Source organism: Trichormus sp. NMC-1, from assembly GCF_001858025.1.
GTDB lineage: Bacteria > Cyanobacteriota > Cyanobacteriia > Cyanobacteriales > Nostocaceae > Anabaena.
This window is the reverse complement of sequence record NZ_LZQD01000003.1, coordinates 191,520-247,648: the sequence shown is the minus strand read 5'-3', so window position 1 is coordinate 247,648 and position 56,129 is coordinate 191,520. Positions and strand designations below refer to the sequence as shown.

The following is a 56,129-nucleotide window of genomic DNA, read 5'->3' as shown; positions in this document are numbered from 1 at the left end:
AGACTTTCAACTCGTACAGAGGAGAATCGGCGGCAGTGCAGGTGGGGAAGTAGGGAGGTGGGGAGAATTTTCAAAACTTTCCCCATCGCTGTCCATCTTAATTGGGGGTTTTGCTTTGTTAATGGGAATATAGCAACCATCAAGGTGGTTAGGACATCAACAGATGATAAAACTTAGACACAAACAGACTTTCAACTCTGTCACCTGTCACCTGTCCCCTGTCACCTGCAACTACATCGGACGGTAAGCGCGATAGTTGATATTGGGGAAAATATTATCCATTAATTCGACTTTTTCCAGCCAACCGCTATCAACTTTACCGATTTTCACATCTTCATACAGTTTATTAAACCGCATTAAGTGCGATCGCGTTCTTCTCACCGCATAAGGAACCATTGTTCCCGTCCGCATAATAAACGCCCAGTCAGAAGATTGTGCTAATAATAACTCTCTCGCTGCTTGGTTTAAAGCTTTCCACTGTAATTCATCCTCTGGTTCCAGAGTTGATATTTCAATCATCCGTTCCGCAGCTTTATGTAAATGTGGGTAAACCCACGCGTTTGTTTCATTTAACCAATACTCGTGGAAACCCTTATAACCCCAACTCGACTGAGCCGGACGACAGACTTGTTGGGTGGGATTATCTCGTAAATAATCAGCCAAATGGGTCATTTCATAAGTACTTTGGTCATACCAAGACTTACGGAACAGGTAATCAATAAACCAAGGACCCTCATACCACCAATGACCGAATAACTCCGCATCATAAGGCGAAACAATAATTGGTGGGCGACCCATAATCCCGTGTAAATGCTCAGATTGCCGTTCACGGTTATACATAAAATTAGCGGCGTGATCTGCCGCCTTTTCCTTAGCCCAATAAGGATCATAGAGTGCTTTATCAGAAAGACCTAAGCCACGTCCAGTAATTTTATGATACTTAATGCCCGTATTTTTCCGCTGACCATTGGGCATGATGTATGGCTTAATGTACTCATATTCAGCTTCCCAGCCCAAATCTTTGTAAAATTCCCGATATTCTGCTGCACCAGGATAGCCTACCTCAGAAGACCATACCTGTTGAGACGATTCATGATCTCGACCAAAAGCTGCTACACCAGGTTCAGTGAAAATTGGGGCATAAGTACCGAAGCGGGGACGGGGACGAGCGTATAATATACCATGTCCATCGGTGAGGAAATAACGCAAACCCGCATCCGCCAACATCCGATCTAAACCTTCATAGTAGGCGCATTCTGGCAACCAAATCCCTCTGGGGGCTTTACCAAAAGTTTCTTCGTAATGTTCACAAGCTACTTGAATTTGCGCCCACACAGCTTGGGGATACATTTTCATCAGCGGTAAATACCCGTGAGTAGCACCGCAAGTGATAATTTCTAAGTTATTAGTATCTTGGAACCCTTTAAAAGCCGTTACTAAATCACCGTCATAACGTTCCCATAACTCCCGCGCTTCGTTGAACTCAGCAGCATAATGTTCAGCTAAATAACGAAGATGCCCATTTTGGACATTTCGCTCGGCTTCCAGTTCTATAAGTTCTTCTAGTTGGGATAAGTGTGCGTCATAGCGTTCTTGGAGCAGAGGATCACGCAGCATAGACACGAGAGGGGGTGTCATACTCATCGTGATTTTAAAGTCGATACCGTCTCGCTTTAAACCTTCAAATACTTTCAATAAGGGGATATATGTTTCGGTGATGGCTTCATAAAGCCATTCTTCCTCCAGCACGTAGTCACTTTCTGGGTGACGAACGAAGGGTAAATGTGCGTGAAGTACAAGCGCGACGTAGCCTATAGCCATAATAATTCTGGTTTGGTACTAGTAAGTTGAAGGTCGAGGGTTTGGCTGAAATTAACAATATTTTAAGACTATATCGGGATCATGATGCTTTCTTATTTCTTACCCCTAGTAATTTTACAAAACGCAGTCTAGACCCCGGTTTGCCTAGAAATTATCGAATCTTTGGATCTAGTGAGCAATTTCACAGGATTTACTTAGATGAATTAAATGAAAATACTGATCTATCCTTGGGATTGAGTTTGTTGCAACTCGTTGGTTTACGGGAAGAACTTGCGAAAAACCGTGGTAAAGAACTCATTATCCGCACCCGACAGGAAGTGACAGATGCCAAAACACAGAGAAAGTTTATAGAATTAATAGAAACGGTCTTCGTTTACAAGTTTCCAGATTTAATGAGAGAGGAGATTGAAGCGATGTTAGGACTGAATGAACTTAAGCAAACACGAGTGTATCGAGAAGCATTAGAAGAAGGGCTTGAGCAAGGTCTTGAGCAAGGTCTTGAGCAAGGTAAGCTGAAGGCAGTACCACTGTTATTGAAAGCAGGGATAACTGTTGAGGAAATTGCTAAACAGTTGGGTGTAGATTTAGCAGCAGTGAGAAAGGTTGCTGAAGAACAATCAGCATGAAAAATGCGATATCGCCATTCTTATTCCTCACTTTCGCGGTATAATTCTTGCAAATCCTGTAATTGAGTTTTCCGGGAAATACGGCGATATTTTTTACTTTCTAGCTTCGGTTCATACTGACTCTGACCTTTACCTTTAGATTTTAATTTCAGACTAGATTCGGGGTCAGGTTGTTGGTTAAGATGAGTTTGATATGCGATCGCATCGCTCAAAAATTCTAAGTAATGCTCATATCGTTCCCAGTCACCACTCACCACACAGTCTGGTTCATCTCGATGGGTACAATCACTAAATCGACAATTACCAGATTCTAACCTTTCTCTAGCTTCTGGAAAATAGTAGATTAATTCTTCGGGACTGCAATCTAAATCCGGCTGATTAAAGCCAGGAGTATCAGCTAACAACCCACCTTTAGGCATTTCAAATAATTCTACATGACGGGTGGTATGGCGACCACGAGCTAACTTACCGGAAACTTCCCCCACGCGCAGGTTGATATCGGGAATTAGTCCATTGATTAAGCTAGATTTACCCACACCGGAAGGGCCAGCAATTACAGTAATTTTATCAGTCAAATATTCACCTATATGGTCAATATTGATCTGGTTTTGAACACTGATAAATAGCGGTTGATAACCCCAAGCCTGTAAGCGATCGCTAATTTGCTGTTTTTCCTCTGAGGAAATCAAATCACATTTATTCAAACACAACAGCACATCAACCCCTGTAGACTCAGCCTTAATTAAAAATCTGCTCAATTGGACAGGTTCTAAAGGTGGGTCAGCTACTGCAAAAACCAGGAGAATTTGGTTAACATTAGCGATCGCTGGACGATTTAATTGACTATGACGTGGTAAAACCTCAGAAATTGCACCTTGTTGCCCATCCCAATCTGGTTCTTCCACAATTACGCGATCGCCCACCATCACCTGTTGGCCGATTTTTTTCAGCCGTGTTCGCCGCGTACAGAGGAGAATCGGCGGCAGTGCAGGTGGGGAAGTAGGGAGGTGGGGAGAATTTTCAAAACTTTCCCCATCGCTGTCCATCTGTACTCGATAAAAATTCGCCTGTACAGCTAACACCGTACCTAAAAACTGTCCAGTAGTAGAAACAGTATCCCCTTTCATGCAGCAGTTGCCGGACGGCGTACCAACAGAGAAAAGTAGGCAGAACAATCCGTAATTTCTTCTACCTGATAACCTGCCATGATCAAGCTATCCGGGACTTGTTCAATTGGTTCCCCAGCATCTAACCAGACTTCCAACAAACCTCCATTTGGCATTTGTTCCAGACGGAGTTTTGTCCGGACAAAATTAATCGGACAAGGAGTACCACGCAAATCTAGTTGAGCATCAGGAGTTAACAAGGAAAATACACTCATGACTTAAACAGATTTTCAAAAAATCCTCCACCTTTACCAGTTCTGTCTCCCTTAATTTTAGCCAGTTTCTCCAGCAGTTCTCTTTCCTCTGGGGTGATCTTCGTAGGAATATCAATCAATACCGTCAGCATATGGTCGCCCCGACTCACGGGATTTCCCAAACGAGGTACACCACGATTTTCCAGTTTCATCACCGTATTTGGCTGAGTTCCTGAGGGAATGATTAATTCCACAGGCCCGTCTACAGTATTCACCTCCAAACGGCAGCCTAAAATCGCTTGCAGATAGCTAAGTTTGATTTCCGAAAGAACATTAATCCCCTCCCGCTGGAATTCTTCATCCTCATTCACGAACAAGTAGACGTACAAATCACCAGGCGGACCACTGCGCTGACCGGCATCTCCTTCTTGGGAAATCCGCAAGCGCGTGCCATTATCTACCCCAGCCGGAATAGTAATTTTCAGCTTTTTCGTGACTTGATTTGCACCTTTACCGTCACAAGCATCACACTTATCTTCAACTACCGTCCCTGTGCCATTGCAAGTAGGACAAGTAGAGACTTGGGTAAAGCTACCAAAGGGCGTTCTCGTCACACGTCGCACTTGACCGGAACCGCTACAAGTCGCACAAGTCCGGGGACGAGTTCCTGGTTTAGCACCAGAACCACTACATACTTCACAAGTTTCTAAATGAGAAATGCGAATTTCTTTTTCGCCGCCAAATACTGCTTCCCGAAAATCTAACTTCAGGTCTAGCCGGAGGTCATCACCCCGCACAGGTCCACTGCGCCGTCTTTGTTGCTGGGTTGGTCCACCCATTCCCCCAGCAAAGCCGCTGAAAATGCTTTCAAAGATATCGGCAAAACCGCCCATATCACCCACATCTTGGAAACCTGCACCAGCCCCACTAGAAACGCCAGCTTCACCAAAACGGTTATAACGCTCGCGGGTTTCCGGCTCTGAAAGCACCTCATAGGCGCGGTTAATTTCCTTAAATCGCTCCTCTGCACCCGGTTCTTTGTTCACATCTGGGTGATACTTCCGGGCTAAACGGCGATAGGCTTGTTTAATTTCTTCTTTGTCGGTGTCACGAGAGACACCCAGAATTTCATAATAGTCGCGGGCCATAGAGCAAGGGTAAAATTTAGAAGGAAGAAATCAGAAATAGCGTTGGCAGAAGGTAAAGGACTAGAGACAACACTTAATTTTTGTTAATAATTAATTTTACCTTTTACCTTTGACAAAAGTTACTAGAAAGTCTTGAGTAACAGGTGCTTTTTTCAATATCAACAAAACAAGTTAGATAAATCATCAACACATTCAGCGGAACCACCCTAACGGGCAACCGCTGAGTAAGTGCCACACCCTTTGTTTGAGGGCAGCTTTTGCACCAGCGCTTGGCGTTTACACCATTTTCACTGTCTCAGGCTGTCTCTTTTACAATTGTGCTACTTACCTGGGTGAAACTACGCCTATCAACTAGAGGGACTAGCCGTACCATTTAGTGTGGAAAACCACCATATACTTTTGGTCGTATATGTAATATTGAGGCATCTAGTCCACTCTAATTCGCTTCTACAATCTAGCAAACCTTGGGGATATAAAACCATGATAAATTACCCAAAAATCGTAGGGTGGGTGAGAACGGTAGTCCGTAACCCACCATAAATTTAGGAGATAATAGTGGGTTACGCTGCGCTAACCCTACAAATTGAGGATTTTTTGATTTGGAAGTCCCTAACAGGATGCCAGGATTTTCGATTGATTCCACGGATAAGTCCGGGGGCTTGTACCATCAAGGAATTATTGGTCATTTTCAATTGATAATTTTTAATTCCGATCAAGCAGTGCTAGTCTATAGCCTCATAATCAGCCGCAGCAGTACTTTCATCATCAAAATCCAAATTAAATTGTAGTGGTGATGCTTGATTCGTGGAAGTTTCAGCTACTACTGTTGAGGAAATATCAGAAACTTCCTCTGGTTCAATTTGGTTGTCTAATAGGCTGCTGGCTCGTTTGTAAACATCTGCACCAATGCCAAACAGAGTTTGTTTACAGTCCTCTAAGATTGGCTTCAAGACTGCTATAGAGATAGCGGGGTCACTCATTGCTGCTTGCAGGTTGGCGAATTTCTCACTTGCCAACACTTTAACTTCTTCACCGATCAAGGAGTCATGATCCCGTAAAGTAGATGTGTAACTTAACAACAGGTTATCAGCTTGGTTTTTGAGTTCAATCAGTTCTTTACGTTTTCTGTCTTCTTCAGCATACAACTCAGCTTGTTGTCGCATCCGTTCGACCTCAGCTTGACTTAAACCACCTGTATTCGTAATCCGAATACTTTGCTCTCTACCTGTACCCTTGTCTTGAGCAGAAACTTTGAGGATACCGTTGACATCAATGTCAAATGCTACTTCAATTTGCGGCACGCCACGAGGAGCAGGGGGAATACCAGCTAGAAGAAACTTACCAAGAGTTTTATTATCTCGTGCCATAGCTCGTTCTCCTTGGAGAACGTGAATTTCCACAGAAGATTGTCCATCAACTGCTGTAGAAAAGACTTGGGATTTGCTCGTAGGAATTGTGGTATTACGTTCAATGATTTTAGTAAATACTTCTCCTAGGGTTTCCAGACCTAAAGATAAGGGAGTGACATCTAAGAGTAGGAGCGTATCGACTTCCCCACCCAAAACTCCAGCTTGGACTGCTGCTCCTAGTGCTACAGCTTCATCAGGGTTGATAGAGCGATCTGGAGTTTTACCATCGTAGAATTTGATTACAGCATTGAGGACTGCGGGAATGCGAGTCGATCCACCTACCAAGATAATCCGGTTGATATCTTTGGGTTTGAGATCTGCGTCTTTGAGTGCCTGAATCATTGGTTCGATGGTGGCAGCAATTAAATGTGCTGTGAGTTCTTCAAATTTAGAACGACTCAGTTCCATCTCCAAATGCTTGGGGCCTGTTTCATCGGCAGAGATAAAGGGCAAGTTAATTGAAGTATTTACCATGCTGGAAAGTTCAATTTTTGCTTTTTCTGCTGCTTCCCGCAGGCGTTGCAGTGCCATTTTATCTAGGGAAATATCTATGTTCTCTTGTCGCTGGAATTGCTCTAGCATCCAGAGGACTATGCAATTGTCAAAGTCGTCTCCACCTAGTTGATTGTTACCACTAGTTGCTTTAACTTCAAAAACTCCATCTCCAAGTTGGAGAATAGAGACATCGAAAGTTCCACCCCCCAAGTCGAATACTAAAATCAATTGTTCTTGATCTTGCTTGTCTAAACCAAAGGCTAAAGCGGCAGCTGTGGGTTCGTTGATAATCCGTAGTACTTCCAATCCCGCAATGGTTCCAGCATCTTTAGTTGCTTGTCGTTGGGCATCTGTGAAATAGGCTGGTACGGTAATCACAGCTTGAGTTACAGTGTCACCCAAAAAGTTTTCCGCCTCCTGTTTGAGTTTTTGCAGGATCATTGCGGATATTTCTTGTGGTGTGTAGTTAGATCCGCGAATTGCTACATCAACGGTATCGTCTCGACCTTTTACACAGTTATAGGGTACGCGAGTGCGCTCTGATTGCGTATCATCCCAACGGCGGCCAATGAATCTTTTGATACTGTAGATTGTATTTTCAGCATTAGTGATGGATTGCCGCTTGGCTAACTGACCAACTAAAAGATCGCCACTTTTGCCAAATCCGACGATACTAGGAGTGGTGCGTCCCCCTTCGGAATTGGCAATTACTATTGGTTGCCCACCTTCCACAACAGCAACGCAACTGTTAGTAGTGCCTAAGTCGATCCCAATAACTTTTCCCATATTTACAGTATTTTTATTGAGTGCTTGTACCGTGATTTTTCGCAAACTCTCGTTTTTTGCTCAGGGCTAGAGGCTGAAGGTAACATCTGTGTAAATCATGTTGGTAGACAGTGAAAATACAAAGAGTTATGCCGATGTCTGCTGCTGATTAAGAAGCCGAGTCTAGAAAGGGAAACAGTTATGGAAGGGGCTGTTAAATTTCAGAAACCGTTCAACAGCCCAATCCTTTTGGAAAAATGCGATTCTTGCCCTTGTCAGAATCTAAAAATTTTCAGTCAGTGCCGTGAAGAACACTTAACCGTTATTCTGATTCGACTCATCTTCTGGTGCCGAAGGTGTATCTTCTTTTGGGGCTGCCACTTTCACCATGGCATGACGCAGTATGCGTTCTCCCAAGTAATACCCGCGCACTAATTCTTCTAATACAGTACCGTCTGGATGTTCATCCGTAGGCTCTCGCATTACTGCTTCATGGAGATTAGGATCAAACTCTTGTCCTTCAGGACGCATTGGTGACACACCTAACCGCTTTAGAGAATCCACTAATTGTTTATAAACCCCTTGATAACTTTTGTGAATAGTCATCTCACCATCAGTTTGCGGTTTGAGGTGCGCTCTGGCCCGTTCAAAATTATCGACTACAGGCAGTAATTCCATAATCGTATTCCGTTTCACCTGCATCTCTGTGTCTTCTTTTTCTTTGGAGATGCGTTTACGATAATTCTCAAAATCTGCGGCAATCCGCATATATTGGGTACTACGCTCTTCAAGTTGTGCTTTTAGTGACTCAATTTGTTGAGCCGATTCTGCCAAAGCTGCCGTATTTACTTCTGTTGTTTCTGCCGCAGCGACACCATTTTCCTCTGTGAGTACAGGTTCTGCTGGTACATTAGTTTGGGCTGCCATTTGCTCAGTCACCTCGCTGCCAGATTCGTTAGAGTTAATTTCGGCTGGGGAGTCGCTTTTCATTGCTTGCTTTACCTCTATTGGTTCACCCAATTGCTGGCTTGTATTGTTTACTTGTTTATTTTCGTCCATTATTGTCTACTCATCCCAGATGCTTTTGACGACAGTGCGTCAAGCAATTGTAGATTTTGGATTTTGGTTTTTGGATTTAGCCCTTGTCTGAAGACAGGGACTTGGTTTCAGGATTTGGGATTTGGGATTTGGGATTTATTCCATAATTAAAACTGCGATCGCTCTGTACTATCTTAGGACTTACGCAAAACAGAACCAAATTAGCGGTAATTCATGAATTACCGCTACACAGGAATAAGGTTTTCAGTCACATCTTGCGTAAGTCCTATATCTTTTAGATTTTAGATTGATCAGATCAAACCGAAAATCGAAAAGATAGTAGCCACATAATGCCACCTTTACTGTTTAAGGCTGGCAGCTAAAGCTGATTTGACCGCCGACATTTTCTTAGGAGTGATGTCACCGTCCTCTTATTGTGACAAATAGTGAACCAATTAGCGTAGCCTTTCTGAAGGCGTGAACCGGAACAGTAATGGTAGCACCAAGAGTAAATCTGGTGGAATTGTGGAACTTGATAGCCTTCGCCCCTGATCATAAGTCAGTTTTTTAACTAATTATTACTGATGGCAGAAAAGAGATAGGTGAAAGACTGCTCTTTGAGGGTTTGGGGAAATTTTTCTCTCCATCTCCCCAAAACGGTACTGAGAATCAAAATTTTTCAGCAGAAAAGTTTTAAACTTAAATTTAATACAGACTCAATGCGAATTATTGACTACAGTGTGGGAATACTTGAATTAAGAGGTCTCCTACTCATTGACTTATGACTTACTCCTCACCACAACGGCGTAGCACCGCTCTAACTACCAGAACAGAGTTTTCTCACTTCGGCAACCAGCTAGTACAATCTGGCTATGTTAATAATGAACAGATGCGGCAGGCGCTGAGTGAAAGCCGCAAATCTGGCAAAATGTTGACAGATGTACTGGAATCAATCACTGGGCAACAACTATCACCGGAGTTTATCAGAGAATACAAGAAACAGCATTTATTTGAACTAAAAATACTATACGGTGTTGAATCCCTCGATCCACAAGTCAATCAAATTGGCAACATCAACGTTGGCAAATTGATTGAAACCCTGATCCCAGTGGATACCTGTCGTCGTCACCGCGTATTACCTTTATCTAAACATGAGGAGCAAAACCCGCCTTATTTGTTAGTGGCGATGGTTGATCCGGATAATCTAGAGGCTTGTGATGAACTCAACCGGTTTTTGCGCCCCCAAGGTTTATCTTTGCAGCGGCTGGTAATTACCCAGGAAGATTATCAGCAGATGATCAACAAATACTTAGATGAGTTGGCTGTTCGGGAAAAGGAAAAAGAACAAAAAAGAGATACAGATATTAATCAGGATTTAAAATACCTGGAAGATCAGGAGATGGAGGAAGTTGTTGATGATGATGCTGATATCAACAAATCCATTAAGGATGCCGAAGATGCACCCATTATCAAACTCGTCAATAGAATCCTGTTTAAAGCTTTGCAAGAAAATGTTTCGGATATTCATATCGAACCACAAGAGGAAAACTTACGCATTCGCTTCCGTAAGGATGGGGTACTGCGTGAGGCTTTTGACCCTGTACCTAAAAAAGTTATCCCGGCAGTTACAGCCCGATTTAAAATCATTGCTAATTTAGATATCGCGGAAAGGCGTTTACCCCAAGATGGTCGGATTCGCCGCTTGTTTGAAGGACGGAAAGTAGACTTCCGGGTGAATACCTTACCCAGTCGCTATGGGGAAAAGGTGGTACTACGGATTCTGGATAACTCTTCTACCCAACTAGGATTGGATAAGTTAATTACTGATCCTGAGACTTTGCATATTGTCCAGGATATGGTCAGCAAGCCTTTTGGATTGATTTTGGTGACAGGTCCAACTGGTTCTGGTAAAACTACTTCGTTGTATTCGGCATTGGCAGAAAAAAACGATCCAGGAATTAACATTAGTACGGTAGAAGACCCGATTGAGTACAGTTTGCCAGGGATTACCCAAGTACAGGTAATTCGGGAAAAAGGGCTGGATTTTTCGACGGCGCTACGGGCTTTCTTGCGACAAGATCCTGATGTGTTGCTTGTGGGGGAAACACGAGATAAGGAAACCGCCAAAACAGCGATAGAAGCGGCGCTGACAGGTCACTTAGTATTAACTACCTTACACACAAATGATGCTCCTGGTGCGATCGCTCGGTTGGGAGAAATGGATATTGAGCCTTTCATGGTTTCCAGTTCCTTAATTGGCGTTCTCGCACAACGTCTGGTGCGTCGTGTATGTACAGACTGTCGGATTCCCTATACTCCCACTACTGATGAACTAGCTCGCTATGGTTTATCAGCTGCCAAAGATGTGGAAATCACTTTCTACAAAGCTAACACTCTCCCCACAGAAGCTATAGCCGAAGCTAAAGCCAACAATCAGCTTTGCCAAAAATGTAATGGTATTGGCTATAAGGGACGTGTTGGTGTTTATGAAGTTATGCGGATTACCGAAAACCTCCAAACTCTTATCAACGAAGATGCACCCACGGAACGCATCAAAGAAGTAGCCGTAGAGGAGGGTATGAAAACCTTGCTTGCTTACAGTCTGGATTTAGTCCGTCAAGGTGCCACCACTCTAGAAGAGGTGGAGCGTGTGACATTTACTGATACAGGTTTGGAAGCTGAGTTAAAAGCCAAACGCAAGAGTGGCCTTACCTGTAAAACTTGTGATGCCACATTACAACAAGAATGGCTAGATTGTCCCTACTGTATGACACCCCGTTTTCAAGATTAGGGACAGGGGGGGCAGGGGAAGCAGGGGAAGCAGGGTAAGCAGGGTAAGCAAGGGAGGAAGGATCTATTTTCAAAACTTTTGATTTCTGGGCATTAATTTAGTCCTTGGTCATTTGATTTTTGATTTTGAATTTTAAATTGGAGCGAAGCAACTATGGAAATGATGATTGAAGACTTGATGGAGCAGCTAATTGACATGGGTGGTTCGGATCTGCACTTATCAGCAGGTTTGCCTCCCTACTTCCGCGTCAGTGGTCATCTGACTCCCATTGGTGATCATGTCCTCACCGCTGATGAGTGCCAAAGACTGATTTTCAGTATGCTCAACAACACCCAGCGGAAAACCTTAGAACAAACCTGGGAATTAGATTGTTCCTATGGTGTCAAAGGATTGGCTCGCTTCCGGGTGAATGTCTACAAAGAACGTGGAGCTTATGCTGCTTGCTTGCGGGCTTTAAGTTCTAAAATCCCTAACTTTGAAAAATTAGGTCTCCCAGATGTAGTTCGGGAAATGTCTGAAAAGCCTAGAGGATTAATTCTCGTCACAGGTCCGACAGGTTCCGGTAAGACCACTACCCTAGCGGCAATGATTGACTTAATTAACCGCACTAGAGCAGAACATATCTTAACGGTTGAAGATCCAGTTGAATTTGTCTATGAACCCATTAAAAGCTTGGTTCACCAACGGCAATTAGGTGAAGATACCAAAAGCTTTGCTAATGCCTTAAAAGCAGCTTTGCGGGAAGATCCTGATATTGTTCTAGTTGGGGAAATGCGGGATTTGGAAACAATTTCTTTGGCTATTTCAGCTGCGGAAACTGGACACTTGGTATTTGGTACACTGCACACTAGTTCGGCTGCACAAACAGTTGACCGGATGATTGACGTTTTCCCTCATGAAAGACAAACTCAGGTGCGGGTGCAATTGTCCAACTCTTTAGTCGCAGTGTTTAGTCAAACCTTAGTACCCAAGAAAAATCCCAAACCAGGTGAATATGGTCGGGTAATGGCTCAAGAAATTATGATTATTACTCCGGCTATTTCCAACTTAATTCGTGAAGGGAAAACCGCTCAAATTTACTCTGCTATTCAAACAGGAGGTAAATTGGGAATGCAAACTCTAGAGAAAGTTTTAGCTGATTTATACAAAGCTGGAACTATCTCTTTTGAAGCTGCAATGTCTAAAACTTCTAAACCCGATGAAGTTCAACGTCTCATAGGTGGAACACCACAACAGGGTGCAGGGGCAAAACCTGGTTCGGTTGCTAGAGCGCATTAAGTTTCTAATAGTGCCTACGGCAGGCTACCGCCAACGTAATTCGTAATTCGTAATTCGTAGTTATTATTCTAATTACAAATTACAAATTATGAATTACCAATCCTCAACCTCTAAACTTTTCAATTTTCAATTTTCAATTTTCAATTTTTAATTTTTAATTGATATTATGCCTACTTATCTTGCTCGTGTTCGTGACTCCCAAGGAAAATCCCGCACTGAGAAATTTGTTGCTGATTCTTTGACAGACGCTCGGACTAATCTTAGAGATAAAGGTTTTGTTGTCCAAGAATTGAAAGAATCTCAAAGCTTGGCTTCAATCCTTGATTTCAAAAAATTTCAGAATTCGTTGGTGAAAGTTTCTGTTAAAGATAAAGCTGTTTTCTCTCGTCAATTTGCTGCGTTGGTAAATGCAGGTGTGGCAATTGTCAGAGGATTGGGCGTACTTTCTGAACAATGTAGTAATCCCAAGCTCAAACAAGCTCTGATTGAAATTGGTAACGATGTGCAAACTGGAGTTAATCTTTCAGATGCCATGCGTAAACATCCTGACTGCTTTGATGGTTTGTATGTCAGTATGGTTCAAGCTGGAGAAGTCGGTGGTGTACTTGATGAAGTATTGAATCGTCTAGCCAAATTATTAGAAGATGTAGCTCGATTACAAAACCAAATTAAATCAGCATTGTCTTATCCAGTGGTTGTAGGCTTTTTAGCCACCGCGATTTTTGTGGGGATGACTGTTTTTCTAATTCCCATTTTTGCGAACATTTTTGCAGATATTGGAGTAGAATTACCTCCTCTAACCCAATTTTTGATGACTTGCAGTAAAATATTACGAAGTTGGTGGTCTTTAGCAATTATTGGGGCTTTTATGGCACTTTCCTTTGCCTATAAACAGTATTACAAAACTCGTGTTGGTAAAGAAACTATTGACCGCCTTTCTTTGAAAGTTCCTTTGTTTGGTGACTTGATTCAAAAATCTTCAGTAGCTCGTTTTAGCCGGACTTTTGGTTCTTTAACTCGTTCAGGTGTACCGATTCTAACTTGCTTGGAAATCGTGCGAGATACATCAGGAAACCAAGTAGTTGCTAATGCCATAGATGCAGCCCGTTTAGATGTTCAACAAGGAGGTATGATTAGTATTGCATTGCAAAAAGATGCAGTTTTTCCGCCTATGGCAATTCAGATGATGAGTATCGGCGAAGAAACTGGGGAATTAGATGCTATGTTGATGAAAGTTGCCGATTTCTATGAAGATGAAGTAGAACAGGCAGTTAAAGCCCTAACCAGTATTTTGGAACCGCTGATGATTGTGGTTCTTGGGGGGATGGTTGGTACAATTTTGTTAGCAATGTATCTGCCTATGTTCAAGGTATTTGAAACATTGGGCTAAAAAAATCAGTGAACAGTTATCAGTGAATAGTGAAGAGACTGATAACTGATAACTGATAACTCATAACTGAAAAATTATGCCTGTACAAAAATCTGTTTATGAAGCTAGTTTAGCTGAGTATAGCAATCATTTAGCTGCGATCGCTCTCCTCAAACAACATCGTCCCTATTTGGAGATGATTCCTAGTCTCCGTCGTCCTTCTGAAAGTGTCATTACTATCCCTTTACCAATAGTCCGTATCCGTAATATTGAAGCTAAAACTTCACAAACGACAAATTTACCCTGTGATATCGCTATTATCATGTGTGACCCGGAATGGAAAATCAAAACCGGTGTAGAGATTTTAGTTTTCATTCATCGTCCCCATGAGGACTTTTCTGATTTATTGGGAAGATGGCGCAAAAGTCAAGTGTTATTAGATAAGGAATATGAATGGTTAATGCACCCTCGTCACAGTCATATTTTGAGTGAGGGTGCAAATACTATTTATCCTCTGTTTGTGGTGTTCAAAGAAACATCAGAACGCATCCAACGGGGTCTTGTGGGTGCTGAACTGCCTTTTATTATCCAAACACCCCCCTCTGTGGTTGAAGAAGAGGTTACAGCGTCTTTTTCATCTTCCGAACTTCCACCAGCTTAGACTAGGTAACAGGTAATATCATGTCCGTTAAATTGACCATGATCAAAAATGCCAGATAACAATGTAGAGACGTTCCATGGAACGTCTGTACAATATTTACGGGAAATGTCTATTACCCATCACCCATCACCTATTTTACAAACTTAGGCATAATTTCCGCTGCTGTAAATAAGCCAGAAATGCCCCGTTGATGCAATTCCTGACCAGCTTTAAGATAACCAAAGGCGGGACCGCAGACGTTAGCGGCCATGCTGGTTTCATCGCCTAATGTAAAGGTGTGGGTGGAAATTTTACCCTCAAAGGTGCGTCCGGTAATTTTCACATTGGTACTCAGGGGCTTTTTGGGGTTGCGGGTATCAACTACACCACCAACAGTCACTCTATCCCGTGAACAAATTCCGGCTATTTCTAACATTACATCATCGGCGTGTTCCATGTTTTCCAAGGTCAGCACACCGTTGGTTTTATCGAGTAATGCTTCTACCTCTGCGTCAGTCATGGCTCTAGCAGCTTCTACACTATAACCAGGCATATGACCAATATCTTCCCGAACCGTAGCGCGGTAAGCTTCCCAGTTAGCAATTCCCACGCCAAAGGTAATTACTACATTGTGAATTTCCGCGTAACTTTGGGCGGCTAAAGCGGCGGCGGCGGTTAACAGTCCGGGAGTTGCACCACAGCCTGTCATGTAAGTAATTCCCGCAGCTTGCAGTTCATCTTTCATTCCTAAAAGTTGTTCAACTGCACTGGTGCGTTTAATAGCATCCACTAGCACACCTTTCCAACCTGCTTTGATAAATTCTTTAGCCACGTTGGGGATAAAGTCGTTGGGGAGGTTGGGTAAAGCCAGGAAATAACCATCTACAGCGTCACCAGTGGCTTGAATAAGGTCTTGAATGCTGTTATTGCTTAATGTACCGAAGGGTTCTAAATAACCGACTGTTCCCTGTTTTTGGTAGGTGGTGATGCAAGCATCGGTGTTTAAGCCTTCTGTGGAGTAAGCGTAGCCTTTTTGGTCTGCGGCTGCAACTAGAATCATTTCCCGTTTGCTGGAGAGGAGTTTTGCTGCTGCTTGTCCGAGTCCACCAAAACCGAGAACTCCGACGCGGATAGGTTGTGTGTTCATAGGGATTTTTCTGTGTTGGTTAATGGTTAATTATGCTTTATTTTGATTAAAGTTTCGCGCAAAGACGGGAAGGAGCAAAGGCGCAAAGAAGATACCTTGATTTAGAATATAGTGATAATGGGGAATGACTGATTATAAAATGACTATTGTTACAGCCTATTTTGTACAATCTTAAATTATGTTATGTTGCGAGAAAAGCTCAAGCAAGAATTAGATCATCTCGATGAAGAACAACTGGAAAAAATAGCTGATTTTATAGCTTTTATTCAGTTTCAATCTCAAAAGTTTTCTGACACTACTCCAGTATGGCAAAAATTAACACCAGAAGCAAGGGCGAGTGAGTTTCGAGATTGGGTTTCTCAACTTCCTGAAACTGGTGTGAGTCTGAGTGATGAAGCTTTTTGTCGAGATAGTATTTACGAAGAATGACGAGATATATTCTTGATACAAATGTTGTGATGCGCTTCTGTAATCCTTCTGATGTTCAGCATCACCTCGCAACAGAGGCTATATCTCGCTTACTCGCACAGGGAGATGAATGTTTTTTAACAGCACAAATACTGGTTGAATTTTGGGCTGTAGCTACACGACCAGTAGAAGTTAATGGTTTAGGGTGGACTGTGGAAAAGACGCGCAAGACCATAGACCAAGTTCTGAGGCGTTTTCCATTACTGAAAGAGTCAGAAGATATTTTTCCCAATTGGTTAAATTTAGTAACTACTAATAAGGTAATGGGTAAACGCACTCATGATGTGCGTATTGTGGCTGTTATGCTTGCTTATCAAGTTACACATATTTTAACTTTTAATCCTAGTGATTTTGTGCTGACGACAGGTATTGTGATTGTGCGTCCACAGGAATTGTTAAGCTGATAATTAGTTTACTATAGGGAGATGGAATAATTTATGACTATTGAACAATTAGAAGCTCAAGTCCTGGCTTTACCAAAAGATTCTCTAGTATTATTAGTAGCTCGTTTGATTGAACATTTAGGACAAGTTGGAGACATTGATCAACAAGTTGCTGAGGAATGGATACAAGAAGCAGAATTACGGGATGAGGATATGAGTAATGGTAAAATTTTATTGGAGTAGGCGAAAGTAGTTTTCATTATGCCAGCTAAAGACATCTATCACAATACTGTAAAAAATGCACTTATCAAAGATGGTTGGAAAATTATCCATGATCCTTTGCGGATTCGTTTAGCGAGAGGTAAAAATCTATTTGTTGATTTAGGTGCGGAGAGATTATTAGCAGCAGAACGAGAAACAGAAAAAATAGCTGTTGAGGTGAAAAGTTTTACTCGTCCTTCGGATATGAAAGATTTGGAAGATGCTGTTGGTCAATTTGTTTTGTATGATCATTTATTAGCTCGTTATTATCCTGAATATAAGTTATTTCTGGCTGTGAGTGAAAGCACTTGTAAAACGGTTTTTGAAGAAGAAGCTGGTCAAACTTTAATTGAAGATGGTGTTATTCGTTTGTTTAGTTTCGATGCTGAACAGGAGGTAATTGTCAAATGGATTCCTTAACTAATCAATATCGTCAAATAATTCAAAAAATTCTCGAAGAATATGCTGATTTTCTGGGCAATGATGAACAGGTGAAAGTTGAATTGGTGTTAGATGAAAAAAATGATCGTTATTTATTAGTAGAAACTGGTTGGGAAAATGGTTATCGTATCTATGGAACTTTATTACATCTTGATTTAATTGATGGTAAGGTTTGGATTCAACATGATGGAACTGAAGAAGGAGTAGCTAATGATTTGGTTGCTGCGGGAATACCAAAAGCACATATTATTTTAGGGTTTAAAGCTCCTGAGATCAGGAAATATACGGAGTTTGCTGTTTTTTAGGTAAAAATTTGTTAATTACAGGTTAGATTAATCGCGTATTTGTGTACTATAAGAAACAGGGGTGAATGTATGATTAGTTTACTTTAAGGAGATTATGGACAACATAGTAACTCGATTCCATCTAAATGCTGGTCCTCTGCACGATCAAGCAAAAAATTACTACTACGTGAATTCTACGTTTCACAACGACCACGGAATTAGTGATGCAATTCCCGCTATTTTGTTTTCAGCTATGTCTATTGAGGCATTTCTAAATGAGTTGCCGGAACTAGCCACAGCATATACAAAACCAGAGGAAGAACCAGAAGATTTTGCAAAAAAACTTGCAACACTATTAACCACCGTTGAGGAATATAACGGACAAATAAAACTCAAGCTTGAGGTAACTTACATAGCTATATCAGGTGAAAGACCAAATCAAGGTTTTCAACCCTACCAAGATTTTGTTCATCTATTCAATGTGCGTAACGAATTAGTTCATCTCAAGCCTAAAGATGAATTTACTTTAAAGCTTGATAGTGATGATCCTCCTTCTTCAAAGAGGAAAATATTAAACAAATTATCAGGACTAAATATTCTTCGTGAACCAAGCACTTACAAAGATCCTGCTGGTACAAATAAAGATTGTCCTGTGCCTTTATTGGAAAGGATTAGTACAAGTAATGCTGCTAAATGGGCTTGTAATACAGCAGCTAAAACAGTGCAAGACATTGTAAACAAGATGCCTCCTGATTCCAAATTCAAAGCTTATTTGAAAAGAAATTATACTAATAACTATTTTCAATTAATAGAAGATTAGTGATTTTATCGAAAAATTTTGATGTTTATAACCATATCTGAGACTACACAATTGTAGATTTTTTTAACCGTACTATCAAGTTTTTGGAGATTATTCATGCAGTGGCAACCAATAGAAAATTTACCATCCAATTGGGAAGATTTAGCAAGTTCTGAATTACCACCTTTAGTCACTGTTTGGAATGAACAAGCAGAACGGCTGCGTTCTTCTGGAGAATTTAAAACCTTTATGGAAAGGTTATGTCGAGAAATTGCAATTGAAACTGGAATTATTGAAGGACTATATACCCTAGACAGAGGAATCACCCGTGTACTAATTGAACAAGGAATTAATGAGGCTCTTATTGCTCATAATCCTAATAATCTTGGTAATCCCCCAATCAAGCAAATTGTATCTCTTATCCAAGATCAAGAAGCAGCGATCGAAGGATTATTTGATTTTGTTGGTGGAGGGAGAAGCTTATCTACTTCCTACATCAAAGAGTTACATCAACTTCTCACGCAGAATCAAGACAGTACAGAAGCAAAAACACCAACAGGACAAATTATTCGTGTTCCTCTGAACAGAGGTGACTGGAAGAAGCAACCTAATAATCCAGAAAGAAAAGATGGCTCTATAGATGAATATTGCCCTCCAGAACAGGTTGCTTCCGAAATGGATAATTTGATTCAATGGCATCATCAACATAGAATAGAACAAATTCCCCCTGAAGTGGAAGCAGCATGGTTACATCATCGCTTCACACAAATTCATCCATTTCAAGATGGTAATGGTCGTGTGGCTCGCTGTCTTGCTAGTTTAGTTTTTCTGCAAGCTAGATGGTTTCCTTTGGTTGTTACAGGTGACGAAAGAGCAGCTTATATTGGAGCTTTAGAGCAAGCAGATCAAGGTGATTTATCAAACTTGATTAACTTGTTTGCTAAAAGTCAAAAACAGGCATTTATTCGTAGTCTTGGTTTATCTGAACAAATTTTGTCCGAAACACGACGCGCTCAGGCTGTTATTGCTTCCATAGCTAACAAAATTAGGCAAAATCAATCACCCACTATTCCAGATCGCCGTCAAAAAGTTGAAAGTTTTGCGACAAATCTTTTTAAAATTGCATCGGCTCGTTTAGAAGATATCGCTACCGAAATTAAGTTATCTGTTCAAAATCTAGTAAGTGATGCTGAGAGTTTTGTGGTTCAGGCTGCTGCTGGTGATCCTAAATCATATTATCATCGCTTCCAAGTTGTAGAAACAGCTAAACAATTAGGTTACTTTGCTAATATTCGGACTTATCACAGTTGGATACAATTGGTGATTAATGTAGAATCATCAACAACAATTCTACTTTCTTTTCATGCAGTAGGACACGAGTATCTCGGACTACTTGCTTGTTCTGCTTGTGCATATCACAGAGATAATACTGGAGAAGGTGAACGAAATATTAGTGATATTCAAGCCTTAACAGATTCTCTATTTCAGTTTTCTTATGCTGATGATGAGAGTAACCTGACGGAACGTTTTAAGAAGTGGTTGGAAGATGTTATTGTTACTGGTTTAGAGTATTGGAATAAGAGTGTTTAACAAAAGAGTAAGAGCGATCGCATTTCTGGTGTAGGGTAAGAGCGATCGCATTTCTGGTGTAGAGTGGAGTGATGTAGAGTTAGGAGCGATCGCATTATTTGGTGTAAAGTTAAGAGGGATACCTTCGGTAAGCTTCGCTAACGCATTTCTGATGTAGAGTTAGGAGCGATCGCATTATTTGGTGTAAAGTTAAGAGGGATACCTTCGGTAAGCTTCGCTAACGCATTTCTGATGTAGAGTTAGGAGCGATCGCATTATTTGGTGTAAAGTTAAGAGGGATACCTTCGGTAAGCTTCGCTAACGCATTTCTGATGTAGAGTTAGGAGCGATCGCATTATTTGGTGTAAAGTTAAGAGGGATACCTTCGGTAAGCTTCGCTAACGCATTTCTGATGTAGAGTTAGGAGCGATCGCATTATTTGGTGTAAAGTTAAGAGGGATACCTTCGGTAAGCTTCGCTAACGCATTTCTGATGTAGAGTTAGGAGCGATCGCATTTCTGCTGTAGAGTTGAGAGCGATCGCATTATCCGATGTAGAGTGAATAGCGATCGCATTATCCGATGTAGAGTGAATAGCGATCGCATTTCTGGTGTAGAGTTGAGAGCGATCGCATTTCTGATCTAGAGTTAGGAGCGATCGCACTATTGATGTAAAGTTGAGAGTGATCGCAGTTCTGGTGTAGAGTTAGGAGCGATCGCATTTCTGATATACAATAATATCTAGAAACCTTTCCCAAAATATACGGTTATGGCGATAGTTGTTTCCCTGAGTCCAGAATTAGAAGCTAGACTGCGAGAGAAAGCAGCACAACAAGGACAAGATATTAGTTTTGTCGCGGCTGAATTGCTAGAGAATATCCTAGACTGGGAATTACAAGACTCAGAAGCAGCTATTAAGGGTATTCAGCAAGGATTAGAAGACTTTGAAGCAGGTCGTTTTCGTTCCTTGGATGATTTTGCTGATGAGCAGCGTCGTAAATATAACCTGCCAGTAGATTCATGAAATACCGTATTGAAATCTCTAGCACAGCAGAAGCAGAAGCAGACAAAGCATTTTTACAGATATCTCAAATAACTTCTCCTGAAAAAGCAAGCCAGTGGTATGCAGAGTTATTAAGATTAATTGAGTCTTTATCACAAATGCCAAAACGATGTTCTGTAGCTAGAGAAAATGATTATTTTAGTCAAGAAATGCGTCAGATAATTTATGGGAAAGGACGCAACGCATACAGGATAATTTTCACAATTTTGGAAGAAAAGGAAGTTTCTACAGTTCGTATTCTTCATATCCGTCACGCAGCACAGCAGACAATTGGTGAAGCACCTGAATCTGATGCAACGTAATTGCATTTCTGGTGTAGAGTGAGAACGATTATTCAGCATCATCTTGTAAATCAAATGCGAATTTAATCGCTTGCTGAATTTCGACCATAACTTCCTCTGGTAAGTTGCCCAATTTTCTCTCTAGTCTTACCGTTGGAATAGATCCAATACCTTGAACATTCGCTGTAGAATCCCGTTCAAGAAATTGTAGTCGAGGTAGTGCAACCTCATAAAGACTTCCCCTATTTTGGGTAGTTAGTGGTACATAAATTACCAAAGCTCTTGGTGGGTCTGGGTCATTACGGGATACAATCACAATTGGGCGTGTTTTTGCTGCTATACCCAAATCAGCAAGCCAAATTTCACCAAGCTTAGGGTTCATCTAACAAATCCAAAACTTCCTGCTCTACTGTACGGGTTCTGAGAATATCTAAAACATCCTGATCTGCCATTTCGATGATTTCTAGAATACAATAGCGAACTTGTTCTGCTACAGCAGGTTGCCAGTAACTTAACTTTGTATTTAGTTCTTCAATTAAAGCATCCATAATAATTCTGTATACTTCTAACTATCAATATTAAACTAATTTTCAACCAAAGTACATTTCTAATTAATATAGATAAAAGAGCGATATATTTGGTGCGGTTATCTACGCATTATTGATGTAGAGTTAGGAGCGATACCTTCGGTGCGCTATCTCTGCGAGTCCCGTCAGGGATACGCTAACGCATTTCTGAGGTAGAGTGAAGAGCGATACGTTCGGGAAGTTTCACTAACGCCTTGAGAATAATTAAATTTTTGGAGTTATATTACAATAGTTATTATCTACAGTCAACTTAACCAAAATTATTATGAGTATCAGTCTCACACCTAAGCAAGAACACTTTATTCAAACAAAACTGCAAACTGGAAAATACCACTCTGTAGAAGAAGTTATAGAAATCGCTCTCCAGTTGCTAGAAGAGTATGATCGTTCTGAGACAGAATGGGTTAAAGAAGTGCGTGAAAAAATTGATGCTGCTATTGCAATTTCAGAACACACAGCACCTATTGACGGTGAAACATTTGTAAATCAAATTTTAGATCGTTTTCAGCAACAGCGACAGGTACAAAAATGAATCGTTACGTTATTAATATTCTCGCTAGTCGTGACCTGAACGAAATTGCTGAATACTTCTCACAAAACAACCTAGAAGCAGGGGAAAAATTTTTTCAGGAATTTAATCACAAATGTCAACAATTAGTTTCCTTTCCAAATAGTGGTAAAAGCTATTCAGGAATACGTCCTGATTTGCAAGGATTACTCCTTGAAGGTTATATAATTTTTTATAGAGTGTTGGATGATGGAATTGAAATTTTACGAGTAGTGAGTGGTCGTCGTAACCTTCCCTCTGTTTTTGATGATTCTGAATTGTAAATTTAGAGAGATAGTTTCGGTAAGCTTTACTAACGCATTTTATGGATGTAGAGTTAGGAAAGATCGCATTAGTTGATATACAATAATATCTATAAACCTTCCCCAAAATATACGGTTATGGCGATATTTGTTTCCCTTAGCCCAGAATTAGAAGCTAGACTGCGAGAGAAAGCACTTTCTTAAGTCGCGTATATCTCAGCACTCTTCATGTCTGAGTTTTACGCTAACCGAGGATTCAGATAAAATTTAATATATAAACAGCAATTTTGAAATGACTATTTACTTTTACAAAGTGTGGCAGCCCTATGGCTGTTTTTCTAACTTTTCTCCCCACCCCATCGAAATTCAGAGTACTTACTGGCCAACAGTTGAGCATTATTATCAAGCCCAAAAGTTTGTGGGCAGTGAGGATGAGGTAATTATACCCTTAATCCATGCGGCTGCAACTCCTGAAGAAGCTGCCGCTTTAGGACGTTGTAGTAAAAATCGACTACGTTTGGATTGGGAGTTAGTCAAAACTCAAGTCATGCGAGAAGCAGTTTTCAAAAAGTTTCTCACTCATTTGGAGATTCAAGAAGTACTTTTGGTAACAGGTAATGAAATTCTGGTGGAAAACTCACCCACAGATTATTTTTGGGGCTGTGGTGCGGATAAAACCGGTGAAAATCATCTTGGTAAAATCCTGATGAGTGTGCGTGAAGAAATCCGTCAGTTACTTTCTTTGTCAGTAACTCCCGCCGTAGGAGATGCGGCGGGCAGGGCAAACGCAAGTATAAACTTAACAATCAAAAATCCATAATTTTTTTGGCATCACGAGTATAAACTTTTTGGTTATACTCATGCCATTGTTGATTTGAAGTTTGGGGGAATCTTGTCAACGTTGCTGCTTGGATATATGCAACAAATGGGCGGCGTAAATGTTCATATTGGGCAAATTGTTGACTAATTGCTTTTATATCATGCCAATAATTCTGCTTGGCAATATTAGCAATTATTGTCACTACTGCTAGTGCATCTTCTAAACCTTGATTTGCACCCTGCGCCATAAATGGTGGCATTCCATGTGCTGCATCCCCAACTAATACAACTCGTTCTTTACTCCATGCAGGTGTAATTGTACCAGCATCAGTTTCATTGCTAGTGTGGTGAATATAGTAAGGACGTTGCTGTATATTTGCAGGTGGAGAAATTGCCACTAATTCTTTTAAGCTGCTAGGGAAATCTGCTTTTTCTAATTCTTGTAAAGCTAAATCAATTAAATCCTGTCCAGATTTATTTTGCAAAGATTCTAAAGTTACTGGTAGATGGATTACATACCCAAATTGACCTGGCTGCCTGGAAAATAACATCATTCTTGGCTCAATCACATCTGGAGAATTTTCCGATATGCAATCATTACTGATGGTAGCAATAAAAGTATCTTGCAAAAATGTATTTACTATTTGAGTTTGGACTTGATTGGGAAGATCCTTGATATCTCTGCACGTTATAGCGGCAAAGCCAGAGTATTGAGGTTTGGCAAAAACAGAGTAGGGGGTATCTTTATAGATGACTTGACGAACATTAGAGTTAATTCCATCTGCACCAACAATTAATTTGCCACGAAACGTTTTAGATATTAATTTGGGAGGTAAGTTATCTATATTTTGAGTTGAATTATTAGCTGGGGTAGAATTTTCCTCCCAATAGGCATAGGGGTTATCTTCAAACCTACCATCAGATACACACTCTAGCCGCACACAACCATTTTCTGGTTCATCAACTAAATGAATACAACGATGGTTAGCTTTTACAGTTTCTGGAGGAATAAGATTTCTCAGGGTAGTTTGTAATTCAAACCAAGCTAATGATAATCTACCTTCCCCATAATCTTTAAACCAGTCATCAAATCCCAATGGAATTGACCTAATTAACTGACCTTGGAGATTTTTGTAAACCCATTGAGGTGAAGTTTTAGCGTTTTTTTTATGATCAGATTGCGGAGGAGAAAGTAACTTAATAGCATTATCTTTTACTGCTGTATAGGCATTTGCATCTAATTCTTTTAGTGCTTTTAATCCATTAGGTAACAGGTCTAACACCTGACCAACCGGACGAAAAGCACGAGTTTGATCAATTATGAGGATATTTTCTATCCCCCGCTGGCGTAAACCAATAGCAGTTGCTAAACCAACAGGCCCAGCACCAACGATGATTACATCATAGATTTCTTGAGGATTTGTAATTGTGTTATGTTGTGACATATTGTTTCTAAAATGAATAGTAGGAATTCAGAAGTTAGGAGTCAAAATAGAGTTAGTATAACTTGTTAGTAGATTATTAAGATCATCCCATTGCTCCCTACCCAAGGTATGACTAAGCAGTCCGGCATAAATATTTTTCGGGGGGATAAGGCAGGTAGCAGGGAGAAAGAGAATTTTAGCCTAGTACCGCTTTCTCGGAATTAAAAATTAACAATTAAAAATTAAAAAAGCAGATGATACAAGTTTTTTAGCAATTTTTAATGGTTGGTTGATTTACGCCGTTGTGTACTAGTTTATATTCCTTTACATAGTTTGGTTTGTTTGCGCCAATCTACTTACACTCACTACGCCATAGCTGCGCTCTCTTCTCTAGGTTTTATCAATACCTACGGCTCCCGTAAGAGATACAGTTGGTGTGCTAAGTAGATGGGCGATTGCTAGAAAACTTTATAAAAAATATATCCTTTTAGTGTAACCAGTATGAACCAAGGAAAAAATAAGTATTTTTACGGAAATGGTTAAAAAAATCTAGAACTAAAATTTGTTATATGTAGTTAAAATAAGCTTAAGTAAATAAAAGATAATAAATCGACCAGGGTTAAAACTATAAATTCATCTCAGGGAACAAGTTTAAAAAAATTATATTTTTGATAAGGTGAAGACTAGGAATGACTTTTACCGATAAGCCAAACGGTTTGCAGCAAAGCATAGAGCAAGAAAATTTACTGCACCGGATGATCAAACAGATTCGGCGATCGCTCGATCTCCAAGAAATATTAACAAACACGGTGACTGAAGTTCGTTCATTCTTGGCAACAGATAGAGTCAAAATATATCGGTTTGACGCTGATGGCAGTGGTGAAGTTATAGCTGAATCCAATTATATGCAGCGTCTGCCATCTCTATTAGGGCTGCATTTTCCTGCCCATGACATTCCCCAACCAGTCAGAGAAATGTTTTTGTTAGCGAGGCAACGCTCCATAGTAGACGTGCCTGGAGGCACAATCGGCTTATCGCCACTTAAGTCAGCAAAAAATGGCAAACCCTTACTCACACAGAATATTCACTATCGGCAAGTAGACCCATGTCATATTCAATATTTACAAGCGATGGGTGTACAGTCTTCGTTTGTAGTCCCAATTTTAGAATACGACCCAAAAGGACAAGCAACACAGCCGAAACTGTGGGGATTACTCGTATCCCACAACAGCCAACCGCGAACAATTTTGAGACGAGAACTCAAAGTAGTACAGCAAATTGCAGATCAGGTAGCGATCGCTATTTCTCAAAGTAACCTACTCAGTGAAGCCAGAGGCAAGCAACAATGTGAAGCCATCATTAACCAAGTCACAACCCTTCTACATCAACTACCAACAATTCAACTACAAGAAGCCCTAGAAGCAACAATTTCCTCCTTTAGTGGTATTGGTGGCAGGCTTTATATTGAACAAAGCGGCGAACTATATACCTGCGGTGAACAGCCACAACTACCTTATGAATTAGCAAATAGTGTAATTGAACAGCATCCCCTGTGGCAAAACTGGATGGCTGAGTATAAACCAGGGCAAATTTGGGCGATTCCCGACCTTTATAAAGCATCACATTTGCGAGTTTTAGCCCTGGCCTTTCAGCCTACTCCGATTCGGGGGCTAATGGTCGTTCCCCTACACTACCGCGAAAATTTCATTGGTGTGTTAAGCATTTTTCGTCCAGAATTTGATAGTCAAGTCCTCTGGGCAGGAAGAAACGACCAAAACAGGTATCAAGAATTACCGCGCCTGTCTTTTGACGTTTGGCGAGAGGAAAGAAAAGGCCAAGCACCAGCATGGACACCTGAAGAAATCACCCTAGGACAAGCTTTATCACAAAACTTCTCAATGGCAATTCAGCAACAGCAAACATACCAAGAACTACAGTTATTGAATGCCAACCTCGAAGTCAGGGTACATGAACAAACCGCTGAAATAGAAAAAACCTTGATGCTGACTAAGGCACTCAAGCAAGTCACAGATCAAATTCGCAGCACCTTGGACTTGAATACAACCCTACAAACGATTGTCCGGGAAGTCCGTCCTCTACTAAATTCTGATCGGGTGCTAATTTATCAGTTACGAGGGGAAACTGAAGGTGAGGTGATTGTAGAAGAGGTGAATGGTAATTGGCAGTCAGTTTTGGGGCTGAAGTTATCATCGGAATGTTTTCCTAACGAGTATACCCGTCTTTACTTACGTGGCAGGGTGAGGATGATTAACAATGTGACAACAGATACCCTGAGTGCTTGTCATCGAGAATTCTTGGCAAGTATGCAAGTCCAAGCCAACCTGATCGTCCCCATTAAAATGGGCAGTCAACTTTGGGGTTTGCTGGTTGCCCATCACTGTGAATCTCCTCGGATTTGGCAAGATGCAGAAATTGATTTGTTACAGCAGTTAGCAGACCAAGCAGCGATCGCTATTCAGCAAGCCCAACTCTATGAACAAAGTTGTACAGCCGAAGCTAAAGCCACAGCCAAAGCTGCACAATTAGAGCATACCTTACATCAACTTCAAGAAACTCAGGCTAAATTAATTCAAACCGAAAAAATGTCTGGTTTAGGACAGTTAGTTGCAGGTATAGCCCACGAAATTAACAACCCGGTTAACTTTATCTATGGCAACCTCTGTCATGCCAGCAACTATACCGAAGACCTACTCAACCTTTTACAACTTTACCAGTCTCATTATCCCCACCCTCATAGTGAAATTCGTTCCACTATCGAAGCCATAGATTTTAATTTTCTCATCCAAGACCTACCAAAAATCATGTCATCCATGAAAGTAGGATCAGATCGCATCCGTTCTATAGTCCTATCATTACGCAATTTCTCCCGTCTCGATGAAGCAGAAAACAAGTGTGTTGACTTACATGAAGGCATTGATAACACTTTATTGATTTTGCAACATCGACTCAAAGCACACAGCTATTTTCCTGCCATTGAGGTGATCAAAGACTATGGGAAATTACCAAAAGTGGAATGCTATGCCGGACAAATGAATCAGGTATTTATGAATGTCATTAACAATGCTATTGATGTCTTAACCGATGATATAGAAGAAAGAGTAGAAACAGCAGTTATCAAACCACCACCAACTATTCGTATTTCTACCAGAGTATCAGCCCAAAATTCCTATCTGTTAGTTAGTATTGCAGATAATGGACCAGGCATGAGCGAAGAAGTTAAAAAGCGGATTTTTGACCCCTTTTTTACTACTAAGCCAGTCGGTAAAGGTACAGGATTAGGATTGGCAATTAGTTACCAGATTGTTGTAGAAAAACATGGTGGACTCATGGAGTGTATATCAGCACCGGGAAAAGGTACAGAGTTCTGGATTGAAATTCCTCTCAAATTTCAAGGAGAACACAATAATTCGTAATTCGTAATTCGTAATTCGTAATTCGTAATAATACACAGAACTAAGAGGATGTTTTAAAAGTATTGTATGAAACACCAAAAGCCTCAGAACCTAACCCCCCAGCCCCCCTTCCCTACAAGGGAATGGGGGTTTTAAAGCCTCTCTCCTTGTAGGAGAGAGGTTTGGAGAGAGGTTTTAAGTATATATTTTGACTTTACAAACATCCTCTAAACTTTACAAATATCCTCTAAAGTTTTAGGGAATAAGACACTTTCTATTAAGAGTTCCCTGTTCCCTTTTTTTGTAAAGTTTCATTGCAGAAATTTCTGCCTTGATCTACACGTGCTATTCTAATAATTGAAGCTAAAGAAAAAGCTTCCCTGGCAGATAAAACAGCTAGTAGAGTGAAAATTTAGTAAAAAGGTAAAATCGCTGTTGAAATCAAGTCTGTCTCGTCTAAACAACATAACACCCAACGCGAACGCTGATATTCTCTCGATAGATTAAAATCAGAGGGCGCTGTGACTAATCTTCATAACTTGTTTATCAAGGGTATGAAAGGTAGTACATCCCTAGATAGAATCAATAAGAGGAGAGATAAACCAAGCTAGTAGATGTTGGGTGTTATTGTTTGTAATTAGAGAGCAGTGACAGTGATACTGTAGAGACGTTCCGGCGGAACGTCTATGCTTAATATTTGATAGCGTGGCGTAAGCCATATTTTGATTTTCAGTTTGTAGCTCCTGCAACTTGTAATCTGCTGTAGCTGGTAACTGACCCAATTTCATGGAAGTAAGTTTGTACTATAATTGAATAGCAACAGACATTTAAAATAGCCCTTTATGTCAATAATTGCGCTCAGAGCGTGGTATCTACAGGATTATGAGCCAATTGCAGAATTGGAAAAACGTCCCCCAGACATTCGTTTGAGTAAAAAAAGCTTACTCAAATCAGGGTTGCGTGCGGACTTTTTGGAAGAAAGTGACGAAGTTAAAGCATCAACTTGGTTTAGACGGTATCTGGAAGGAGAAAATACAGAATTTTATATTGAGGGTAGTGGTGGTTATTGTGTAGCTAACATTGACTTGATTAGTCATGAAATTTATTTTACTAAACAGGCGTTGTTAGCTCAGTTAGAACCAACTATTTTTTTCTGCTCTCAAACTGAGTATGCAACAGCAAGTGATCTGCTCAGAGAAGAACTACAAGAAAGTTTAAAAACTTTAAACACAAAATCCCGTTTACCCCTAACATTAATAGAATCATCTCGTCCCAGTAATGCACCTCTGCGGCTAAACCAAGCCATAATAAGGAAAATTAGGAAGAGTTTATTATTTATTGCAGATACCACACCTATCACCAGCCTGGAGGGTAAAGAAACTCATCAACTAATTCCCAGTTCCAATGTCTGCGTAGAAATCGGTTACGCTATCGCCAGTAAACGGTCTGAACAAATTTTACTAGCACAAATGCAACGCCCAGAATTAGAAGGACAATTTCCCTTTGATTTACCCATGCAGCAAATTTTACAATTTCAAGACAGTGGAGAATTAAATAAAATCCTCACCGGCTCTATTACCACACAGTTAGCACGATTTAAATTATTTTTTTGAATTTTTTTCCAGCAATTAACGTCATACCCAGATCCCCAACAGCTTTGATAAGTCAGGGATCTATTCTATAATCGCGGGAACTGTTTTCGGGGCAGGAAGCGTCATGATGCCCAAGGAAGTAAAAGTTCTGAAATCTGGCGATACTTGGGTATATCTGCGACTTCTCCCGTATACTTCCCCTTTTCATCGTGAGGTAATCTGGTTAACAATGAGTTGGATGTATTAAAAATGATGTGGATTTATGCCTAGAACTCCAAACGAATATGCCGTTTTCCTCCTATTGGATAGCGGCCATCGGGAAGAAGTGCGTTTTCCTACTATTCAAGAGTTTCAGAAGTGGTACAGTGGGGAGCTTGTGCCAAAGTCAGCTTCTAATGATTTTATTAGCGTACCCATTAAAAATATTCAAGGGGAATATATGGTGGTACGTCCATCTCGAATCGTGGGTATTCGGGTAGAACCGATTTTTAGTTCTAGTATTGAAAGATGATGAGAAAAACCCTTGCTTTGCTATCCTTGAGTTTAGGAATTGCCTTTGTAAATCCACTTTGGTCAGTTGTTGCTCAAGTTCCAACTACACAACCGATACCAATACCGACGACTCCTGAAGTCTTACCACCACCACTGCAACTCGTCAACGTGCAAACTGCTTGTACCCCTCAAAATTGCTTGGGTTGGGATGAGCAACTTTGGGGTAAACAGGGAGATAAACAAGCACTGCTAACTTCAATAGATAATAGTTTGCGTTACTTAGGAACGAGTAGAGCGATCGCTATTTATCAAAATTATCCAATCAAAGAGATTACCCTAGATCGTGTGCGTCGCAGTTTGTTACGCTTTCGGCAATTGGTTGTCAGTTCTACCTCAGCAGCCCAACTACAAGCCGCTGTGAGTCGGGAATTTGTCTTTTACCAGTCTGTAGGCAATGATGGCAAGGGTACTGTCAAGTTTACAGCTTATTACGAGCCGGAGTATACCGCCAGCCGCGTGAGAACTTCAGTATATAAATATCCCTTGTATCGAGTTCCGGCAGATTTTAAAGAATGGGCTAAACCTCATCCAAAACGAATTGATTTAGAAGGTAAAGATGGTTTAAAAGGGAATAAAAGCAAGTTGCGTGGGTTAGAAATGCTTTGGTTCCGCAATCGCATGGATGCATACATGATCCATATCCAAGGTTCAGCCCAAATTAGATTAACAAATGGCAAAAGAACCTCTGTAGGCTTTGCTGGGGGAACAGATTATCCTTGGACTAGCATCGGCGGAGAACTAGCAAAAGATGGTAAATTGCCACTTAGCGGTTTAACAATGCCTAAGTTACTGAGTTATTTCCGTCAAAATCCCAGAGAATTAAATAATTATTTACCACGCTGGGAAAGGTTTATTTTCTTTCGAGAAACTAACGGTGCAGCAGCTACAGGCAGTATTAACGTTCCTGTAACAGCAGAACGTTCCATTGCTACAGATAAATCTCTCATGCCTCCTGGCGCACTAGCACTGATTAACAACTCATTTCCTTTTGCTGGAAAAGGTGGCAAACTGGAGTCTCGGAGAGTTAGTCGTTTTGTCTTAGATCAAGATACAGGCAGTGCGATTAAAGGCCCAGGAAGAGTAGATTATTTCATGGGAACTGGTAAACTAGCAGGCGATCGCGCAGGCATTACAGGCGGTAACGGTTCACTGTTCTATTTACTACTCAAGCAATAGGAGTCAGGAGTCAGGAGTCAGGGGGCAGGTGACAGGAGGCAGTAGGTAATTATTTCTCTCCATCACCGCGTCGCCCCATCTCCCCATCTCCGCGTCTCTAATATGGTGGATAACCAAATTCATCATCATCGGCATACACATAAGAATTGGTGACACCAGCCATTTCCACCTTAGAAATTTCTGGTTTAATCACTTCTTTAGCAAATTCTTTGTGTTCTTCAAAAGCCTGACAAATAATTGCCGATTCAGGAGAATCTGAGGCAATCATATAATCAGTTAAAGTTGAGACTGTGGGATGTTTGTAATCTACAGTTGAAGCCACCAAAGCTGTATTTGGTTCAATTCCTCTTTCTTCACATTCAATGATTGGGCAATAAATTCCATGAGCATGGAATAAAGGACCCTTTGGAGTCACAGGTTTCTTTTGGAACGCAGCATAAGCTTTTTCTAATTCCGCTACGAAACCCCCGATGGCTCTACCTTGTTGGTATTCAGAATAATTTTTACCAAAACTAGCGCCGGCTGAACCACTGAGAGTTAATTGTAGAGGTGATTGATGTAAAAACTTTTTATCTTCACCTACTAAAAAAATTAGATGACGAGTAAAAACTTTAAACTTCAGTTTATCAGCTAAAAAAGCATCATAATTATCCTTAAATGTACCCAATTTAATCCCCGTTTCTCGGTCTTTAACAGATAATGGACCACGACGCACAATTACTAATCGGGGAGTAGTGCTAATAAACACCGTTTCCATTCCCGAACTAAATTCATGGTCTATCTGTTGCCAATTATCATCTGGTTTAAAACCAACAGCTTGGGCATTATCCTGGCTAATTGCCAAACCATAACTCTGTAAACCATCTGTTCCATAACGAGGATTGATCATTAAACCCCAGGGAAGGACTTGAGAAGGTGGGGCGTTAAATTTTTCGTCTTCAAAGTCGAACTTAGCAGATGCTTTCATCATTTTAGAATAAAAACGTGTTTAATTTTACAATTTTAACTTTTGTACCATCCATCGAAGACATCAGGCACAGTCTGACTTAGATTGTAACAACTAGGGAAAAAATATTTTCCAGATCGGCACAATACTATAGCTCAAAAGCAGCTGGAATATATTCTTGCAGTTGCAAAGTGAGTTCATTTGTGGATAAACTTGCGATCGCTTCAGGAATAGCAGTAACTTTACCCTGCTTCTTTAATACCCGTTGACAAAATACAATAGCCACATCAAAGCGGCATGGGTAATCAGCCTTTTCAGGATATTCAGCCAAAAACATTTCTGCTGTGCGCCAGAGTTTTGCTTGCTTGTGTGGGGTGATAGCGGTTCTACCTCCGGCATCCCAATTACCTACACTGCGGGTTTTCACTTCTACAAATGCCAGGATTGAGTCTTGATTGTTGGTATTTGGGAAGGTTGCTGTTTCGGTTTGCTCGTGATACTGGGCGATAATATCGATTTCACCCCAGCGAGAAGAAAAGCGACGGTGCAGAACCTCCCAACCTGTAGATTGTAACCATTGGGCTACTAGGTCTTCTCCTAAATGACCAATATCTGGATAATTAGATCGTGGAGGTTTAGACATTAATTAAAAATACCATGAATACTAAGTATCGAATTTGCTCAATTATACTCAGTTTATTGTTGTGGGTAATCATTCCCATGACAGCATTAGTAGGTGTAACATCAACGGCGTTTGCGCTGGAGTACAACAAAGAAATCCTCGTAGAAGCTGATTTTTCGGGACGTGATTTAACAGACTCCAGCTTTACCAAAGCTAATCTCCGTCAGAGTAATTTTAGTCATGCTAACTTGAGTGGTGTGAGCTTTTTTGCAGCGAATCTCGAATCCGCAAACTTAGAAGGGGCTAATCTTACAAATGCTACCCTGGATTCTGCGCGTCTGATTAAAGCAAATTTAACTAATGCAGTTTTAGAAGGTGCATTTGCAGCCAGTGCCAGATTTGATGGTGCTATAGTTGACGGAGCAGATTTTACTGATGCACTGCTGCGTTTAGATGAGCAAAAAAAATTGTGTAAGATTGCCAAAGGCACTAATCCCGTTACAGGTAGGGATACGCGGGACACGTTATTTTGCCCCTAGTTGCCCAGGAACATTCAGGTAATAAATACTTCAGAGAGAAAGCTCAGTAATCAGTAATCCGTCTGTTGCCTGTTTGTTGAAGGAGAAAGCTGGATGTTAACCTTTTTTAAATTGTGCCTACAGCTTTTTAATGCCCGGCTATCACGGTACATTGTTACCTGGGTATTTACCAGCATTGTAGTGATTGAACTAGCAATTCTGGTACCTTCTTATGTTCGGCGGGAAGATGAGCTATTATCCAAGCTGGAGAATGTTTCTGATGAAGTTTTTGCTTCCCTTATTTACAAAATACAGCAAGGTGCAGATGCTTCAGAAATTCTGAGCATTACAGCTAACAAACTCAAACCTGGATCTGTGATTCTAGGTGGAGCAGTTTACCAAGCTAATGGGGAATTGGTGGGAACATTTGGGGAAAAACCCTATATTTCTGCTTCTAATTTGGGGAAGGTCAAGGTTTTTCGGTTTCGGAGTTCGGATAGAAAGCGCTATGATGTGGCTTGGTCTGCCCAAATGTTAGCTGGTAAGTATATCCTGATTGTGCGTCATAATTCTTCCTCTGTACAAACAGAATTGTATGCCTTTTCAATCAGGGTTGCCGGACTGGTTTTAATCATTTCGATTTTTGTTACCCTGACGACGATGTTGACTTTGGGAGTAACGGTGATTAGGCCGATTTTGTTGCTGCGAGATGATTTGGTAGCTGCGGGGGAAGCAATTAGTGAAGATGGAGATGATCCGCTTTTTTCTACGTTGTCTGTTAAACGTCAGGATGAGATGGGTGAGGTGATAGAGGCATTTAGCCAAATGTTTCAAAGAGTCAGAGCGGAAATTAGCACTCGTCATCTGATGGAAACTTCTCTACGAGATGAACAGGAAAAATCAGAACGGTTGCTGCTGAATATTTTACCTGCGGAGATTGCCCAACAGTTAAAACAGAATCAAAGTGCGATAGCTCAACGATTTGATGAAGTCACTATTCTCTTTGCAGATATTGTCAATTTTACCGGACTAGCAGCGCACATCACACCTATCGAACTTGTAAATTCTCTCAATGAGATTTTTTCTAGTTTTGATCGCTTGGCAGAATTTCATGGTTTAGAGAAAATCAAGACAATTGGTGATGCTTATATGGTAGTTGGTGGTTTACCCACTCCCCGCTCTGATCATGCCTTAGCGGTTGCTCAAATGGCACTCGATATGCAACAGGCAATTACTCAAATTCAAACAGCCACAGGTGAATCTTTTCAATTACGAATTGGCATTAATACTGGTTCTGTAGTTGCTGGGGTGATTGGTTTAAAAAAGTTTAGTTATGATTTGTGGGGTGATGCAGTTAATCTAGCGAGTCGAATGGAATCTCATGGAATTGTCGGCAAAATTCAATTATCAGAAACGACTTATTTACACCTTAAAGATGATTATAAATTAGAAAAACGGGGATTAATTCAGGTAAAAGGTAGAGGTGAAGTCACTACTTATCTGTTAATTCGTAAACAGGGAACAGGGAACAGGGAACAGGGAACAGGGAATTCTTAATTTTCCCCCCGTCACCGCGTCCCCGCGTCTTCCCATCTCCCCATCTCCCCATCTCCGCGTCAGCCATTAGGATATTAAGTCACAGTAATTACCAAACCCTGACTCTCATTTCCTAATCTATTCACTGCACATACTGCATAGGTTCCCGGTTGGACTGTAGCAAAGGTAGTCCCAGCGGATAAAATGCGCTGAATTGTCCAATTATTTGCAGTTTGGCGATAAAGTGTCCAAGAACGCACAGGTTGATTATCAGTTGGTTGCCAATTTAATTTACCATTTTCAAATTTGAGATTTTTGGGGGGAGGTGGTGGTGTGGTGTTTTGCCATGACATAGTGGGAACTAAGGCAGGTATGGGATAATAAGACTTAAATTGGTCAGCTATACCTTGACGATTGTTTTTGATAGAACTCATACTAAAAAAGATATTTCCCAAAGAAAGTTTTCCAGCTAAGTTGCGAGAAATCAGAATTTGTTTTTGGATTTCTTCATTTTTCCAAACTTTACCGTCCAGTTGTCCGATATTATTACCAGCGTAAATATGTCGTTGTTTGGTATTAGTTTCTGTCCACCATTTTAGTAAGACTTCATAACTTTGTTGTGTTTGGTCAGTACGCCAATAAAGTTGGGGGGCTAAATAATCTATCCAACCTTCTTGTAACCATTTTTTGGAATCAGCATAAAGGACATTATAGGGATCTAAACCAACAATACCTGCTGGTTGTCCGGGGCGATAAATGCCAAAGGGACTAATACCAAATTTAACGTGAGATTTAGTTTTTTTAATTCCTTGAGATAAACGCAACACCATCTGATTTACGTTTTCCCGTCGCCAATTTTCTAGGCTGAGTGTGCCACCATTTGATTTATAAGCTGCGTAGGTTTTGCTATCAGGAAAAGATTGACGAGATATGGGATAAGGATAGAAATAGTCATCTAGATGAATAGCATCTAAATCGTAGCGGCTGACAACATCTATAATTACGTTGTAGGCTCGATCTTGGACGATTTTTGCGCCTGGGTCCATCCATAGTTGATTACCCCATTGGTAAACAACTTCGGGATTTGTGACTGCTATGTGAGGACGGACATTAGAACCACTTTTGATAGTAGTTTTGGCGCGGTAGGGGTTGAACCAAGCATGAAGTTCAATATTGCGTTTATGACATTCTGCGATCGCATATTCTAAAGGATCATAAAATGGTTCTGGTGCTTTCCCCTGAGTCCCTGTAATCCATGCACTCCAAGGTTCTAACTGGGAAGAGTATAAAGCATCTCCTTCTGGTCGTACCTGCAAAACTAAGGCGTTAAAATTGAGAGATTGTAATTGTTTAATAATTTCCAGCAGTTCGGCTTTCTGCTGTTCCACAGGAAGTCCTGGTTTGGAAGGCCAATCACTATTCCACACAGTTGTCACCCAAGCACCCCGAAACTCTCGGCGATGATTTACCCTAATTGTATTGGGAGTAGTGGGTTTAGTGTCCGATGATGGCGGTATCACAATATAACCAGAAGCAATTTTTTCCGCCTTCCCCAGATACACTAAAGCTTGATAGACCATCACCGCTACCTCAGCACGAGTAGCAGCCATTTGCGGGTTCAGTATTTTAATATTGGGATAATTAACCACCCAACCTACACGAGTTGCGATCGCAATTTGATTGATAGCATAACTAGAAATGACTGCCGCATCTTGATAAATTTGTGGTAACTTACTCACTAAGTCAGGTGCTACCTGAGCAGCAATCTCTAACCCGTTGATCATAGAGACTAAGACATCACCCCTAGAAATAGTATCATTGGGGCGGAAAGTCTGATCAGGGTAGCCCACAAGAAATCCAGTTTCATAAACTTTTTTAATGGCATTTTTTGCCCAATATGTCTCATCGACATCTTTAAAAGCTACATATTCCCGTTTTTTAGTAGGCGTAAATACAGAACCGATGATAGCAGCAAACTCACCACGAGTAACAGGATTATTAGGACGAAAAGTCCCATTAGTATATCCATTGAGAATGCGACGCTGAACTAAAGCCTGAATGAATAAACGCGCCCAATGATTTTGAATATCAGGGAATGACGTAGAAGTAGATACCATAGGATATTTTTCGAGTGATTGATATTTTACAATTACAGCAGATTGCAGATCAATGAGGTACAGAATCTAAATTGAAACCTAGACACATTCGCCAGTTTTACTCCTGACTCCTGAACCGATAGCGCAGCGTGGCGTAAGCCATAGGTCTGCGAAGCGTCTCCTGATTCCTGAATTCTGCTGTAATGAAGATTCCAACTAACCAAAAGTCTCTCTTAAATCTCTTAAATGAAATTAGTAGGAATTGAATAATCAGGACTAAGTAATCCTGTGGCTTTGATAGGATCAAAACCTTCCAGAAACAAAGTTTTCTGATTATATTGTACCCGAATTAAATTTGCACCTTTAACCTTAACCATCTTACGATTCCAGATATTAAACTAAACTACAAAAACTCCCTCAGCGTACCTCTGCGTTTTATAAACCCATAACTTGACGATAACGCCTTTCCATTTGCACAACACTCTCCGACGGGCGTGTTGTTTCCCACTGACTGCGGTTAAATAATTCTTGCCGCAATTCATCAACATTAATAGTTGTAACTGCACCATTAGCAATAATTTGTTTACCATTTACCCAAGCACTATCCACAACATTGGTAGGACGACCCAAAACTAATAAACCAATCGGATCAGTCCGAGGTAATAATGATAAATTAGTCAAATCATAAAGAACTAAATCAGCTTGTTTACCAACAGTAAGAGAACCAATTTTATCATCTATATTTAGTCCCTTTGCCCCACCTAAAGAAGCCATTTCTACAGATTCACGGGGAGTAATCCAAAATTGATAATCAAAATCTGTAACATTGTGCAGAATCGAACCAATTTTAATAGCTTCTAACAAATCTTGAGAATCATTACTAGAAGCACCATCACAACCAAAAGTTACATTTACCCCAGCTTGACGATATTTTAAAATTGGAGCAATACCACTACCTAAACGTAGATTACTTAACGGATTATGAACGACAGTAGATTGAGTTTGGGCAAGGATATTAATATCAAAATCAGTTAACCACACACAATGGGCTAAACTAGTACTAGCGCTCAAAAAGCCAATTCTTTGTAAATGTTCAACCGCAGAACAACCATATTTTTCTTCAGCAAGTTTTTTCTGAGCCTTAGTTTCCAGTAAATGCGAGTGACGACAAAGATTGTAACGATTACTTAACTCAATACATCCAGTAAATAAAGCATCTGTACACAACTGAATTCCCGTTGGTGCAACTAAAATAGTTATACCCTCCTCTGGGCGATGAAACAGCCTCACCGCTTCTTCAATAATTGCCAAAGTTTCCGCAGTCGAACGAAAATAAGGCTCATGAATTTGGGAAGATTCTCCTGAAGGTATCCCAGCGCTGAGAGATTCATCTTGAATTAGAGGTGCGACAAAAGCCCGAATTCCTATTTCTTGATAAGCGCGAACCGCTGTAGCAATAGTTTCTAACTCTTTTCCGGGAATTAACACCAAATGATCGACTACACTCGTTCCCCCAGAAAGTAAAGTTTCTACCGCCGTTCCCAAGGCGCTAAGATAAACCTGTTCCGTATCCAAAGGGGTAAATTCATATAACTGTGCTAACCATAATTCTAACGGCAAAGGTGAAATTACTCCCCGTTGCCAATGTTCAGAAGAATGGGTGTGGGCGTTAACAAAACCAGACAACAGCAGTTTATGTTCACCATTAATTCTTGTCCCAATCACATCTAAATCGGGTGCAATGGCAAAGATGATACCATTGACAACCTGGACATCTACAGTTGTGTAACCATCTGTAATAGGAATGACAGCATTTTGAATAGTAAAGTTCATTATTTTAACCTTGATTAAGTAATTGAACGGTCAACAGATTTTCAAGTTACAACTTAAACAATGATATTAGGTGTTGGCATTTATGAATTTACCCCTTCGGACTTTAGGAATTGCACCAAATGCTTGGAATGTGAATCAAGATTTTGCAGATATTACTCGTCCGCAAAAAACCCCACAATCCGTTATTTTATCAACAGAAACCAAAACTTTACGCCTTGATTTGGCAAAAACCGCCATTATCATTATTGATATGCAAAACGACTTTTGTCATCCTGATGGTTGGTTGGCGCATATCGGCGTAGATGTCATCCCAGCCCGTCAACCCATCGAACCGTTACAAAAATTATTACCACAACTACGGGCGGCTGATGTGCCTGTAATTTGGCTAAATTGGGGAAATCGTCCTGATTTACTGAATATTAGTTCAGCTTTACTCCATGTCTATAATCCCACAGGTGATGGTGTAGGATTGGGTCATCCTCTCCCCAGCAATGGCGAAAAAGTACTCATGGTGGGTAGTTGGGCGGCTGCGGTAGTAGACGAACTCGAACAGCTACCTGATGACATTTATGTGGATAAATATCGCATGAGTGGCTTTTGGGATACACCCTTAGATAGTATTCTGCGAAACTTAGGAATAACTACAATATTATTTGCGGGTGTTAACGCTGACCAATGTGTTTTAACAACATTATGTGATGCCAACTTCTTAGGATATGACTGCATCTTAATCAAAGACTGCACCGCCACAACTTCCCCTGAATATTGTTGGTTAGCTACATTATATAATGTCAAACAATGCTTCGGTTTTGTGACAGATTCATCAGCAATTTCTACAACTTTAAATAACACCAGTGGGAAATAGAAAATTGAGACTGGGAAATGGGGACTTTTCACCCATGACAAAATCTAAAATCTAAAATCTAAAATCCAAAATTGAAATATGCAAGCTACTTGTTGTGTAATTCCGGTTATTAAATCTCCCAAAGATTACCAAGCATACCGCATCAGCCCCCGTGATTCTAATCGATTAGCAATTATCTTTGATTCCACAACTGCTAATACTTCTTTGACTTGTTGTGTAGAAATATTTGATGTCGGTGGACAAACCCCACCAAATCGTCATCAATGGGCATTGGAAATGTTTTTTATTCTCAAAGGAGAAGGAGTTGCTATTTGTGATGGAAAAACAGTAGCAATCAAAGCCGGAGATAGTTTATTAGTACCGCCTACAGGCACTCATTTGATTAAAAATACAGGTACTAATCGTCTTTATACACTGACGATTATGGTTCCTAATGAAGATTTTTCAGAACTAATTCGCAGTGGCATTCCTGTAGAATTAGATGCAGAAGATATGGCTGTTTTGGGGAGAGTAGATCCTTTTAAATTTGTCTAAGTCTAAAAACCTGATTATTTCGTAGGGTGGGCATTGCCCACCAACCCTGATTGAGAAGCTACAAGATGTGAATACATACATCAAATAGGATTCTATCTCTGTGATGCAGTCAGGATGAAAAATAAAAATGAAACTTCGTCAAGTCGCTTCTCTACGAGACGCTGCGCGAACGCTCCAATTAAAAATTAAAAATTAAAAATTAAAAATTATTAATTAAAAATTGCAATCAGTGGGGGCTTGCACCCAAAATTAATTAAAAATTATTATTAATCTTAAATTTTTAACTTTTAATTTAAAAAAGGTCAAATATTATACGGAATAAATAGTTAAACTAGTGAAATATATCACAACAGTAATTAATTTATAGCCAATATTGCTAACCTAGGGGAGAAAACCTCTGGAGACTGACCATGAGACTATTGCTCTTATAATCAGTAAAATTTTAAAATTTAGTAACCGATTGTTTAGGAATATATTTTCATGAGCCAAAAACCCAACAAAGTTTTGAAACAATCAGGAGTCATTCCATATCGTGTCAGAGATGGAAAATTTGAAATTTTATTGATTACCACTCGTAAACGTCAAAGCTGGGTAATTCCTAAAGGGGGAGTTTGCAAGGGAATGAGTCCTTACGATTCAGCGGCCAAAGAAGCGTGGGAGGAAGCAGGAGTGGTTGGTCAGGTGAATAATGAGAAAATCGGTGCTTATAAATATCGTAAAGGTGGTAACATCTATCAAGTAAATTTATTTTTGTTACCAGTAGAGATAGTTTTAGAAGATTGGCCAGAGGCAATGCATAGAGAACGGCTGTGGTTAGATATTAACCAAGCAGCCAGATTAGTGAAGATAACTTCTCTCAAAAGAATCCTCAAGACTTCACAAGACCAAGTGAAAATTTAATCCCTGTTTCTTGTATATAAATTAGCCATATTTAAATAAAATTGCCCCACTTTTTCCGGGGCTTTTGTTATTTTTGTTACGGTTAATTTAGTGTTAATTGGCAAACTGTTAAGTAATTTTAATTTTTTATCACTCAGTCATGTTAATAAAATAACATTATCATCCATGTCTTCTACAATATACAGCAGAATTCAGGAGTCAGGAGTCAGGAGTCAGGAGTCATAATGCTTATAAAATGAAGAATAGAGAGAGGTGAGATTTTATCAAAATCATCAAACTTTACTAAAAAAGCCTTTATTCTCCTGAACCGCAGGTCTGCGTAGCGTCTTCTGTATTTTCTATCCTGAATACTTACTAGAAAATGAACTTGAGCAAGTTCTCAAAATCTTACAAAAACTAGGTCAAATTTTGATTTCACTCTGAATTAACTATGTCCAGTCGTCCTATCTATTTCGATTGTCACGCTACCACACCCGTTGATGAAAGGGTACTAGCCACAATGATTCCCTATTTTACCGAAAAGTTTGGTAATGCAGCTAGTATTAGTCATGTTTACGGTTGGGAATCAGACGCTGCTGTTCAACAAACACGGGGAATTTTAGCAAATGCAATTAATGCTAACCCGGAAGAAATTGTTTTTACAAGTGGTGCAACGGAAGCTAATAATTTAGCTATCAAAGGTGTAGCAGAAGCTTATTTCCAAAAAGGTCAACATATTGTTACTGTGGCCACGGAACATAAAGCAGTTTTAGACCCTTGTGAATATTTAAAAAGCCTCGGTTTTGGTCTGACAGTTTTACCTGTTCAAAAAGATGGATTAATTGATTTAAATCAGTTAGAAAAATCTTTACGGCATGATACAATTTTAGTATCTGTGATGGCGGCAAATAATGAAATTGGGGTTTTACAACCTTTAGCAGAAATTGGCAAAATGTGCCGTCAACGTCAAATTGTTTTTCATACAGATGCAGCCCAAGCAATTGGTAAAATTCCCTTAGATGTGGAAGAGATGAACATTGATTTAATGTCTCTCACAGCCCATAAAGTATATGGACCCAAGGGTATAGGTGCTTTATATGTTCGCAGACGCAACCCTAGAGTTAAACTTGCTTCCCAACAACATGGGGGAGGACATGAACGGGGTATGCGTTCCGGTACGTTATATACACCGCAAATAGTTGGTTTTGGTAAAGCTGTAGAAATTGCTTTAGCAGAACAAGAAACAGAAAATCAGCGCTTGACAGAATTAAGATCAAGATTGTGGAAACAGTTATCTACTGTCGAGGGAATTCATTTAAATGGACATCCTGAAAAAAGATTAGCAGGAAATTTGAATATTAGTATTGAGGGTGTAGATGGTGCTGCGCTTTCTCTAGGTTTACAACCAATTATGGCAGTTTCTTCTGGTTCTGCTTGTTCTTCAAATAATGTTGCACCTTCCTATGTGTTGACAGCGTTAGGAAATTCGGAAAAGTTAGCTTATGCTTCGGTGCGGTTTGGGATTGGTAGATTTAATACTGCTGAGGAAATCGACACCGTTGCAGAACATTTGATTTCTACTGTGAAAAGTTTAAGAAGATCCTCAGTAGTTAGTTGTTAGTAAATTCCCAACCCCTATTTTTTTAATAGATAGGGGTTTTTTAATAAAAATTTGAAGGGACTTTTTATTATTAGCCTTATAATTCATTCTCATGTGGACAATATTACTGTTAGCATAGATGTAAACGCCAGCCATACATAATAACTATGAAAATTCGCAGTTTTACCGTGATAGTTTACAAAGAAGATAATATGTATATAGCTGAATGTCCAGAAGTTGGCACTGTAGATCAAGGGGAAACAATCGAACAAGCAATAGCAGGTTTAAAAGAAGCAACGCGACTCTATTTAGAAGAATTTCCTTTACCTGAAACATCTCCTAGATATGTAACTAGCATTGAGGTTAGTTATGCCTAAATTACCACGAATTTCTAGTAAAGAGGCAATTCGGGCATTGGAACGTTTAGGATTTTACCAAGTTAGAGTATTCCAAGTAAAAAAATGCTCAATTTGTAGGGTGGGTTAGCGCAGCGTAACCCACCATTATCCTTGAACTTTATGGTGGGTTACGGACTAGCGTCCTAAACCACCCTACGATTTTTGGATAATTTATTTCTTGGAACACTCTTAGACAAACTGGTAGTCATGTTGTGATGAAAAAACAAACCCTAGATGTAGAAATTGGTTGTGTTGTTCCAGTGCATCAAGAACTAAAGGTAGGTACATTAAGCGGTATTCTCAAACAAGCACAAGTTACTCCTGAAGAATTTATAGAAAACCTATAATTATAATCATGAAAATAAATTAGGAGTAAAGCGTATTGCTAAACCCCTACAACCTAAATTCCTTGTGTATGTTTAATGATGACTCAATAAGGATCTGAGTCAAACCTTCCCCGCTTCACACTCCTGAGATAATAACCGGTTGACGGTAATTTATTTAAATCGAATGTCTCACCTCTGGGAACTCTCCAAATTTTATAATTGGAATAGGTGAGAGGACTACCAGGTTGACAGACTTCTGGTGGATGATCTCCTAAGACAAAATATGCTGCACCTCTCCCCATAACTTTCGCAATACCGTATTTATCCACCAGTAAAGATGTTTCTTCACTAATGGCTATACCTAATGCAGTTGCAGATACACCATCTTGAATTTGACGGGCAATAAAAACCATAATTCGACCCATTCTTTTCCGTTCATCGAAATGGGTATCGATGATGGTTTTCCGCAAATACTTCCATTGGAAAAAGTTGTAGGTAAATGTAATATTCCGATAAGGATCATCGAGTGCTTCCTTAGTTTCAATACTATCTTCACAAGCGCAAGAATCATAAACAAATTCACTTTGAATCATTGCACCTGCACTAGTACCACCAATAGCACCGCCTTTATCGTAAACTGACTTGACAGCAACTTCTAATTTAGTGTTTTTCCAGTTGCGAATATATTCACATTGATCTCCACCCGCAAAGAAAATTACACCAGCATTTCTGATTTTATCAAAAATATCGGTTCGGTTCGCTTCTTGTCTGTTGCTAATAATTAAAGTCTCTACATAATTTACCCCTTTCATGCGATAAATTAGCTGATTGTAATCATCGTCACCAGCAGTCCGAATCACTAAAACATTGACTTTGGTGTCAGAGTTACTCCCTCCCCTAACGTTGTTAATCATCCACTGGATAGCGTCATCGACATCAGTACCACCTCCACCCAAGTTATGCACAGGGCCAGCTAACAGGGGTAATTGATAACCAGTTTTAGCTGCGGGAGGACGAACATCGGTTGTGATGTCTCTAAAATAGCGCTTCAGGTTTGCTGTCAAATGGTTGATGATGTGGTTTACCATTTTCAACAACATAGTTTTTGCATTCTTCAAACGCTTTGCTATATTTGGGAATGCCTTTGTCATACTAATCTTTTGGCGCAAACAGCAATTACTGCTAACTCTCTCATCAGAAAGGGTAAAATTCCCAGCGTACAGGCTTTGTAGTGTTTTTTTACGCTATAAATTGCAGAGTAATTATTAATTCTCTGTGCTACTCTGGGAAAACCTCACTTTTCCTTGGTGTTTAACTACCAATCAATTTGCGCTCTCTTACCACTCTCTCATAAACTACTGCTGTTTGTTTAGCTAATTTCGGCCAACTAAAACGTCGTTCTAAATCTTCATAAGCGTTATCCACCAACCATTGTCCATAACCTGGATTTTTCAGAACTTCTAAAATTCCCCAAGCTAGGGAATCGGAGTTATTAACGCAAGTGGTAATTCCCGTTTTTGTATGTTGCACTACTTCAGGAAAACCACCCGTATCTGAAACTACTACTGGTACTCTAGAAGCAAAACTTTCTAACGCAACAATACCAAATGGTTCATAAAGACTCGGAAAAACTGCACAGTCAGCAATGGTTTGGAATTTATCTAAGTAATCATCAGAGAGAAAACCTGTAAAATAGCATTTGTCCCAAATTCCTAAATCCCCAGCTTGGCTTTTCAGATGGTCGGTATTACCACCACCAACTATCACAAATTTAACGTAACCCCCCATTTCCCAAAGTACTTTGGGCGCTGCATTAAGTAATACGGATATGCCCTTTTCATAGGTCATGCGACCCAGGTAATAAACGATTTTTTCATGATCATCGGCAAATTGGCGGCGGAAATCTTGAGCATGAAAATCTGCGTGGTGCTGTTTCTTTTCTGGTCGAATACCGTTATAAATAACATCAATTTTGTTGCTAGGACTATGTAGCACTCTTCCTACTTCCCCACGCATATATTCAGTACAAACGATAATGCGCCAAGCATTATAAGCTAAGGAATTTTCTTTATCGCTAATATAGCGTTGAGTGTCATTGTAAATACCGTTATAGCGCCCGTATTCGGTTGCATGGATGGTAGCGATGAGGGGGATTTTAAAGGTATGCTTGAGAGCGATCGCTGCATCCCCAACTAACCAATCATGGGCATGGATAATATCAAATCCCCCTTCCTCGATGATCAACTTACCACCGTGATGTCCCATACTTTCGTTGAGATTGACTACCCAGTGGAAAAAGTCGTTACTTGGGGAAACTGGTAATCGATGTACATGAATTCCTTCAACTACCTCATACAACGATGCTTGTGTAACTTCAGGTGTAATTAGGTGGATTTCATGCCCTAGCTTGACGATTTCTGGGTATAATTCTGCTACATGACGGGCAATCCCTCCTACTATCCTGGGCGGAAATTCCCAACTCAGTACTAGTATCTTCATTTACGCAACTCCCCGATGATTTACAAAACTTAAAAAAAATTTGAAAAACTATATTTATCTCAAAATACAAGTCTGGCAAGTAGCATAAGGGTGGTTAATAAAATTTGGGAATTTTTTAATGTTTTTTGATAAAGCTTATCAGAATTGTCAAACTTAGGGAACTATTTGAGATTTTAAAATACCCAAAGAGTGCGATTGTGCGGAGTGCAGTTCTGGAGGCAATCGCACTGCTCACTCCCAGAGGATAAACTAAATTATAGAAACCCAAACCGATACAAGTAGGCCGTTCATCATGGTACAACAGGCTTTTTCAACTGAACTTGCTGCTGAACCCGATATCAGCCAGATTATTACTGAAGATGATACCCCAGTGGATAATTTTCTCTCTGAAAAACAACAGCGTCTATTAACAGGAGTTTTATATAATGCTTGGCTGCCTCCCACGGAGTCACAAACCTTTATCGCCGCAGCCAATGTGGGAGTTTTTTATAACATCGGTTTACCCCCGCTTGTACCGGATGTTTTCCTCAGTTTAGATGTCACCATGCCGGAAAATTGGGGAGAGAAGAAGAACCGGAGTTATTTTAATTGGCAGTTTGGTAAAGCACCAGATGTAGTTATAGAAATAGTTTCCAACCGCGAAGGAAATGAATTAGGTTCTAAATTAAAAGATTATGCTCGCATGGGTGTCTGGTATTACGCCATATTTGATCCTTTGGAAATGTTGGGAGATCAGCTACTGCGTACTTATCAACTAGGAATTAGACAATATTTAGAAACGGATGATTTCTATTTTCCAGAAGTAGGTTTAGGTTTAACTTTGTGGGAAGGAGTATTTGAGGGAAAACAAGATATTTGGTTGCGTTGGTGCGACAAAGCCGGAAACATTTTACCCACAGGTACAGAAAGCGCACAACAAGCTCAACAAGAAGCTCAAACCGCAAAACAGGAAGCTCAAACTGCAAAACAGGAAGCTCAAACCGCAAAACAAGAAGCCGAACTAGCTCAACAACGCACGGCACAACTAGAAGCGCAGTTAAGAGCTTTGGGAATAGAACCGCAAGGTAATTCGTAATTCGTAATTCGTAATTCGTAATAGTACCGACCGTCCCGCTAGGGATACGTAATTAAGGCAAAATCTCAGTTCAGAACCTGGATTTAGTAAGTTGGTTTAGGGAAAGGTTAAAGGGTCAAGGTTTTTTCTTCCTTTTCCCCCTTAACCGACCATTCTTGAGGGTTTTCCCAGCTTCGGTAATCTTAGTTTTGATCTAAGCGCAGTACAGCCATAAAAGCTTCCTGTGGTACATCCACTGTACCTACTGCTTTCATCCGTTTTTTACCCTTGGCTTGCTTCTGTAAGAGTTTCTTCTTCCGGCTAATATCACCACCGTAGCATTTAGCCAAAACATCTTTCCGCATAGCCGGGATATGTTCACTAGCAATAACTTTACTGCCAATAGATGCTTGAATGGGGACTTTGAATTGATGACGGGGAATTAGTTCTTTGAGCTTTTCAGCCATTGCTCTGCCAACATTGTAGGCTTTATCCCTATGAACAATCATCGCTAAAGAATCCACCGGATCACCATTAATCATGATATCCAACTTTACCAAATGATTCTCACGGTAGCCAATAAGATGATATTCCATACTGGCATAACCACGCGATCGCGATTTCATTTGGTCGAAAAAGTCTGTGACTACTTCTGCCAAAGGTAACTCATAGGTGAGTGTAGTCCGTCCTTGGGTAAGATATTTCATATCTTTGAAGATACCCCGGCGATTTTGCGATAACTCCATTAAAGAGCCAACGTAAGTTTCCGGTGTAATCATTTCTACTTTCACATAAGGTTCTTCTATTCTTTCGCGTTCATTGGGAGAGGGTAGGCGGCTAGGATTATCAATGTACACTTCCTCACCTTTGATGGTGATGACTTTGTAAACCACCGAAGGGGCTGTGATAATTAAATCTAGGTTATACTCACGTTCTAGGCGTTCCTGGACAATTTCCATGTGCAGTAAACCCAAGAACCCACAACGGAAGCCAAACCCCATTGCACTAGAAGTTTCCGGTTCGTAATGCAGGGCTGCATCGTTGAGTTCGAGTTTTTCTAAAGCTTCCCGCAAATCTTCAAATTGATCGGCATCAATAGGGAACATTCCACAAAAAACCATTGGGTTAGCTTCGGTGTAACCAGGTAAAGCTTCTGTGGCTTTGGACTTAGATAGGGTCATGGTGTCTCCTACCCGTGCATCAGCTACAGCCCTGATAGATGCAGCTAAATAGCCCACTTCACCAGCGTGTAGTTCTTCAACTTGCTTTTGGGTGGGAGAAAGAATGCCTATCTCGTCAATATCGTATTCTTTACCAGATGCCATCAAGTAAATGCGATCGCCCTTTCTGACACTACCATCCATCACCCGAAAGTAGACAATTACGCCTCGATAACTGTCATAGTAGCTATCAAAAATCAACGCCCGTAAGCGTTCATCAACTTTATCGGGTGCTGGTGGTACTCGCTCAACAATTGCTTCTAAAATTTCCGGAATCCCAATTCCTTCTTTAGCAGAAGCTAAAATTGCCCCACTGCAATCTAAACCGATAATTTCTTCAATTTCACCAATTACCCTGTCAGGTTCTGCTCCTGGTAAATCAATTTTATTCAAAACTGGAATAATTTCTAGGTTATGTTCCAGAGCTAAATACACATTTGCCAGTGTTTGAGCTTCTACACCTTGGGAGGCATCTACAACCAATAAAGCGCCTTCACAAGCTGCCAAACTTCTCGACACCTCATAAGAAAAGTCAACGTGTCCCGGCGTATCAATTAAGTTTAATACATACTGCTGACCGTCCTTAGCTGTATAATTCATCCGGGCAGCTTGCAGCTTAATTGTAATGCCGCGCTCCCGTTCCAAATCCATATTATCGAGAAACTGTTCCTTCATCTGTCGGTCTTCTACAGTCCCAGTGGCTTGTAGTAGGCGATCAGCGAGAGTTGATTTCCCGTGGTCAATGTGAGCAATAATACAAAAATTGCGAATGCGAACTGCGGGAACGTCAGTCATATACTATCTTTGCTTAAGCAGCAACCAAAGTGAAAGCTATTTACTTCATGTATTTTAATGCTTTCTTTGGTCATTGGTCATTGGTCATTGGTCATTGGTGATTAAGTTATTCTTAATTTTCTCCGCGTCCCCGCGTCTCCCCATCACCCCATCACCCCATCACCCCATCCCCGCGTCTCCCCATCCTCACAAGGGTAGGTGAATTTTTAAGGATATTATGAAACTCTATTGATAGCTGCTGGAATTCATCAACTAGGGGCTTACAATAAATATAAATTAATTACACTTAGGGATAATAAGTAATTGCCAACGGTAATTACCTGCAACTACTGATTTACGGACAAAACTTCTAGAGAGGGGAGCTACTGTCTAGCGAGTTATCAGAAAATTGCCACTTAAAACCTGACGCTGTTATTTTGGTACTATTTCGGGTAACTATGTAACTGTACTTTTTAAATATTTGTCAGTGAAATAGCCTGAATCATGAATATAACTGCTTGACAAAGCTTTGGACAAAACCATTTCAGAGCATCTAAACCTATGAATATGCAAGAAAAACCTACCGATGCGGAAAACAAACACCCCGATAAGGTAGAAATAGCCGTTCGCCTAGACTCCGAGTTAATAGCACAAATTCAGCATCTTACCAATGACCCAAGTAAAGTGATTGAGGTAGCTATCCGCCAATGGTTGCGGGGTGATGTACCCAGAGATGATGAGCTAACACGCACCCCTGTGCGGACACCAGTTCCTCCTCGCGGGGAATGGAACGATTGAAATTAGTGATTAATTTTCTGCTGCCTGTTGCCTATTGACTCTAATGATGAGAAATGTAAATTTTAAGGCGCTAGATTCCAGGAAAGGCAAAAATACACAATCGAAAATGTAAAAGCTGTAAAAGTTTATGCCAAAATTTAAGCAGCTTTAGTACAACTACGGTGGAAAGCAATTTGTCTATCCAACTCGATTAATGACTATTACTGCAAATACCCAATTGCCGAATTTATTTTCTCAGAATCGGGAATCTATTCCCCGCGCGACGAATGGCGCATTATTAACTCTCGGCTCCGAGTTGGTATATACGCAAGATCGGACTGGGCGCTATCTGACATTTGATTGGCAGCATAGCGAACTCCTAGATTTAAAGACTGAGAAAAGAGTTGATGCGCTCAATGAGAGTGAAAACTTTACTCCGGTGGATAAAGTTGCTTATCTGGAACGATTACACCGGATTTTGACAAGCTTAGTCCCGGAAAGGGTTCAGTGCTGGTTTAAATGCAGTCAGGAGTTATTAGAGTTGGAGTTGACAATCACTCCGATTATGCCGCGATTGGGTCAAGCCGCGACTACAGTTTTGGTGATGGGTAGGTTGTTGCAAGCCACAGCCAAGGCTCAAGAAGTGAATCAGGCTTCTATTTCGCCTTCACAACAAGAACCAGCTTTGCCTTCGTCTAGCGTGCCACAGGCATCGCCGCAACACCAAAAATTATTAAATAAAATCACCAGAAATATCCGGCGGACACTGGATCTAGATGTTATTTGGCAGCAAACAGTTGACAGTTTAGGAAAAGTCCTCAAGCTAGAGCGTTGTATTATCTGTCCTTATCAGCCTTCTAGCTCAAAAGTCCAGGTAATCGCTGAATATCACCAACCAGAGTTAGATTCCATGCTTGGCTCGGAAATAGATATATCTTCTGAGCCTGCTTTTACTCAGGCTTTGACTACTCTAGAACCGATGGTGATAGAGATGCCTGTGCAGATAAGTTCTGGTTCGCAAAAATTTTTGTTGGTTGCTACTAGTTATCAAGACCAAGCAAATGGGTTAGTTGCCTTAAGCTTAAACAATGAATGCTACCTGTTGACAGAAACAGAACGAGAATTAACTAAAGAACTAGCAGATCAGCTGGGAACTGCGATCGCTCACGCTACTTTATATAAAGAACTAGAAGCCGCGCGGCAAAAAGCTGAAGAAGCTTCCCGCTTAAAAAGCGAATTTCTGGCTAATGTATCCCATGAAATTCGTACTCCGCTAAATGGCATGATCGGCTTTTTGAAGCTGATTTTAGAAGGGATGGCAGATGATCCCGAAGAACAAAATCAGTTTTTGACAGAAGCTCACCAATTATCACTACATCTACTGAATATTCTCAATGATATTTTAGACATTGCCAAAATCGAAGCAGGCAAAATGGAGCTAGATTGCGCTCCAGTTAAGCTAAATGAGTTATTTAGTGATGTAGAAAGCTTTACGCGTCCCCAAGCGGAGATGAGAAACCTCAGCTTCCAGATGCAAATGCCTATCACCTCTGATGAAATCATCGTCCAAGGCAACTATCAAAGATTGTTACAAGTTATGCTCAATTTGGTAGGTAATGCCATTAAATTTACTCACGAAGGTGGTGTCACGATTAGCGCCGATTTAGTCCTGAAAAAAAGCAAAGGCAAACTGCAACCACAGGCATTACCTGGCATTGTCAAAGTCCGAGTCGCAGATACTGGCATTGGTGTTTCCCTAGATAAGCAAGATAAACTGTTTCAATTATTTTCCCAAGTGGATGGTTCCCGCACTCGTCATTACGGTGGCACAGGTTTAGGACTGACTATATCCCAAAAGCTCATAGAAGCAATGGGGGGTGAAGTCCATTTCTACAGTTTAGGCGAAGGACTTGGCTCAACTGTCACGTTTACAGTTCCACTTTATCAACAACCAGTGCTGTGTTCCCCTAGCGAATGTGAGATAGAAACTCTAAATTGAACTACTCAAACTACACTAGATAAAAGTGAAGTCAAGTCGCTTCTCTACGAGACGCTGCGCGAACGCTCCAAATTTAAAAAAGGTCAAAGTGCTTGTATGACAGTTCAGACAACCGCAGGCGTTTTATTCCAAACAGCTTACGAAAGTCGTTACACTTGGGACGATAACTTTCCTGGCTACAGTGCAGATGTACAACTGCTACAGGGAAGCGAAGTTTACACTGGCAAGATTCACATTAACCGCGACTTAGACGTAGAAGTTATAGGCGTTGCAGATCAACAAATAGAAGAAGGTATTTATATCCAGTTGCAGGAAACAGTCACACGCTGCAAACCCTACAATTTCCAACAGTCTCACAATCAGCACGAGTTTATATTGGGACAAACAGATGAAACAGGCTCAGTCACAGTTTTAGTCAAAGGTGAATCTATAGATTCCCAGTATAAAATCCGCGATCGCAGAATTTGTCAAGAAAATCGCGTTATGGGTCGCATGGCTTTGGTCATTGATACTTGGGATTATTTTGATACAGGTGCTGGTTACATTGCCAGTCAATATGATGTAGTTTTTTGTAACTCCAAAACCAACGAAGTTAACAGCGTTCTCAAATTTACAGACACCTATCAAAAATTTGGCGACTATTACATCATGACTAAACAGGTTGTAGAAGAGCATGACAACGGTGTTAGTGAGGTTGCAGACTCCATCACTGAGTTCACATACTCTAATATCAAGCTGTTATAGCAGGTGACAGGTGACAGGTGACAGGTGACAGGTGACAGAGCTTAAAAGTCTTTTGGTGTCTAAGTTTTATCATTAGCTGATGTCCTAACCGCCTTGTCCGTTGCGATAACTGACAACCGCTATAGAACTGGCAACAGTTTTGTTACAGGTCATTAAAAACAGATAACCCACAATATAGTGGCAATTGGGTCTAGGATCGATTTGAATCAGCAAAAGCCAAAAATTTTGGATATTTTGGGTAATGGATAAAATTCCTAAAATCCAATTTTCACACTCATTGTTAACTTAACAGGTCTAAAACTATGGAAACTATGGAACTGACAACTGAAAACGTTGAAACTGTATTAGATGAAATGCGCCCTTATCTGATGTCTGATGGCGGTAATGTGGAACTAGTTGAACTGGATGGTCCCATTGTGAAACTGCGGTTGCAAGGTGCTTGCGGTTCTTGTCCTAGTTCCGCAATGACTCTGAGAATGGGTATTGAACGCCGTCTCAAGGAAATGATTCCCGAAATTTCCGAAATCGAACAAGTTATCTAGGGACTGGGGAGATAGGGAGATGGGAAGATGGGGAGATGGGGAGAAGGAAGAGAATTTTTTCCCTATACACTCTGCCTTTGAGGCTCCTTCCTATTTATTACCCATCTCCCATAATTAATTACCTGGGGTGAATTGTTATATTGGATAATTTATCATTCATAATTCAACATTATTAGCAAATTCTCAATTACTTATAAATACCTATGTCCCATCCCCTGTACGTCGCTTTTATCTGGCATCAACATCAGCCACTTTACAAGTCTCCTGGCAGCAGCGGTTCGGTTTCAGATAGCCAGCATTACCGTCTACCTTGGGTACGGTTGCATGGTACTAAGGATTATCTAGATTTGATATTGCTGCTGGAGAAGTATCCCAAGTTACACCAAACGGTGAATTTAGTACCATCTTTAATATTACAACTGGAAGATTATATTGCTGGTACTGCTCTTGATCCTTACCTCACAGCCAGTTTGACACCTGTGGAAAAGTTAACCACAGAACAGCGGGAATTTATTGTTCAACATTTTTTTGATGCTAACCACCACACACTGATAGATCCCCATCCTCGCTATGCCGAGTTGTATTATCAAAGGCAGGAAAAGGGACAAAATTGGTGTTTAGCAAATTGGGAATTGCCAGATTACGGAGATTTACTAGCTTGGCATAATCTGGCTTGGATTGACCCGCTATTTTGGGATGACCCAGAAATTGCAGCTTGGTTGCAACAGGGACGGAATTTTACTTTAAGCGATCGCCAACGCATTTATTCTAAACAGCGCCAAATCCTCAGTCGCATTATTCCCCAACACCGGAAAATGCAGGACTCAGGGCAGCTAGAAGTCACCACAACCCCATACACTCACCCGATTTTACCCTTATTAGCTGATACTAATTCTGGGCGGGTAGCAGTGCCAAATATGATATTACCTGACCGTCGCTTTCAGTGGGTGGAAGATATTCCTCGTCATTTGCAGAAATCGTGGGATTTATATCACGACCGATTTGGGCAAAATCCCCGTGGTTTATGGCCTTCTGAACAGTCAGTCAGCCCAGAAATTTTACCGTATATTGTTAAACAGGGATTTAATTGGATTTGCTCAGATGAGGCCGTCCTAGGTTGGACGCTGAGACACTTTTTCCATCGGGATGGGGCGGGAAATGTGCAGCAACCAGAACTGCTTTATCGTCCTTATCGTTTGCAAACTCCAGCAGGTGATTTATCCATAGTATTCCGCGACCATAGATTATCAGATTTGATTGGTTTTACCTATGGGGCGATGCCGCCAAAACAGGCTACGGCAGATTTAGTGGGACATTTGCAAGCGATCGCTAAAATGCAAAGAGACAACCCCAGCGATCAACCTTGGTTAGTTACCATTGCCTTAGATGGTGAAAATTGCTGGGAATTTTATCCCCAAGACGGTAAACCTTTCCTAGAAACCTTATATCAAAGCTTGAGTGACGAACCTCATATCAAACTTGTCACCGTCTCCGAATTCCTAGACAAGTTTCCTCCCACAGCCACCATCCCCGGAGAACAACTACACAGCGGTTCCTGGGTAGATGGCAGTTTCACCACCTGGATAGGTGATCCTGCCAAAAATCGCGCTTGGGACTACCTAACAGAAGCTAGAAAAGTCCTAGCCAGTCATCCCGAAGCTACCGAAGAAAACAACCCTGCTGCTTGGGAAGCCTTATATGCCGCCGAAGGTTCCGACTGGTTTTGGTGGTTTGGTGAAGGACATTCATCAAATCAAGATGCCATCTTTGATCAATTATTTCGAGAGCATCTTTATGGCATTTATAAAGCCTTAAATGAACCCATACCGGGCTATTTAAGAAAAGCCGTAGAATTGCATGAAGCACGAATTGACCATCGACCAGCAGGATTTATTCATCCAGTTATTGATGGTAAAGGTGATGAACAAGACTGGGACAAAGCCGGACGGATAGAAGTTGGCGGTGCAAGGGGAACAATGCACAACAGCAGCCTAATCCAGCGACTTTGGTATGGAGTAGATCACCTGAATTTTTATGTGCGAATAGATTTTAAAAGTGGCGTTACCCCAGGAAAAGGTTTACCAACCGAGTTAAATTTACTCTGGTATTATCCAGATAAAACAATGGTAAATAGCCCCATACCTTTAGCGGAAGTACCAGATATTGCACCAGTTAATTATCTATATCATCATCATTTAGAAATTAACTTACTCACCCAATCAATTCAATTTCGAGAAGCAGGAGATAATTATCAATGGCATCCTCGTGCTAGTCGCGCTCAAGCTGCTTTAAATAATTGTTTAGAGGTGGCAATACCTTGGGCAGATTTGCAAGTTCCTCCCGATTATCCCCTGCGCCTAATTTTGGCATTAGCAGATGAAGGTTGTTTTCACAGCTATTTACCGGAAAATACTTTGATTCCTATTGAAGTACCTTGATAAGCCTCATATACCCTAATTCTTAGGGACTTCCAAATAAAAAAATACCCAATTTGTAGGGTGGGTTACGTTGCGCTAATCCACCATTATCCCCTAAATTTATGGTAGGTTACGGACTACC

Annotated in this window: 55 protein-coding genes; 36 read left to right on the top strand and 19 right to left on the bottom strand. The window is 40.6% G+C overall.

The annotated features are described in order from the left end of the window. Positions 1-231 precede the first annotated feature (231 nt). A complete protein-coding gene (locus A9Y75_RS12460) occupies positions 232-1,821 on the bottom strand; it encodes a glycoside hydrolase family 57 protein (protein WP_071189878.1) in 1,590 nt (529 codons plus the stop codon). Positions 1,822-1,862: 41 nt separating this feature from the next. On the opposite strand from A9Y75_RS12460, the gene A9Y75_RS12455 reads away from it, so the two are divergent. After that, positions 1,863-2,447 (top strand): Rpn family recombination-promoting nuclease/putative transposase, encoded by a 585-nt coding sequence (locus A9Y75_RS12455; protein WP_236721390.1) that lies wholly within the window; start codon positions 1,863-1,865, stop codon positions 2,445-2,447. A 20-nt stretch (positions 2,448-2,467) separates the two neighbouring features. On the opposite strand, the gene rsgA is transcribed toward A9Y75_RS12455, so the two are convergent. From rsgA to grpE, 5 genes are all read right to left on the bottom strand, one after another. Then, the gene (gene rsgA, locus A9Y75_RS12450) at positions 2,468-3,574 is read right to left on the bottom strand and encodes a small ribosomal subunit biogenesis GTPase RsgA (protein ID WP_071189877.1); all 1,107 of its coding nucleotides are present in this window, start codon (positions 3,572-3,574) and stop codon (positions 2,468-2,470) included. Continuing rightward, positions 3,571-3,828 (bottom strand): sulfurtransferase TusA family protein, encoded by a 258-nt coding sequence (locus A9Y75_RS12445; protein WP_071189876.1) that lies wholly within the window; start codon positions 3,826-3,828, stop codon positions 3,571-3,573. Before A9Y75_RS12445 ends, rsgA begins: the two co-directional genes overlap by 4 nt. Beyond that, positions 3,825-4,955: a molecular chaperone DnaJ gene (gene dnaJ, locus A9Y75_RS12440; protein WP_071189875.1), complete on the bottom strand. Its 1,131-nt coding sequence runs from the start codon at positions 4,953-4,955 to the stop codon at positions 3,825-3,827. Before dnaJ ends, A9Y75_RS12445 begins: the two co-directional genes overlap by 4 nt. A 722-nt stretch (positions 4,956-5,677) precedes the next feature. Continuing rightward, on the bottom strand, positions 5,678-7,645 hold the full coding sequence (gene dnaK / locus A9Y75_RS12435; protein WP_071190132.1) for a molecular chaperone DnaK: 1,968 nt from the start codon (positions 7,643-7,645) through the stop codon (positions 5,678-5,680). A gap of 294 nt (positions 7,646-7,939) precedes the next feature. Then, entirely contained in the window at positions 7,940-8,686 is a 747-nt protein-coding gene (grpE, locus tag A9Y75_RS12430) for a nucleotide exchange factor GrpE (RefSeq protein ID WP_071189874.1), read from the bottom strand. Positions 8,687-9,443: 757 nt separating this feature from the next. Between grpE and A9Y75_RS12420 the strand changes: the two genes are divergently transcribed. The 4 genes from A9Y75_RS12420 (at position 9,444) to A9Y75_RS12405 (ending at position 14,761) form a co-directional block, all read left to right on the top strand. Beyond that, positions 9,444-11,453, top strand: a complete 2,010-nt coding sequence (locus A9Y75_RS12420; protein ID WP_071189872.1) for a GspE/PulE family protein — start codon at positions 9,444-9,446, stop codon at positions 11,451-11,453. A 153-nt stretch (positions 11,454-11,606) separates the two neighbouring features. Continuing rightward, entirely contained in the window at positions 11,607-12,731 is a 1,125-nt protein-coding gene (locus tag A9Y75_RS12415) for a type IV pilus twitching motility protein PilT (RefSeq protein ID WP_071189871.1), read from the top strand. Positions 12,732-12,897: 166 nt separating this feature from the next. Further along, complete coding sequence (locus A9Y75_RS12410; protein ID WP_071189870.1) at positions 12,898-14,121, top strand: type II secretion system F family protein; 1,224 nt, start codon at positions 12,898-12,900, stop codon at positions 14,119-14,121. A 76-nt stretch (positions 14,122-14,197) separates the two neighbouring features. Continuing rightward, the gene (locus A9Y75_RS12405; RefSeq protein ID WP_071189869.1) at positions 14,198-14,761 is read left to right on the top strand and encodes a hypothetical protein; all 564 of its coding nucleotides are present in this window, start codon (positions 14,198-14,200) and stop codon (positions 14,759-14,761) included. A gap of 130 nt (positions 14,762-14,891) precedes the next feature. On the opposite strand, the gene A9Y75_RS12400 is transcribed toward A9Y75_RS12405, so the two are convergent. Beyond that, positions 14,892-15,887 (bottom strand): saccharopine dehydrogenase-like oxidoreductase, encoded by a 996-nt coding sequence (locus tag A9Y75_RS12400; RefSeq protein WP_071189868.1) that lies wholly within the window; start codon positions 15,885-15,887, stop codon positions 14,892-14,894. Between the two features lie 183 nt (positions 15,888-16,070). On the opposite strand from A9Y75_RS12400, the gene A9Y75_RS12395 reads away from it, so the two are divergent. The 7 genes from A9Y75_RS12395 to A9Y75_RS12365 all read left to right on the top strand — a co-directional run bounded on the left by A9Y75_RS12395 (position 16,071) and on the right by A9Y75_RS12365 (position 20,113). Continuing rightward, the gene (locus A9Y75_RS12395; RefSeq protein WP_071189867.1) at positions 16,071-16,316 is read left to right on the top strand and encodes a hypothetical protein; all 246 of its coding nucleotides are present in this window, start codon (positions 16,071-16,073) and stop codon (positions 16,314-16,316) included. Then, positions 16,313-16,759 carry a type II toxin-antitoxin system VapC family toxin gene (locus A9Y75_RS12390; protein ID WP_071189866.1) on the top strand — a complete coding sequence of 149 codons (447 nt, stop codon included), beginning with the start codon at positions 16,313-16,315 and terminating at the stop codon, positions 16,757-16,759. Before A9Y75_RS12395 ends, A9Y75_RS12390 begins: the two co-directional genes overlap by 4 nt. Before the next feature lie 33 nt (positions 16,760-16,792). Continuing rightward, positions 16,793-16,981: an addiction module component gene (locus tag A9Y75_RS12385; protein ID WP_071189865.1), complete on the top strand. Its 189-nt coding sequence runs from the start codon at positions 16,793-16,795 to the stop codon at positions 16,979-16,981. An 18-nt stretch (positions 16,982-16,999) separates the two neighbouring features. Further along, positions 17,000-17,419 (top strand): XisH family protein, encoded by a 420-nt coding sequence (locus A9Y75_RS12380; protein ID WP_041458292.1) that lies wholly within the window; start codon positions 17,000-17,002, stop codon positions 17,417-17,419. After that, positions 17,407-17,745, top strand: coding sequence for a XisI protein (locus A9Y75_RS12375; RefSeq protein WP_071189864.1), 339 nt, complete (start codon positions 17,407-17,409; stop codon positions 17,743-17,745). The genes A9Y75_RS12380 and A9Y75_RS12375 overlap by 13 nt, the downstream gene beginning before the upstream one ends. Before the next feature lie 94 nt (positions 17,746-17,839). Then, the gene (locus tag A9Y75_RS12370; RefSeq protein WP_071189863.1) at positions 17,840-18,544 is read left to right on the top strand and encodes a hypothetical protein; all 705 of its coding nucleotides are present in this window, start codon (positions 17,840-17,842) and stop codon (positions 18,542-18,544) included. A 96-nt stretch (positions 18,545-18,640) separates the two neighbouring features. After that, positions 18,641-20,113, top strand: a complete 1,473-nt coding sequence (locus A9Y75_RS12365; RefSeq protein ID WP_071189862.1) for a Fic family protein — start codon at positions 18,641-18,643, stop codon at positions 20,111-20,113. A 429-nt stretch (positions 20,114-20,542) separates the two neighbouring features. On the opposite strand, the gene A9Y75_RS27565 is transcribed toward A9Y75_RS12365, so the two are convergent. Further along, entirely contained in the window at positions 20,543-20,755 is a 213-nt protein-coding gene (locus A9Y75_RS27565) for a hypothetical protein (RefSeq protein WP_143046408.1), read from the bottom strand. A 105-nt stretch (positions 20,756-20,860) separates the two neighbouring features. Here A9Y75_RS27565 and A9Y75_RS12360 point away from each other — a divergent pair, with 105 nt between their 5' ends. Next, a complete protein-coding gene (locus A9Y75_RS12360; RefSeq protein ID WP_071189861.1) occupies positions 20,861-21,115 on the top strand; it encodes a hypothetical protein in 255 nt (84 codons plus the stop codon). After that, positions 21,112-21,456 (top strand): type II toxin-antitoxin system RelE/ParE family toxin, encoded by a 345-nt coding sequence (locus tag A9Y75_RS12355; protein WP_071189860.1) that lies wholly within the window; start codon positions 21,112-21,114, stop codon positions 21,454-21,456. Before A9Y75_RS12360 ends, A9Y75_RS12355 begins: the two co-directional genes overlap by 4 nt. Positions 21,457-21,484: 28 nt before the next feature. Here the strand turns inward: A9Y75_RS12355 and A9Y75_RS12350 are convergent, their stop codons facing one another. Both A9Y75_RS12350 and A9Y75_RS28445 read right to left on the bottom strand, forming a co-directional pair. Further along, entirely contained in the window at positions 21,485-21,817 is a 333-nt protein-coding gene (locus tag A9Y75_RS12350) for a type II toxin-antitoxin system PemK/MazF family toxin (protein ID WP_071189859.1), read from the bottom strand. Further along, positions 21,807-21,983, bottom strand: coding sequence for a hypothetical protein (locus A9Y75_RS28445; RefSeq protein WP_177176168.1), 177 nt, complete (start codon positions 21,981-21,983; stop codon positions 21,807-21,809). Before A9Y75_RS28445 ends, A9Y75_RS12350 begins: the two co-directional genes overlap by 11 nt. 304 nt (positions 21,984-22,287) lie before the next feature. Here A9Y75_RS28445 and A9Y75_RS12345 point away from each other — a divergent pair, with 304 nt between their 5' ends. The 3 genes from A9Y75_RS12345 (at position 22,288) to A9Y75_RS12335 (ending at position 23,652) form a co-directional block, all read left to right on the top strand. After that, positions 22,288-22,554: a type II toxin-antitoxin system ParD family antitoxin gene (locus A9Y75_RS12345; RefSeq protein ID WP_071189858.1), complete on the top strand. Its 267-nt coding sequence runs from the start codon at positions 22,288-22,290 to the stop codon at positions 22,552-22,554. After that, positions 22,551-22,853 (top strand): type II toxin-antitoxin system RelE/ParE family toxin, encoded by a 303-nt coding sequence (locus A9Y75_RS12340; RefSeq protein WP_071189857.1) that lies wholly within the window; start codon positions 22,551-22,553, stop codon positions 22,851-22,853. The genes A9Y75_RS12345 and A9Y75_RS12340 overlap by 4 nt, the downstream gene beginning before the upstream one ends. Before the next feature lie 271 nt (positions 22,854-23,124). Further along, positions 23,125-23,652, top strand: a complete 528-nt coding sequence (locus A9Y75_RS12335; protein WP_236721389.1) for an NADAR domain-containing protein — start codon at positions 23,125-23,127, stop codon at positions 23,650-23,652. Here the strand turns inward: A9Y75_RS12335 and A9Y75_RS12330 are convergent. After that, positions 23,639-25,096 (bottom strand): NAD(P)/FAD-dependent oxidoreductase, encoded by a 1,458-nt coding sequence (locus A9Y75_RS12330; RefSeq protein ID WP_071189856.1) that lies wholly within the window; start codon positions 25,094-25,096, stop codon positions 23,639-23,641. The two genes, A9Y75_RS12335 and A9Y75_RS12330, sit on opposite strands and share 14 nt — an antisense overlap. Positions 25,097-25,764: 668 nt before the next feature. Between A9Y75_RS12330 and A9Y75_RS12325 the strand changes: the two genes are divergently transcribed. The 4 genes from A9Y75_RS12325 to A9Y75_RS12310 all read left to right on the top strand — a co-directional run bounded on the left by A9Y75_RS12325 (position 25,765) and on the right by A9Y75_RS12310 (position 31,808). Continuing rightward, positions 25,765-28,509: a GAF domain-containing protein gene (locus A9Y75_RS12325; RefSeq protein WP_071189855.1), complete on the top strand. Its 2,745-nt coding sequence runs from the start codon at positions 25,765-25,767 to the stop codon at positions 28,507-28,509. An 821-nt stretch (positions 28,510-29,330) separates the two neighbouring features. After that, the gene (locus tag A9Y75_RS12320; RefSeq protein WP_071189854.1) at positions 29,331-30,101 is read left to right on the top strand and encodes a hypothetical protein; all 771 of its coding nucleotides are present in this window, start codon (positions 29,331-29,333) and stop codon (positions 30,099-30,101) included. Between the two features lie 241 nt (positions 30,102-30,342). Continuing rightward, the gene (locus A9Y75_RS12315; protein WP_015214059.1) at positions 30,343-30,591 is read left to right on the top strand and encodes a hypothetical protein; all 249 of its coding nucleotides are present in this window, start codon (positions 30,343-30,345) and stop codon (positions 30,589-30,591) included. Further along, a complete protein-coding gene (locus tag A9Y75_RS12310) occupies positions 30,591-31,808 on the top strand; it encodes a murein transglycosylase A (protein ID WP_071189853.1) in 1,218 nt (405 codons plus the stop codon). Before A9Y75_RS12315 ends, A9Y75_RS12310 begins: the two co-directional genes overlap by 1 nt. A gap of 97 nt (positions 31,809-31,905) precedes the next feature. On the opposite strand, the gene A9Y75_RS12305 is transcribed toward A9Y75_RS12310, so the two are convergent. Beyond that, positions 31,906-32,775, bottom strand: coding sequence for a DUF5895 domain-containing protein (locus tag A9Y75_RS12305; RefSeq protein WP_071189852.1), 870 nt, complete (start codon positions 32,773-32,775; stop codon positions 31,906-31,908). Positions 32,776-32,902: 127 nt separating this feature from the next. Continuing rightward, positions 32,903-33,397 (bottom strand): YraN family protein, encoded by a 495-nt coding sequence (locus tag A9Y75_RS12300; protein WP_071189851.1) that lies wholly within the window; start codon positions 33,395-33,397, stop codon positions 32,903-32,905. Between the two features lie 14 nt (positions 33,398-33,411). Between A9Y75_RS12300 and A9Y75_RS12295 the strand changes: the two genes are divergently transcribed. Both A9Y75_RS12295 and A9Y75_RS12290 read left to right on the top strand, forming a co-directional pair. Further along, positions 33,412-33,915, top strand: coding sequence for a pentapeptide repeat-containing protein (locus A9Y75_RS12295; RefSeq protein ID WP_071189850.1), 504 nt, complete (start codon positions 33,412-33,414; stop codon positions 33,913-33,915). Positions 33,916-34,008: 93 nt separating this feature from the next. Further along, entirely contained in the window at positions 34,009-35,451 is a 1,443-nt protein-coding gene (locus A9Y75_RS12290) for an adenylate/guanylate cyclase domain-containing protein (RefSeq protein ID WP_071189849.1), read from the top strand. Positions 35,452-35,525: 74 nt separating this feature from the next. Here the strand turns inward: A9Y75_RS12290 and A9Y75_RS12285 are convergent, their stop codons facing one another. The 3 genes from A9Y75_RS12285 to A9Y75_RS12280 all read right to left on the bottom strand — a co-directional run bounded on the left by A9Y75_RS12285 (position 35,526) and on the right by A9Y75_RS12280 (position 39,359). Further along, positions 35,526-37,547 (bottom strand): family 10 glycosylhydrolase, encoded by a 2,022-nt coding sequence (locus A9Y75_RS12285; protein WP_071189848.1) that lies wholly within the window; start codon positions 37,545-37,547, stop codon positions 35,526-35,528. A 221-nt stretch (positions 37,548-37,768) separates the two neighbouring features. After that, positions 37,769-37,903 (bottom strand): hypothetical protein, encoded by a 135-nt coding sequence (locus tag A9Y75_RS30160; protein WP_269086294.1) that lies wholly within the window; start codon positions 37,901-37,903, stop codon positions 37,769-37,771. A 58-nt stretch (positions 37,904-37,961) separates the two neighbouring features. Continuing rightward, positions 37,962-39,359, bottom strand: a complete 1,398-nt coding sequence (locus A9Y75_RS12280; RefSeq protein WP_071189847.1) for an amidohydrolase — start codon at positions 39,357-39,359, stop codon at positions 37,962-37,964. A gap of 82 nt (positions 39,360-39,441) precedes the next feature. On the opposite strand from A9Y75_RS12280, the gene A9Y75_RS12275 reads away from it, so the two are divergent. The 7 genes from A9Y75_RS12275 (at position 39,442) to A9Y75_RS26430 (ending at position 43,982) form a co-directional block, all read left to right on the top strand. Next, complete coding sequence (locus A9Y75_RS12275; RefSeq protein ID WP_071189846.1) at positions 39,442-40,224, top strand: isochorismatase family cysteine hydrolase; 783 nt, start codon at positions 39,442-39,444, stop codon at positions 40,222-40,224. Positions 40,225-40,302: 78 nt separating this feature from the next. Next, a complete protein-coding gene (locus A9Y75_RS12270) occupies positions 40,303-40,758 on the top strand; it encodes a cupin domain-containing protein (RefSeq protein WP_071189845.1) in 456 nt (151 codons plus the stop codon). A 480-nt stretch (positions 40,759-41,238) separates the two neighbouring features. Beyond that, positions 41,239-41,658: an NUDIX hydrolase gene (locus tag A9Y75_RS12265; protein WP_071189844.1), complete on the top strand. Its 420-nt coding sequence runs from the start codon at positions 41,239-41,241 to the stop codon at positions 41,656-41,658. Between the two features lie 90 nt (positions 41,659-41,748). After that, positions 41,749-41,883 carry a hypothetical protein gene (locus tag A9Y75_RS30155; RefSeq protein WP_269086293.1) on the top strand — a complete coding sequence of 45 codons (135 nt, stop codon included), beginning with the start codon at positions 41,749-41,751 and terminating at the stop codon, positions 41,881-41,883. 205 nt (positions 41,884-42,088) lie between these two features. Beyond that, entirely contained in the window at positions 42,089-43,258 is a 1,170-nt protein-coding gene (locus A9Y75_RS12260) for an IscS subfamily cysteine desulfurase (RefSeq protein WP_071189843.1), read from the top strand. A 146-nt stretch (positions 43,259-43,404) separates the two neighbouring features. Further along, entirely contained in the window at positions 43,405-43,614 is a 210-nt protein-coding gene (locus A9Y75_RS12255) for a type II toxin-antitoxin system HicB family antitoxin (protein WP_071189842.1), read from the top strand. Positions 43,615-43,808: 194 nt separating this feature from the next. After that, positions 43,809-43,982: a type II toxin-antitoxin system HicA family toxin gene (locus A9Y75_RS26430; RefSeq protein ID WP_269086299.1), complete on the top strand. Its 174-nt coding sequence runs from the start codon at positions 43,809-43,811 to the stop codon at positions 43,980-43,982. 83 nt (positions 43,983-44,065) lie between these two features. Here A9Y75_RS26430 and A9Y75_RS12250 read toward each other — a convergent pair whose 3' ends face one another. Both A9Y75_RS12250 and A9Y75_RS12245 read right to left on the bottom strand, forming a co-directional pair. Next, a complete protein-coding gene (locus A9Y75_RS12250) occupies positions 44,066-45,112 on the bottom strand; it encodes a Type 1 glutamine amidotransferase-like domain-containing protein (RefSeq protein WP_071189841.1) in 1,047 nt (348 codons plus the stop codon). 160 nt (positions 45,113-45,272) lie between these two features. Continuing rightward, positions 45,273-46,460: a glycosyltransferase family 4 protein gene (locus A9Y75_RS12245; protein ID WP_071189840.1), complete on the bottom strand. Its 1,188-nt coding sequence runs from the start codon at positions 46,458-46,460 to the stop codon at positions 45,273-45,275. A 292-nt stretch (positions 46,461-46,752) separates the two neighbouring features. On the opposite strand from A9Y75_RS12245, the gene A9Y75_RS12240 reads away from it, so the two are divergent. Then, positions 46,753-47,535: a Uma2 family endonuclease gene (locus A9Y75_RS12240; RefSeq protein WP_071189839.1), complete on the top strand. Its 783-nt coding sequence runs from the start codon at positions 46,753-46,755 to the stop codon at positions 47,533-47,535. A 182-nt stretch (positions 47,536-47,717) separates the two neighbouring features. On the opposite strand, the gene lepA is transcribed toward A9Y75_RS12240, so the two are convergent. Continuing rightward, complete coding sequence (gene lepA, locus A9Y75_RS12235) at positions 47,718-49,529, bottom strand: translation elongation factor 4 (protein WP_071189838.1); 1,812 nt, start codon at positions 49,527-49,529, stop codon at positions 47,718-47,720. A gap of 540 nt (positions 49,530-50,069) precedes the next feature. Between lepA and A9Y75_RS12230 the strand changes: the two genes are divergently transcribed. From A9Y75_RS12230 to A9Y75_RS12210, 5 genes are all read left to right on the top strand, one after another. After that, positions 50,070-50,306 carry a hypothetical protein gene (locus A9Y75_RS12230; protein WP_071189837.1) on the top strand — a complete coding sequence of 79 codons (237 nt, stop codon included), beginning with the start codon at positions 50,070-50,072 and terminating at the stop codon, positions 50,304-50,306. Between the two features lie 193 nt (positions 50,307-50,499). After that, positions 50,500-52,284 carry an ATP-binding protein gene (locus A9Y75_RS12225; RefSeq protein WP_071189836.1) on the top strand — a complete coding sequence of 595 codons (1,785 nt, stop codon included), beginning with the start codon at positions 50,500-50,502 and terminating at the stop codon, positions 52,282-52,284. Positions 52,285-52,380: 96 nt separating this feature from the next. Continuing rightward, positions 52,381-53,028, top strand: coding sequence for a DUF3386 domain-containing protein (locus A9Y75_RS12220; RefSeq protein ID WP_071189835.1), 648 nt, complete (start codon positions 52,381-52,383; stop codon positions 53,026-53,028). Positions 53,029-53,339: 311 nt separating this feature from the next. Next, positions 53,340-53,570 (top strand): NifU family protein, encoded by a 231-nt coding sequence (locus A9Y75_RS12215; protein ID WP_026103970.1) that lies wholly within the window; start codon positions 53,340-53,342, stop codon positions 53,568-53,570. A gap of 203 nt (positions 53,571-53,773) precedes the next feature. Then, complete coding sequence (locus A9Y75_RS12210; RefSeq protein ID WP_071189834.1) at positions 53,774-56,008, top strand: glycoside hydrolase; 2,235 nt, start codon at positions 53,774-53,776, stop codon at positions 56,006-56,008. The last annotated feature ends 121 nt before the right edge of the window (positions 56,009-56,129 follow it).

What these genes read in the sequence shown, in the direction of transcription:
- A9Y75_RS12460 (WP_071189878.1), bottom strand. Translation starts at nt 1,821, where the DNA reads ATGGCTATAGGCTACGTCGCGCTTGTACTTCACGCACATTTACCCTTC.
- rsgA (WP_071189877.1), bottom strand. Translation starts at nt 3,574, where the DNA reads ATGAAAGGGGATACTGTTTCTACTACTGGACAGTTTTTAGGTACGGTG.
- A9Y75_RS12445 (WP_071189876.1), bottom strand. Translation starts at nt 3,828, where the DNA reads ATGAGTGTATTTTCCTTGTTAACTCCTGATGCTCAACTAGATTTGCGT.
- dnaJ (WP_071189875.1), bottom strand. Translation starts at nt 4,955, where the DNA reads ATGGCCCGCGACTATTATGAAATTCTGGGTGTCTCTCGTGACACCGAC.
- dnaK (WP_071190132.1), bottom strand. Translation starts at nt 7,645, where the DNA reads ATGGGAAAAGTTATTGGGATCGACTTAGGCACTACTAACAGTTGCGTT.
- A9Y75_RS12420 (WP_071189872.1), top strand. Translation starts at nt 9,444, where the DNA reads ATGACTTACTCCTCACCACAACGGCGTAGCACCGCTCTAACTACCAGA.
- A9Y75_RS12415 (WP_071189871.1), top strand. Translation starts at nt 11,607, where the DNA reads ATGGAAATGATGATTGAAGACTTGATGGAGCAGCTAATTGACATGGGT.
- A9Y75_RS12410 (WP_071189870.1), top strand. Translation starts at nt 12,898, where the DNA reads ATGCCTACTTATCTTGCTCGTGTTCGTGACTCCCAAGGAAAATCCCGC.
- A9Y75_RS12405 (WP_071189869.1), top strand. Translation starts at nt 14,198, where the DNA reads ATGCCTGTACAAAAATCTGTTTATGAAGCTAGTTTAGCTGAGTATAGC.
- A9Y75_RS12400 (WP_071189868.1), bottom strand. Translation starts at nt 15,887, where the DNA reads ATGAACACACAACCTATCCGCGTCGGAGTTCTCGGTTTTGGTGGACTC.
- A9Y75_RS12395 (WP_071189867.1), top strand. Translation starts at nt 16,071, where the DNA reads ATGTTGCGAGAAAAGCTCAAGCAAGAATTAGATCATCTCGATGAAGAA.
- A9Y75_RS12390 (WP_071189866.1), top strand. Translation starts at nt 16,313, where the DNA reads ATGACGAGATATATTCTTGATACAAATGTTGTGATGCGCTTCTGTAAT.
- A9Y75_RS12385 (WP_071189865.1), top strand. Translation starts at nt 16,793, where the DNA reads ATGACTATTGAACAATTAGAAGCTCAAGTCCTGGCTTTACCAAAAGAT.
- A9Y75_RS12380 (WP_041458292.1), top strand. Translation starts at nt 17,000, where the DNA reads ATGCCAGCTAAAGACATCTATCACAATACTGTAAAAAATGCACTTATC.
- A9Y75_RS12375 (WP_071189864.1), top strand. Translation starts at nt 17,407, where the DNA reads ATGGATTCCTTAACTAATCAATATCGTCAAATAATTCAAAAAATTCTC.
- A9Y75_RS12370 (WP_071189863.1), top strand. Translation starts at nt 17,840, where the DNA reads ATGGACAACATAGTAACTCGATTCCATCTAAATGCTGGTCCTCTGCAC.
- A9Y75_RS12365 (WP_071189862.1), top strand. Translation starts at nt 18,641, where the DNA reads ATGCAGTGGCAACCAATAGAAAATTTACCATCCAATTGGGAAGATTTA.
- A9Y75_RS12360 (WP_071189861.1), top strand. Translation starts at nt 20,861, where the DNA reads ATGGCGATAGTTGTTTCCCTGAGTCCAGAATTAGAAGCTAGACTGCGA.
- A9Y75_RS12355 (WP_071189860.1), top strand. Translation starts at nt 21,112, where the DNA reads ATGAAATACCGTATTGAAATCTCTAGCACAGCAGAAGCAGAAGCAGAC.
- A9Y75_RS12350 (WP_071189859.1), bottom strand. Translation starts at nt 21,817, where the DNA reads ATGAACCCTAAGCTTGGTGAAATTTGGCTTGCTGATTTGGGTATAGCA.
- A9Y75_RS28445 (WP_177176168.1), bottom strand. Translation starts at nt 21,983, where the DNA reads ATGGATGCTTTAATTGAAGAACTAAATACAAAGTTAAGTTACTGGCAA.
- A9Y75_RS12345 (WP_071189858.1), top strand. Translation starts at nt 22,288, where the DNA reads ATGAGTATCAGTCTCACACCTAAGCAAGAACACTTTATTCAAACAAAA.
- A9Y75_RS12340 (WP_071189857.1), top strand. Translation starts at nt 22,551, where the DNA reads ATGAATCGTTACGTTATTAATATTCTCGCTAGTCGTGACCTGAACGAA.
- A9Y75_RS12335 (WP_236721389.1), top strand. Translation starts at nt 23,125, where the DNA reads ATGACTATTTACTTTTACAAAGTGTGGCAGCCCTATGGCTGTTTTTCT.
- A9Y75_RS12330 (WP_071189856.1), bottom strand. Translation starts at nt 25,096, where the DNA reads ATGTCACAACATAACACAATTACAAATCCTCAAGAAATCTATGATGTA.
- A9Y75_RS12325 (WP_071189855.1), top strand. Translation starts at nt 25,765, where the DNA reads ATGACTTTTACCGATAAGCCAAACGGTTTGCAGCAAAGCATAGAGCAA.
- A9Y75_RS12320 (WP_071189854.1), top strand. Translation starts at nt 29,331, where the DNA reads ATGTCAATAATTGCGCTCAGAGCGTGGTATCTACAGGATTATGAGCCA.
- A9Y75_RS12315 (WP_015214059.1), top strand. Translation starts at nt 30,343, where the DNA reads ATGCCTAGAACTCCAAACGAATATGCCGTTTTCCTCCTATTGGATAGC.
- A9Y75_RS12310 (WP_071189853.1), top strand. Translation starts at nt 30,591, where the DNA reads ATGAGAAAAACCCTTGCTTTGCTATCCTTGAGTTTAGGAATTGCCTTT.
- A9Y75_RS12305 (WP_071189852.1), bottom strand. Translation starts at nt 32,775, where the DNA reads ATGAAAGCATCTGCTAAGTTCGACTTTGAAGACGAAAAATTTAACGCC.
- A9Y75_RS12300 (WP_071189851.1), bottom strand. Translation starts at nt 33,397, where the DNA reads ATGTCTAAACCTCCACGATCTAATTATCCAGATATTGGTCATTTAGGA.
- A9Y75_RS12295 (WP_071189850.1), top strand. Translation starts at nt 33,412, where the DNA reads ATGAATACTAAGTATCGAATTTGCTCAATTATACTCAGTTTATTGTTG.
- A9Y75_RS12290 (WP_071189849.1), top strand. Translation starts at nt 34,009, where the DNA reads ATGTTAACCTTTTTTAAATTGTGCCTACAGCTTTTTAATGCCCGGCTA.
- A9Y75_RS12285 (WP_071189848.1), bottom strand. Translation starts at nt 37,547, where the DNA reads ATGGTATCTACTTCTACGTCATTCCCTGATATTCAAAATCATTGGGCG.
- A9Y75_RS30160 (WP_269086294.1), bottom strand. Translation starts at nt 37,903, where the DNA reads ATGGTTAAGGTTAAAGGTGCAAATTTAATTCGGGTACAATATAATCAG.
- A9Y75_RS12280 (WP_071189847.1), bottom strand. Translation starts at nt 39,359, where the DNA reads ATGAACTTTACTATTCAAAATGCTGTCATTCCTATTACAGATGGTTAC.
- A9Y75_RS12275 (WP_071189846.1), top strand. Translation starts at nt 39,442, where the DNA reads ATGAATTTACCCCTTCGGACTTTAGGAATTGCACCAAATGCTTGGAAT.
- A9Y75_RS12270 (WP_071189845.1), top strand. Translation starts at nt 40,303, where the DNA reads ATGCAAGCTACTTGTTGTGTAATTCCGGTTATTAAATCTCCCAAAGAT.
- A9Y75_RS12265 (WP_071189844.1), top strand. Translation starts at nt 41,239, where the DNA reads ATGAGCCAAAAACCCAACAAAGTTTTGAAACAATCAGGAGTCATTCCA.
- A9Y75_RS12260 (WP_071189843.1), top strand. Translation starts at nt 42,089, where the DNA reads ATGTCCAGTCGTCCTATCTATTTCGATTGTCACGCTACCACACCCGTT.
- A9Y75_RS12255 (WP_071189842.1), top strand. Translation starts at nt 43,405, where the DNA reads ATGAAAATTCGCAGTTTTACCGTGATAGTTTACAAAGAAGATAATATG.
- A9Y75_RS12250 (WP_071189841.1), bottom strand. Translation starts at nt 45,112, where the DNA reads ATGACAAAGGCATTCCCAAATATAGCAAAGCGTTTGAAGAATGCAAAA.
- A9Y75_RS12245 (WP_071189840.1), bottom strand. Translation starts at nt 46,460, where the DNA reads ATGAAGATACTAGTACTGAGTTGGGAATTTCCGCCCAGGATAGTAGGA.
- A9Y75_RS12240 (WP_071189839.1), top strand. Translation starts at nt 46,753, where the DNA reads ATGGTACAACAGGCTTTTTCAACTGAACTTGCTGCTGAACCCGATATC.
- lepA (WP_071189838.1), bottom strand. Translation starts at nt 49,529, where the DNA reads ATGACTGACGTTCCCGCAGTTCGCATTCGCAATTTTTGTATTATTGCT.
- A9Y75_RS12230 (WP_071189837.1), top strand. Translation starts at nt 50,070, where the DNA reads ATGAATATGCAAGAAAAACCTACCGATGCGGAAAACAAACACCCCGAT.
- A9Y75_RS12225 (WP_071189836.1), top strand. Translation starts at nt 50,500, where the DNA reads ATGACTATTACTGCAAATACCCAATTGCCGAATTTATTTTCTCAGAAT.
- A9Y75_RS12220 (WP_071189835.1), top strand. Translation starts at nt 52,381, where the DNA reads ATGACAGTTCAGACAACCGCAGGCGTTTTATTCCAAACAGCTTACGAA.
- A9Y75_RS12215 (WP_026103970.1), top strand. Translation starts at nt 53,340, where the DNA reads ATGGAACTGACAACTGAAAACGTTGAAACTGTATTAGATGAAATGCGC.
- A9Y75_RS12210 (WP_071189834.1), top strand. Translation starts at nt 53,774, where the DNA reads ATGTCCCATCCCCTGTACGTCGCTTTTATCTGGCATCAACATCAGCCA.